Origin of the sequence: Staphylococcus sp. EG-SA-14 (assembly GCF_017151935.1) — a bacterium.
GTDB lineage: Bacteria > Bacillota > Bacilli > Staphylococcales > Staphylococcaceae > Staphylococcus > Staphylococcus aureus.
In genome coordinates, this window is record NZ_JACVZM010000002.1 from 173,015 (window position 1) to 230,685 (window position 57,671).

59 protein-coding genes and 2 pseudogenes (1 of these 61 cut by a window edge) are annotated in these 57,671 nt (G+C 31.9%); 17 read left to right on the plus strand and 44 right to left on the minus strand.

All coding sequences use genetic code 11. The features are described 5' to 3' along the window. Window positions 1-133 precede the first annotated feature (133 nt). Both IDG63_RS03060 and IDG63_RS03065 read left to right on the plus strand, forming a co-directional pair. On the plus strand, window positions 134-367 hold the full coding sequence (locus IDG63_RS03060) for a hypothetical protein (protein ID WP_000231631.1): 234 nt from the start codon (window positions 134-136) through the stop codon (window positions 365-367). A gap of 621 nt (window positions 368-988) precedes the next feature. After that, window positions 989-1,174, plus strand: coding sequence for a hypothetical protein (locus IDG63_RS03065; RefSeq protein WP_001032816.1), 186 nt, complete (start codon window positions 989-991; stop codon window positions 1,172-1,174). 262 nt (window positions 1,175-1,436) lie between these two features. Here the strand turns inward: IDG63_RS03065 and IDG63_RS03070 are convergent, their stop codons facing one another. From IDG63_RS03070 to IDG63_RS03085, 4 genes are all read right to left on the minus strand, one after another. Continuing rightward, a complete protein-coding gene (locus tag IDG63_RS03070) occupies window positions 1,437-1,691 on the minus strand; it encodes a hypothetical protein (protein ID WP_001195974.1) in 255 nt (84 codons plus the stop codon). Between the two features lie 361 nt (window positions 1,692-2,052). Beyond that, window positions 2,053-2,403 carry a complement inhibitor SCIN family protein gene (locus IDG63_RS03075; RefSeq protein ID WP_000669528.1) on the minus strand — a complete coding sequence of 117 codons (351 nt, stop codon included), beginning with the start codon at window positions 2,401-2,403 and terminating at the stop codon, window positions 2,053-2,055. A gap of 150 nt (window positions 2,404-2,553) precedes the next feature. Next, window positions 2,554-3,051 carry a complement convertase inhibitor Efb gene (efb, locus tag IDG63_RS03080; RefSeq protein WP_000791581.1) on the minus strand — a complete coding sequence of 166 codons (498 nt, stop codon included), beginning with the start codon at window positions 3,049-3,051 and terminating at the stop codon, window positions 2,554-2,556. A gap of 259 nt (window positions 3,052-3,310) precedes the next feature. After that, window positions 3,311-3,817: an SA1002 family membrane protein gene (locus IDG63_RS03085; RefSeq protein ID WP_000584398.1), complete on the minus strand. Its 507-nt coding sequence runs from the start codon at window positions 3,815-3,817 to the stop codon at window positions 3,311-3,313. 669 nt (window positions 3,818-4,486) lie between these two features. Between IDG63_RS03085 and IDG63_RS03090 the strand changes: the two genes are divergently transcribed. Both IDG63_RS03090 and IDG63_RS03095 read left to right on the plus strand, forming a co-directional pair. Beyond that, window positions 4,487-4,888 (plus strand): FPRL1 inhibitory protein FLIPr, encoded by a 402-nt coding sequence (locus IDG63_RS03090; protein ID WP_000739570.1) that lies wholly within the window; start codon window positions 4,487-4,489, stop codon window positions 4,886-4,888. Then, window positions 4,848-4,940: pseudogene (locus IDG63_RS03095) on the plus strand (hypothetical protein). Before IDG63_RS03090 ends, IDG63_RS03095 begins: the two are co-directional and overlap by 41 nt. A gap of 317 nt (window positions 4,941-5,257) precedes the next feature. Here IDG63_RS03095 and IDG63_RS03100 read toward each other — a convergent pair. The 9 genes from IDG63_RS03100 to uvrC form a co-directional block, all read right to left on the minus strand. After that, on the minus strand, window positions 5,258-5,575 hold the full coding sequence (locus IDG63_RS03100) for a fibrinogen-binding protein (protein ID WP_000739211.1): 318 nt from the start codon (window positions 5,573-5,575) through the stop codon (window positions 5,258-5,260). Between the two features lie 193 nt (window positions 5,576-5,768). Beyond that, window positions 5,769-5,936: a hypothetical protein gene (locus tag IDG63_RS03105; RefSeq protein ID WP_001788629.1), complete on the minus strand. Its 168-nt coding sequence runs from the start codon at window positions 5,934-5,936 to the stop codon at window positions 5,769-5,771. Between the two features lie 127 nt (window positions 5,937-6,063). Further along, window positions 6,064-6,567, minus strand: coding sequence for a YfcE family phosphodiesterase (locus IDG63_RS03110; RefSeq protein ID WP_000049484.1), 504 nt, complete (start codon window positions 6,565-6,567; stop codon window positions 6,064-6,066). Next, entirely contained in the window at window positions 6,560-7,147 is a 588-nt protein-coding gene (locus IDG63_RS03115; RefSeq protein ID WP_000659317.1) for an XTP/dITP diphosphatase, read from the minus strand. The genes IDG63_RS03110 and IDG63_RS03115 overlap by 8 nt, the downstream gene beginning before the upstream one ends. 11 nt (window positions 7,148-7,158) lie before the next feature. After that, window positions 7,159-7,959, minus strand: a complete 801-nt coding sequence (racE, locus tag IDG63_RS03120; protein WP_001039659.1) for a glutamate racemase — start codon at window positions 7,957-7,959, stop codon at window positions 7,159-7,161. Between the two features lie 235 nt (window positions 7,960-8,194). Beyond that, a complete protein-coding gene (gene sdhB, locus IDG63_RS03125; protein ID WP_000139712.1) occupies window positions 8,195-9,010 on the minus strand; it encodes a succinate dehydrogenase iron-sulfur subunit in 816 nt (271 codons plus the stop codon). Next, on the minus strand, window positions 9,010-10,776 hold the full coding sequence (sdhA, locus tag IDG63_RS03130) for a succinate dehydrogenase flavoprotein subunit (RefSeq protein WP_000818278.1): 1,767 nt from the start codon (window positions 10,774-10,776) through the stop codon (window positions 9,010-9,012). The genes sdhB and sdhA overlap by 1 nt, the downstream gene beginning before the upstream one ends. A gap of 51 nt (window positions 10,777-10,827) precedes the next feature. Further along, entirely contained in the window at window positions 10,828-11,442 is a 615-nt protein-coding gene (locus tag IDG63_RS03135) for a succinate dehydrogenase cytochrome b558 subunit (protein WP_000079317.1), read from the minus strand. Window positions 11,443-11,765: 323 nt separating this feature from the next. Further along, window positions 11,766-13,547 carry an excinuclease ABC subunit UvrC gene (uvrC, locus tag IDG63_RS03140; RefSeq protein WP_000390529.1) on the minus strand — a complete coding sequence of 594 codons (1,782 nt, stop codon included), beginning with the start codon at window positions 13,545-13,547 and terminating at the stop codon, window positions 11,766-11,768. 165 nt (window positions 13,548-13,712) lie between these two features. On the opposite strand from uvrC, the gene IDG63_RS03145 reads away from it, so the two are divergent. After that, on the plus strand, window positions 13,713-13,808 hold the full coding sequence (locus IDG63_RS03145) for a hypothetical protein (protein WP_001788625.1): 96 nt from the start codon (window positions 13,713-13,715) through the stop codon (window positions 13,806-13,808). A gap of 62 nt (window positions 13,809-13,870) precedes the next feature. Here IDG63_RS03145 and trxA read toward each other — a convergent pair whose 3' ends face one another. The 5 genes and pseudogenes from trxA to zapA form a co-directional block, all read right to left on the minus strand. Continuing rightward, the gene (gene trxA / locus IDG63_RS03150) at window positions 13,871-14,185 is read right to left on the minus strand and encodes a thioredoxin (protein WP_001018928.1); all 315 of its coding nucleotides are present in this window, start codon (window positions 14,183-14,185) and stop codon (window positions 13,871-13,873) included. Window positions 14,186-14,357: 172 nt separating this feature from the next. Next, window positions 14,358-16,706, minus strand: coding sequence for an endonuclease MutS2 (locus IDG63_RS03155; RefSeq protein WP_001249285.1), 2,349 nt, complete (start codon window positions 16,704-16,706; stop codon window positions 14,358-14,360). A gap of 9 nt (window positions 16,707-16,715) precedes the next feature. Next, on the minus strand, window positions 16,716-18,428 hold the full coding sequence (gene polX / locus IDG63_RS03160) for a DNA polymerase/3'-5' exonuclease PolX (RefSeq protein WP_000161940.1): 1,713 nt from the start codon (window positions 18,426-18,428) through the stop codon (window positions 16,716-16,718). 72 nt (window positions 18,429-18,500) lie between these two features. Next, entirely contained in the window at window positions 18,501-19,022 is a 522-nt protein-coding gene (locus IDG63_RS03165) for a CvpA family protein (protein ID WP_000234074.1), read from the minus strand. A 7-nt stretch (window positions 19,023-19,029) separates the two neighbouring features. Further along, window positions 19,030-19,289 (minus strand): annotated as a pseudogene (zapA, locus tag IDG63_RS03170) (cell division protein ZapA). A 369-nt stretch (window positions 19,290-19,658) separates the two neighbouring features. Here zapA and rnhC point away from each other — a divergent pair. Beyond that, window positions 19,659-20,597, plus strand: coding sequence for a ribonuclease HIII (gene rnhC, locus IDG63_RS03175; protein WP_001284280.1), 939 nt, complete (start codon window positions 19,659-19,661; stop codon window positions 20,595-20,597). A gap of 434 nt (window positions 20,598-21,031) precedes the next feature. On the opposite strand, the gene pheT is transcribed toward rnhC, so the two are convergent. The 10 genes from pheT to isdC form a co-directional block, all read right to left on the minus strand. Beyond that, window positions 21,032-23,434 carry a phenylalanine--tRNA ligase subunit beta gene (gene pheT / locus IDG63_RS03180; protein ID WP_000908976.1) on the minus strand — a complete coding sequence of 801 codons (2,403 nt, stop codon included), beginning with the start codon at window positions 23,432-23,434 and terminating at the stop codon, window positions 21,032-21,034. Further along, window positions 23,434-24,492 carry a phenylalanine--tRNA ligase subunit alpha gene (gene pheS / locus IDG63_RS03185; protein ID WP_000003566.1) on the minus strand — a complete coding sequence of 353 codons (1,059 nt, stop codon included), beginning with the start codon at window positions 24,490-24,492 and terminating at the stop codon, window positions 23,434-23,436. The genes pheT and pheS overlap by 1 nt, the downstream gene beginning before the upstream one ends. A 380-nt stretch (window positions 24,493-24,872) precedes the next feature. Continuing rightward, entirely contained in the window at window positions 24,873-25,613 is a 741-nt protein-coding gene (locus IDG63_RS03190; RefSeq protein ID WP_000435374.1) for a TrmH family RNA methyltransferase, read from the minus strand. Between the two features lie 239 nt (window positions 25,614-25,852). Further along, on the minus strand, window positions 25,853-25,960 hold the full coding sequence (locus tag IDG63_RS03195; RefSeq protein ID WP_031835094.1) for a hypothetical protein: 108 nt from the start codon (window positions 25,958-25,960) through the stop codon (window positions 25,853-25,855). A gap of 36 nt (window positions 25,961-25,996) precedes the next feature. After that, entirely contained in the window at window positions 25,997-26,320 is a 324-nt protein-coding gene (isdG, locus tag IDG63_RS03200) for a staphylobilin-forming heme oxygenase IsdG (protein ID WP_000670946.1), read from the minus strand. A gap of 18 nt (window positions 26,321-26,338) precedes the next feature. Beyond that, on the minus strand, window positions 26,339-27,073 hold the full coding sequence (srtB, locus tag IDG63_RS03205; protein ID WP_001242405.1) for a class B sortase: 735 nt from the start codon (window positions 27,071-27,073) through the stop codon (window positions 26,339-26,341). 61 nt (window positions 27,074-27,134) lie between these two features. After that, a complete protein-coding gene (gene isdF / locus IDG63_RS03210) occupies window positions 27,135-28,100 on the minus strand; it encodes a hemin ABC transporter permease protein IsdF (protein WP_000594537.1) in 966 nt (321 codons plus the stop codon). Window positions 28,101-28,112: 12 nt separating this feature from the next. Beyond that, a complete protein-coding gene (gene isdE / locus IDG63_RS03215; protein WP_001220194.1) occupies window positions 28,113-28,991 on the minus strand; it encodes a heme ABC transporter substrate-binding protein IsdE in 879 nt (292 codons plus the stop codon). Further along, a complete protein-coding gene (gene isdD, locus IDG63_RS03220; protein WP_001246683.1) occupies window positions 28,988-30,064 on the minus strand; it encodes an iron-regulated surface determinant protein IsdD in 1,077 nt (358 codons plus the stop codon). Before isdD ends, isdE begins: the two co-directional genes overlap by 4 nt. Continuing rightward, window positions 30,064-30,747, minus strand: coding sequence for a heme uptake protein IsdC (gene isdC / locus IDG63_RS03225; RefSeq protein WP_000789822.1), 684 nt, complete (start codon window positions 30,745-30,747; stop codon window positions 30,064-30,066). Before isdC ends, isdD begins: the two co-directional genes overlap by 1 nt. A 208-nt stretch (window positions 30,748-30,955) precedes the next feature. Between isdC and isdA the strand changes: the two genes are divergently transcribed. Beyond that, a complete protein-coding gene (gene isdA / locus IDG63_RS03230) occupies window positions 30,956-32,008 on the plus strand; it encodes an LPXTG-anchored heme-scavenging protein IsdA (protein WP_000160844.1) in 1,053 nt (350 codons plus the stop codon). A gap of 202 nt (window positions 32,009-32,210) precedes the next feature. Continuing rightward, the gene (isdB, locus tag IDG63_RS03235) at window positions 32,211-34,145 is read left to right on the plus strand and encodes a heme uptake protein IsdB (RefSeq protein ID WP_001041598.1); all 1,935 of its coding nucleotides are present in this window, start codon (window positions 32,211-32,213) and stop codon (window positions 34,143-34,145) included. A gap of 153 nt (window positions 34,146-34,298) precedes the next feature. Here the strand turns inward: isdB and rpmF are convergent, their stop codons facing one another. Both rpmF and IDG63_RS03245 read right to left on the minus strand, forming a co-directional pair. Beyond that, a complete protein-coding gene (rpmF, locus tag IDG63_RS03240) occupies window positions 34,299-34,472 on the minus strand; it encodes a 50S ribosomal protein L32 (protein ID WP_000290472.1) in 174 nt (57 codons plus the stop codon). A 79-nt stretch (window positions 34,473-34,551) separates the two neighbouring features. Continuing rightward, entirely contained in the window at window positions 34,552-35,109 is a 558-nt protein-coding gene (locus IDG63_RS03245) for a YceD family protein (RefSeq protein ID WP_000872155.1), read from the minus strand. Window positions 35,110-35,235: 126 nt separating this feature from the next. Between IDG63_RS03245 and IDG63_RS03250 the strand changes: the two genes are divergently transcribed. Then, window positions 35,236-36,375 (plus strand): nucleotidyltransferase, encoded by a 1,140-nt coding sequence (locus IDG63_RS03250; protein WP_000843616.1) that lies wholly within the window; start codon window positions 35,236-35,238, stop codon window positions 36,373-36,375. A gap of 61 nt (window positions 36,376-36,436) precedes the next feature. On the opposite strand, the gene coaD is transcribed toward IDG63_RS03250, so the two are convergent. After that, entirely contained in the window at window positions 36,437-36,919 is a 483-nt protein-coding gene (gene coaD / locus IDG63_RS03255; protein WP_000401377.1) for a pantetheine-phosphate adenylyltransferase, read from the minus strand. A 1-nt stretch (window position 36,920) separates the two neighbouring features. Further along, on the minus strand, window positions 36,921-37,463 hold the full coding sequence (rsmD, locus tag IDG63_RS03260; RefSeq protein WP_001263796.1) for a 16S rRNA (guanine(966)-N(2))-methyltransferase RsmD: 543 nt from the start codon (window positions 37,461-37,463) through the stop codon (window positions 36,921-36,923). Between the two features lie 69 nt (window positions 37,464-37,532). On the opposite strand from rsmD, the gene IDG63_RS03265 reads away from it, so the two are divergent. Beyond that, window positions 37,533-37,922, plus strand: a complete 390-nt coding sequence (locus tag IDG63_RS03265; protein ID WP_000814565.1) for a DUF7147 family protein — start codon at window positions 37,533-37,535, stop codon at window positions 37,920-37,922. 2 nt (window positions 37,923-37,924) lie between these two features. Here the strand turns inward: IDG63_RS03265 and IDG63_RS03270 are convergent, their stop codons facing one another. After that, entirely contained in the window at window positions 37,925-38,179 is a 255-nt protein-coding gene (locus IDG63_RS03270) for a YlbG family protein (RefSeq protein WP_001049150.1), read from the minus strand. 238 nt (window positions 38,180-38,417) lie between these two features. Between IDG63_RS03270 and IDG63_RS03275 the strand changes: the two genes are divergently transcribed. Next, entirely contained in the window at window positions 38,418-39,344 is a 927-nt protein-coding gene (locus IDG63_RS03275) for a glycerophosphodiester phosphodiesterase family protein (RefSeq protein WP_000757565.1), read from the plus strand. 62 nt (window positions 39,345-39,406) lie between these two features. On the opposite strand, the gene IDG63_RS03280 is transcribed toward IDG63_RS03275, so the two are convergent. The 4 genes from IDG63_RS03280 to cyoE form a co-directional block, all read right to left on the minus strand. Further along, window positions 39,407-39,841: a YlbF/YmcA family competence regulator gene (locus tag IDG63_RS03280; RefSeq protein WP_000606482.1), complete on the minus strand. Its 435-nt coding sequence runs from the start codon at window positions 39,839-39,841 to the stop codon at window positions 39,407-39,409. A gap of 15 nt (window positions 39,842-39,856) precedes the next feature. Beyond that, window positions 39,857-40,894: a CAP-associated domain-containing protein gene (locus IDG63_RS03285; protein ID WP_000733409.1), complete on the minus strand. Its 1,038-nt coding sequence runs from the start codon at window positions 40,892-40,894 to the stop codon at window positions 39,857-39,859. Between the two features lie 326 nt (window positions 40,895-41,220). Next, window positions 41,221-41,682 (minus strand): DUF420 domain-containing protein, encoded by a 462-nt coding sequence (locus IDG63_RS03290; protein WP_000538766.1) that lies wholly within the window; start codon window positions 41,680-41,682, stop codon window positions 41,221-41,223. Window positions 41,683-41,706: 24 nt separating this feature from the next. Continuing rightward, on the minus strand, window positions 41,707-42,618 hold the full coding sequence (gene cyoE / locus IDG63_RS03295; RefSeq protein ID WP_000031401.1) for a heme o synthase: 912 nt from the start codon (window positions 42,616-42,618) through the stop codon (window positions 41,707-41,709). Window positions 42,619-43,057: 439 nt separating this feature from the next. Between cyoE and IDG63_RS03300 the strand changes: the two genes are divergently transcribed. Beyond that, complete coding sequence (locus IDG63_RS03300; protein ID WP_000467123.1) at window positions 43,058-43,969, plus strand: COX15/CtaA family protein; 912 nt, start codon at window positions 43,058-43,060, stop codon at window positions 43,967-43,969. A gap of 139 nt (window positions 43,970-44,108) precedes the next feature. Here the strand turns inward: IDG63_RS03300 and IDG63_RS03305 are convergent, their stop codons facing one another. The 3 genes from IDG63_RS03305 to IDG63_RS03315 all read right to left on the minus strand — a co-directional run bounded on the left by IDG63_RS03305 (window position 44,109) and on the right by IDG63_RS03315 (window position 49,930). Next, complete coding sequence (locus tag IDG63_RS03305) at window positions 44,109-47,561, minus strand: pyruvate carboxylase (protein WP_000809500.1); 3,453 nt, start codon at window positions 47,559-47,561, stop codon at window positions 44,109-44,111. A 553-nt stretch (window positions 47,562-48,114) separates the two neighbouring features. Next, the gene (ftsW, locus tag IDG63_RS03310; protein ID WP_000787940.1) at window positions 48,115-49,341 is read right to left on the minus strand and encodes a cell division peptidoglycan polymerase FtsW; all 1,227 of its coding nucleotides are present in this window, start codon (window positions 49,339-49,341) and stop codon (window positions 48,115-48,117) included. Between the two features lie 313 nt (window positions 49,342-49,654). Continuing rightward, window positions 49,655-49,930, minus strand: a complete 276-nt coding sequence (locus IDG63_RS03315) for an Fpa/YlaN family protein (RefSeq protein ID WP_001118417.1) — start codon at window positions 49,928-49,930, stop codon at window positions 49,655-49,657. 140 nt (window positions 49,931-50,070) lie between these two features. Here IDG63_RS03315 and IDG63_RS03320 point away from each other — a divergent pair, with 140 nt between their 5' ends. Further along, a complete protein-coding gene (locus IDG63_RS03320; RefSeq protein ID WP_000614712.1) occupies window positions 50,071-50,553 on the plus strand; it encodes a hypothetical protein in 483 nt (160 codons plus the stop codon). A gap of 1 nt (window position 50,554) precedes the next feature. Beyond that, a complete protein-coding gene (locus tag IDG63_RS03325) occupies window positions 50,555-50,722 on the plus strand; it encodes a YlaI family protein (RefSeq protein WP_001250275.1) in 168 nt (55 codons plus the stop codon). Window positions 50,723-50,861: 139 nt separating this feature from the next. Here IDG63_RS03325 and typA read toward each other — a convergent pair whose 3' ends face one another. Then, window positions 50,862-52,709 carry a translational GTPase TypA gene (typA, locus tag IDG63_RS03330; protein WP_000182654.1) on the minus strand — a complete coding sequence of 616 codons (1,848 nt, stop codon included), beginning with the start codon at window positions 52,707-52,709 and terminating at the stop codon, window positions 50,862-50,864. Window positions 52,710-52,810: 101 nt separating this feature from the next. On the opposite strand from typA, the gene IDG63_RS03335 reads away from it, so the two are divergent. After that, window positions 52,811-53,002, plus strand: coding sequence for a DUF5325 family protein (locus tag IDG63_RS03335; protein WP_000810620.1), 192 nt, complete (start codon window positions 52,811-52,813; stop codon window positions 53,000-53,002). A 153-nt stretch (window positions 53,003-53,155) separates the two neighbouring features. Here the strand turns inward: IDG63_RS03335 and IDG63_RS03340 are convergent, their stop codons facing one another. Next, window positions 53,156-53,983 (minus strand): inositol monophosphatase family protein, encoded by an 828-nt coding sequence (locus IDG63_RS03340; protein ID WP_001240316.1) that lies wholly within the window; start codon window positions 53,981-53,983, stop codon window positions 53,156-53,158. 156 nt (window positions 53,984-54,139) lie between these two features. Here IDG63_RS03340 and IDG63_RS03345 point away from each other — a divergent pair, with 156 nt between their 5' ends. Together IDG63_RS03345 and IDG63_RS03350 are read left to right on the plus strand one after the other, a co-directional pair. Further along, window positions 54,140-54,754, plus strand: a complete 615-nt coding sequence (locus IDG63_RS03345) for a YktB family protein (protein WP_000170598.1) — start codon at window positions 54,140-54,142, stop codon at window positions 54,752-54,754. A 184-nt stretch (window positions 54,755-54,938) separates the two neighbouring features. Further along, entirely contained in the window at window positions 54,939-56,291 is a 1,353-nt protein-coding gene (locus tag IDG63_RS03350; RefSeq protein WP_001060842.1) for an Nramp family divalent metal transporter, read from the plus strand. A 78-nt stretch (window positions 56,292-56,369) separates the two neighbouring features. Here the strand turns inward: IDG63_RS03350 and IDG63_RS03355 are convergent, their stop codons facing one another. Both IDG63_RS03355 and auxB read right to left on the minus strand, forming a co-directional pair. After that, window positions 56,370-56,789, minus strand: coding sequence for a DUF4064 domain-containing protein (locus tag IDG63_RS03355; protein ID WP_001080468.1), 420 nt, complete (start codon window positions 56,787-56,789; stop codon window positions 56,370-56,372). 282 nt (window positions 56,790-57,071) lie between these two features. Next, a protein-coding gene (gene auxB, locus IDG63_RS03360) for a lipoteichoic acid stability factor AuxB (protein WP_000145499.1) crosses the window boundary here: on the minus strand, window positions 57,072-57,671 show its 3' portion. It continues 420 nt past the right edge of the window; only the last 600 of its 1,020 coding nucleotides appear in the window; the start codon falls outside the window, past its right edge; its stop codon occupies window positions 57,072-57,074.

The following is a 57,671-nucleotide window of genomic DNA, read 5'->3' on the forward strand; positions in this document are numbered from 1 at the left end:
AAAGTATAATTAGTACATATAATTGAAAAAGATTTCTAGAAATACAATTAATGTTCATCTAGATATTGTACGAAGTTGTATGAATAAGTTAAACTTAAGTTGAATCAATTTAAATGTTCAAGGAGGTTAACAAATGGTTTTTAATGATTGGGAAATTAACGTTGTATACTCAGGAGAGCATGAGGTTGTAGCAAACGAAAAGAGTTTATTTGTCATTGACGAATTTTACGATGTTGCAATCGCAATCTATTATTTAGATGGAAAATTAAAAGTAGCTCATGTCAACTATGGTTCTGATTTTACAATTGACGTAGCTAATAAAGTTTTTGAATTGAATATTCAAAATCCAAATGTTGATGAGCATTAAATATTAAAAAGCATTTAGAATCATAAAGAGCATACTATATATAGCCTTTTACATGTAAAGCAAATGAAAATTAGATAATCTAATTATTTCAACATTAAACAATATATCATTATAAAGAAGTTTTTAAAATAGAAGTATAAGGTGGTGAACAAAAATTAACATTGTGTATAACATTATAGTATATATAGCATGCATGATTAATTTCGGATTAATTATAGTCCCATTATTAACAACAAATGATGCGGATTTTGTATGGACTTCTTCATCATTAATATATATGATTCTTCTTACGTCGATTATCCTAATAGTTTATATTAAAACTAAAGATAGCTTACAGTTAACGATATTTATACTTAATATAGCCTTAATTATTCTATACTGTGCACCATTACTATTCATTTATGTATTCTAGTGCTTCATTAATATTTTAATGCATCAGTTTAAGGAAATTCCATTTGGAAAATAAAAAGCAAATATCATCATCAAATTAACATATTTAACGTTATACTTTCATAAAATTTGAAACAATTGAACATCCTTACTTTAGCTTTATATCTTTATTTCAAGTCATGTTTTCAACTATTTTAATGAATTAAACATATATTATAAGGAGTCAACATCATGAATAAACATATAAATAAAAAAGCCTCAAAACTACTTGAAGATTATAAAAAGGTTCAACAAAGAAAATCGGAAGAAACTGATAAAGGTTGTTTGAAAAGTGTCATCATGCTTATCGTCTTATTTTTCTTAATTATTTTTGGTATTGTGGCATGTTCTACAAACGTAAACTTTTTCTTCCAGTAAAAGAGTGAGATAGAAATGATAAAGAACCACTAATGATTTATTATGTAGTGGTTCTTTATCATTAGCTGTAGCTAATGTCTACTTAAAAAATGAATACATGAGTAAAACTCATGCATAAGAAATACTAATTTCTAAAGAAAAAGTATTTTTTTATCGATGTCCTACCCCAACTTGCATTGTCTGTAGAAATTGGGGTTCCAATTTCTCTATGTTGGGGCCCCGCCAACTTGCACATTTTTGTAAGCTGACTTTTCGCCAGCTTCTATGTTGGGGCCCCCGCCAACTTGCATTGTTTGTTGGAATTGGTGATCCTATTTCTCTCTGTTGTGGCCCCGCCAACTTGCACATTTTTGTATGCTGACTTTTCGCCAGCTTCTGTGTTGGGCCCCACCCCAACTTGCATTGTCTGTTGAAATTGGTGATCCAATTTCTCTATGTTGGGGCCCCGCCAACTTGCATTGTCTGTTGGAATTGGTGATCCTATTTCTCTCTGTTGTGGCCCCACCCCAACTTGCATTGTTTGTAGAATTTCTTTTCGAAATTCTCTGTGTTGGGGCCCCACGAGTATTGAAAAAACTTGTTATAAGCTTATTTTCATTTAGTCAACTACTACCAATATAGCACTAGAACTAGAAATGATAATTTAATATTGTACACTTTTGATTGTTTAAACATGTACATATTTTAAAAAATAGGAGAGCAAAGTAAATAATTGATATAGTTATTTTGAGAGTAATCCTAGGAACTATTGTATTTATATTTGTCTCCCCTACTTTTAAATGTCATTCATTATACATAAGCATTTTGATATAGAATTTATCACATATGCAAATTGAAAACAGGTTAAGACCATTTTTTGTCTCAACCTGTTTTATTTATTATCTATTTATAATTTCATCAATTTCTTTGTAAATATTTTCTAATGCTACTTTAGCTTCAGCCATTTTTGCAAAATTATTACTTTTTAGTGCAGCTTTTGCTCTATATTGATTCATCATAATCGTACGTTTGTAGTATGGGTTTAAGCTACCTGCAGCTAAATCATTTACATAAGATTGATCAAGTAGTGATTTCAACTCTTCAGCAATTCGTTTATCATGAAACTCACTTTGAATTATATAGTCTTTCTTACTACTTGCATCTGCTTTATTTCCTTCTATAGTTGCTATCGCAGTTGATGATAAAAGTAATGCTAATGTTCCTGTTAATATATATTTTTTAAATTTCATTGTAAACTCTCCTTAAAAGTTGATACTTAACGATTATATAGTCAATTTTAGGAAAGTTACATTAACCTGGCATTAAATAGCATAGTCGTTTTATTAATAAAAAATAATATAATATTAAATTATTTTGAACTTAAAATAATGACAGAAGTATTATCTCACTAATCCTTGTTTTAATACATTATCAATTCGCTCTTGTAAGACCATTTTCTTAACTTTGTATTCAAACGAAACTAAGTTGACTGCCTTTTGTGCTTTTCTGTGTGCACTGACAGTATGTGTTTTTTCAAATTCTCTCACAAGATTTTGAGCTTGAATCAATTTTTGTTCTTTTTTAATAGTTGCATCAGTTTTCGCTGCTGGTTTATTAAATTGTGGACGCGCACCATATTCGAATGTACCATCGTTAAATTCTAAAATATTATAGTCATGTTTGAATTTAATATATTTAGGTGTTGAGTTAAATTTTGGTCTAGATTGATATTTAAAAGTACCATCATTGTACTCTACGATATTGTGATTAATACTCACTGGTTTCTTTTCTCTTGGACCGTATCCTTCGCTCGCATCTGCTGTTGACGCAATTGTAGTTGTAGTAATACCTATTGCCGCTATTGTTAATAAAGATTTTGCTATCAATTTATTTTTCATGTTAATTATCCTCCAAATTATTATCTTACATTTATTAAGTTATCCTATTTATACAACTTTTGAAATTAACTAATTATTAATTAACTATAAACACTTTATAATATAGACAAAATATAGTTATCTATCTTGTGACTCATCAGCACTGATACACTAGTCAAAAAATTCACGCCTCTACTTTTTCGAATTTCAAAAATAAAACCACACAACAAAAAAAGACACCATTTGAAAGTTGGTGTCTGATGGTATAATTTCATAGATTTTATTTGTAACTTCTCATTCTATAGTTAAATATTGTGACCCAGCTAATGATTAACGTTGGTAGAATTACTAAATTCAAATTAGACACGTCAAAAAAGACAGATTGGAAATTGTCGATATTAATATCATTAATGTCCATTTTTTCATTTACTGCTTGATAGATCGCAAAGTAAACTAAGAACCATTGAATTAAATGCTCTAAAACGACAACCTCTGTCAAATCGACATTCTTTTTTCTAAAAAGTAATCTAACTATAAATAATTGGAATATACTTGAAATCAAGATCAATATAATACCCATTAAGAAAAAACTACCAAAATCAATTGTGATAAATTGAATAATACCATAAATAATTACGGCAGATATTGCCAGTGAAATATATCCTATAAAGATAAATACCACACCCATAAAGAGTGTCTTTAAGAACAGAAAAGGCTTCTTTCTATTTGTAACCAAATAGCTCAATATACAAAGTAGTAATAGAATTGTTAAAATTTTAATTATCATCGTTTGACCTCAATATATTTATTTATATCTTTATTATTGACCACGAAAAATAACAATCACTTAAGTGATTGCCAATAATACTCAATGCCTACTCTATAGTAATCTTGGCACGTGATTTTACACTATTTTATCTATTTAAAAATGTAAGTGTTGAATTATGCTTACTTCGAAAATGCATAATTCAATTAAATAGTATAATTTTTAACTTATATATTAATCATAACATATCAACCTTAATTAGAATATATCTCTTATTTCTTTATAAGTAAAATTATACATATTAATTACTTCTCTACTATGAATCATTTCTTTGTTTTATAAACATTAATTATCAAAAAAGCTATATGTATAACAATTTGGAGTGTTTGTCTACCCAACATTGCAAACAAAATGCAAAGAAATATATATCGTTTTAACAATAAAAATTATCCAATCATAGTTGAGCGACGTTTACTACTATTATTATACTATCAACAAATTCAATAATACCTCAAATAAAAATAATACCATCAAATTCATCATTATTCTTTTTCGATTGCATTAAACCTTATTAATTTGCACTTAATTTTAATTAATGAAGTGTTAACTGGTAAATGCATGAAACCGTTTGTAAAATAGCAGTGTACTCGCATTAGTAAGTACAAATTTATTTTACAGGGAGAACTTATTATGAAAAAAAATATCACAAAAACTATTATCGCATCTACAGTAATCGCTGCAGGTCTTTCAACTCAAACTAATGATGCTAAAGCTTTCTTTAGTTATGAATGGAAAGGTTTAGAAATCGCAAAAAATTTAGCAGATCAAGCTAAAAAGGACGATGAACGTATTGATAAGTTAATGAAAGAGTCTGATAAAAATCTAACTCCTTACAAAGCTGAAACTGTTAATGATCTGTACCTTATTGTTAAAAAATTAAGCCAAGGTGATGTGAAGAAAGCAGTTGTCAGAATTAAAGATGGTGGTCCTAGAGATTACTATACTTTTGACTTAACTCGTCCTTTAGAAGAGAACAGAAAAAATATTAAAGTTGTTAAAAACGGTGAAATTGACTCGATTTATTGGGATTAATTAACATACTGAATTAAATAGTTGTACGCCAAACGTTAGAAAACAATGCTAACGTTTTGGCGTGCTTTTTTTATTTTAAGTAACTTCTAATTTATTTAGCATCTTTACGACTGTTTAATAAAGCACGTATGATTAACACGGTTGCCACTATATCCGTTACAATTTTTATGATTGTTAATACATTCGATTTCCTTTTCACAATAGCCACCTCGCTTGTTCAAAACATAAACAACTATTGCATTCACTTTTAAGTAATTATTTATATTATTTATTCTAATAATCTCACCATTCAAATGAACACAATATTATAAACTAATTATACCTTTGAATATAGCAAAAAGCCACACTCTATAGCATGGCTTCTATCAATTATTTTAAAGTATTATATTTTAAAACTAGATCGATTTGTCTTTGTAATTTTTTCTTTTCATAGCTGTGTTGGAAATGAATTAAATTAACAGCTCTTTGTGCTTTACGGTGTGTTGCAACAGTTCTTGTACGTTTGAACAAGTTTACAGCTTTTTGTGCGTCCATAACTTTTTTATTTACTTGTTTTTTAAAGTTTGTTTGATACTCGTTATATTTTTCAACCTTAGTTTGTGCATGAGATTCACCGGCAAACGTTGATACCGTTAAACTAATAGCAGCTATGCTTAAAATTGATTTCCCAATAAAATTCTTTTTCATAATTAATAACACCTATCCTCAAATATTTATTTTGTATATATTTATAATAATAGACAGATACAAAAAACTACATTAACTATTTATTAACTAAACATTAATATTTGTGTCACTACATTTCTGAATTTCAAGAATTTTGCTACTCCATATTTTAACCATCAAATTATTGATATAATTTATGACTTTAGAAATCCTTTTAAATATGTATACGATTCATGATTTTAACTAAAATTTCAAATTTCCTGACTTCTTGAAATCTTAATTTTATACTTTTTAATAATACACTTTTAACCAAATAATCAACATGATTCAACCATATAGGGTCATCAACGATCACATTCTCCAAAATTACAATTCTTTTCATAACATAAATGTGTTATTCATTCCAATTATCTTATAAAATTGTCAGAAATACTTTTAAACAAACATTCATGACACGACCTCCTAGTTAAATCAGTCTATAAACTAAAAAAAGCCATAGCTACTTCTATTTAAAAAGTAGTATGACTGATTGTTTCGTGATGTCGATTTTTGAAATTGATGGTGCCATGTAAAGTTTGATCATCAATAATAACTTCAGCATATGTTTCTTCCATTGAACTTCTAGATTGAGATATACTTCCAGGATTAATAACATGAACACCATTAATATACTCATATTTTGCCACATGTGTATGTCCATAAAATGCAAACAAACAACCTAATTCAAGTCCTTTTTCAGCTAATAAATCTCTTGTTCGATTGACTTGATATAAATGTCCATGAGTATAAAATGCTTTCACGTCATTATATTTTGCGACCGCTTCATTTTCAAATTCTGGGTAAAAATCACAATTGCCTTTTACTCTATTAAATAAGCTAAGTTCCGTATCATCATACGCGAATTCTGAATCTCCTAAATGTAAATATACATCTGCATCTGGGTGCATTTCATAAATTTGATATAAAACGCCTGATTCAGTATGGTTATCACTCACAATAATCCATTTAGACATTTTTATCACCTTCAAGAAAAGCTTGAAGTAAATTAATCGCATTTCGTCTATGACTAATTTGCCCTTTTTGTTCTTTTGAAAGTTGAGCCATGGTTTTATCTAATTTCGGTACATAAAATATCGGATCATATCCGAAACCATTTTCGCCATATTTTCCATCTGCAATTTCACCTGAAACAGTACCTTTAAATACTTTTGTTTCCATATCAGGGCCACTCATACTTATGACACAAACAAATTGCGCACGACGATCAGTTGTATTACCAAGCTTATTTAATAATTTTTCAATATTTGCTTCATCGCTTTTATTTTCACCAGCATAACGTGCAGAGTATATACCTGGCTCACCATTTAATGCAAAAACTTCTAGTCCACTGTCATCAGCTATGACCGTTTTATTCAATGCTTTTGCAGCAGCTTCTGATTTTAATATAGCATTTTCTTCAAATGTTGATCCTGTTTCTTCCACATCAAAATCTGGTATTAGTTCTGAAATACCTATTACGTGGTAATCTGGAAATATTACTTTAAAGTCATTTATTTTCCCTTGATTATTCGATGCAATAACAATCTCTTTCATTAAAAATCCTCCTAGTCATTCACTGATATACGTTCCACATTGACAGATAAATTTAACCACTCTTTGATAATGTTAGTAATGTGAGTAGGATCACCTGTTGCAAAAAATCGATGATCTGGATGTTCAGTATAACTTGCATGTTCATTACTAAATGTTAGCAATGCACTAACTTCACGAGCCGTTTCTAATCCAGACGAAATCACTGTCTTTTTACCACCAAAATAATCATAGATAGGTTTATAGAGCAATGGATAGTGGGTACATCCTAAAATGACAGTATCAGACTCACTATTACGCCAACGTTTCAGTGTTTGATGAATGACAATGCTTGTAATTGTTGGATCACTATATCTCATTTGTTCTACAAGTGGCACAAAACCTGGACAGGCAACGCCATGTACCTCTACATGTGGATTGATACGTTTAATATGCGTACGATATGCTTCAGATTTAATTGTGCCTTCCGTTCCTAGTACTAATACATTTTGATTTCTAGTAGTCATTATTGCTGTTCTAGCACCTGGTTCAATTACGCCAATCACTGGGATTGATAAGGTCTTTTGTAAATATTCTAAAGCTACAGCAGTTGCTGTATTACAAGCAATCACGAGCATTTTTATATCAAATTCCATTAATTTACGAGCGATTTCAACTGTATATTGTTTTACTTGTTCTCCTGGTCTTGGCCCATATGGACATCGTCCAATATCACCTAAGTAATAAATCGTCTCATTTGGCAACTGACGCATAATTTCTTTAGCTACTGTCAAACCTCCGACACCAGAGTCTATTACACCTATTGGTTTATTCATATTCGGTCATCCTTACTTTTAATTTAATTTTTAGTTTATCATAACTAAGCATTGGATTTTAGTATTATGCACTGTGTTTACCATTTTTGTCATTATAATATTTATTTTAAATCAGCCCACTATCATATTGTCATGTAATCTGCTTATTAAAAAAATCCCTTCCAAGTTATTGTGTATCTCCATTCAATTTAATTTTGAAAGGAACATAACATTTTAACTCAAAAGGGATTAATTTTTATTCTACTTCATGGTCTGAACCAAAGAATGATTTAAACATGTGGAATGTTGTTTCTCTGTTCATTGCTGCAATGGATGTTGTTAATGGAATACCTTTAGGGCAAGCATTAACACAGTTTTGTGAATTACCACACTGCTGTAAGCCACCAGTACCCATTAATGCATTTAAACGTTCATCTTTAGTCATAGATCCTGTTGGGTGCAAATTAAACAAACGAACTTGCGAGATTGCTTGTGCACCAACGAATTTATTATTTTCAGTAACATTAGGACAAACCTCTAAACATACACCACATGTCATACATTTAGATAATTCATAAGCTGTTTGACGTTTTTTCTCTGGCATACGTGGTCCCGGACCTAAATCATACGTTCCATCAATTGGGATCCATGCTTTCATACGTTTTAAGTTATCGAACATTCTAGAACGATCAACTTGTAAGTCACGGATAACTGGGAAAGTATTCATTGGCTCTAAACGAATAGGTTGTTCTAATTGATCAACAATCGCAGAACAAGATTGTCTTGCACGACCATTGATAACCATAGAACATGCTCCACATACTTCTTCTAAGCAGTTCATATCCCAGACAACAGGTGTTGTTTTTTCACCTTTAATATTAACTGGGTTACGTCTAATTTCCATTAAACAAGCAATGACGTTTAAATTTTCACGATATGGAATTTCAAATGTTTCTTCATAAGGCTTAGAATCACTTGTATCTTGTCGTTTAATAATTAATTTTACTGTTTTTTGTTTCGGTTTAGATTGTGTTTCATGTTGTGGAGTGTTTTTCACTGATTGTTCAGTCATTATTTTTTACCCCCTTTAGACTTACTTGTGTAATCACGTTTACGAGGTGGTATTAAACTCACATCGACGTCATCATAAGTAAACTGCGGTTTTTCAAATGCGCCTTGGAATGAGGCCATTGTCGTTTTTAACCACTCTTCATCATTACGCTCTGGGAATTCTGGTTTATAATGGGCACCGCGTGATTCGTTACGGTTATATGCACCAATCGTAATAACACGTGCAAGTACTAACATGTTCCATAGTTGACGGGTAAAGAATACCGCTTGGTTACTCCAAGTTTGAGTATCTTCCATATCAATATCTTCATAACGTTTCATCAATTCAACAATCTTTTTATCTGTTTCTAACAGTTTTTCATTTTCACGAACAACAGTTACATTTGCTGTCATAATTTCACCAAGTTCACGGTGTAATTTATATGCATTTTCTGTACCGCGCATAGCTAATAATTTATCAAAACGTTCTTGCTCTTCAGCTTTACGCTTTTCAAAAATACTTTCGTCCATATCAGTATATGATCGATCAATATTTGAAATATAATCAATCGCGTTTGGACCTGCTACTGTACCACCATAAATCGCTGATAACAATGAATTGGCACCTAAGCGGTTACCACCATGTTGAGAGAAGTCACATTCTCCAGCTGCAAATAACCCTTTAATATTTGTCATTTGATCATAATCTACATATAGACCACCCATTGAATAGTGAACAGCTGGGAAAATCTTCATTGGTACTTTGCGTGGGTCATCACCAGTGAATTTTTCATAAATCTCAATGATACCACCTAGTTTTACATCTAACTCATGTGGATCTTTATGTGACAAATCAAGATATACCATGTTTTCGCCATTTATACCTAATTTTTGGTTAATACATACATCGAAAATTTCACGCGTTGCGATATCACGAGGTACTAAGTTACCATAATCAGGATATTTCTCTTCTAAGAAGTACCAAGGCTTACCATCTTTATATGTCCAAATTCGTCCACCTTCACCACGTGCTGATTCACTCATTAGTCGCAGTTTATCATCACCAGGGATTGCAGTAGGATGAATTTGAATGAACTCACCATTAGCATAAATAGCGCCTTGTTGGTAAACAATGGAAGCCGCTGATCCTGTATTAATCATTGAGTTTGTTGTTTTACCGAAAATAATACCAGGGCCACCCGTTGCCATAATAACTGCATCTGAACCAAATGTTTCAATCTCAGCAGTTGTCATATTTTGTGCAACGATACCTCTTGCACTATCATCGTCACCTTTAACTATGCCAAGGAATTCCCATCCTTCATACTTCGTAACTAATCCATCTACTTCATATGCACGAACTTGTTCATCCAATGCATATAATAATTGTTGTCCAGTTGTTGCCCCTGCATATGCTGTTCTGTGATGTAATGTACCACCGAAACGTCTAAAATCTAATAGACCTTCATTTGTTCTATTGAACATTACGCCCATACGGTCTAATAAATGAATAATTTTAGGTGCTGCCTCTGTCATCGCTTTAACAGGTGGTTGGTTTGCAAGGAAATCGCCACCATACACTGTATCATCAAAGTGAATCCAAGGAGAATCGCCTTCCCCTTTAGTATTGACCGCACCATTAATGCCACCTTGGGCACAAACAGAGTGCGAACGCTTTACTGGTACAACTGAGAACAAATCTACATGTGCACCTTTTTCTGCCGCTTTAATTGTTGACATTAAGCCCGCTAGGCCACCTCCGACAACAATAAGATGTTTCTCTGCCATAAAAATTTCACTCCCCTAAATTTTCAATCTATATTTGTTAAATGCGATGTATTACATAAAGGCAATAATTGCAGTAACACCAATATACGAAATAACTAAAAATACGATTAATGAAACCCATGTAAATACTCGTTGTGATTTTGGAGATTGAAGTCCACCCCAAGTAACTAAGAATGACCATAAGCCATTTGCAAAGTGGAACACAACAGCAATAATACAAATAATATAAAATATTGCCCATCCAGGATGTTGCAATGTTTCGTGCATTAAATCGTAATTCACTTCTTTGCCGTAAAATGCTTTTTGTAAACGTGTTTGCCATAAATGGATACCAATAAAGATAAATGTTAAGATACCACTCACTCTTTGGAAGAAGAACATCCAGTTTCTAAAAATCGAGTAATGTCCAACATTTTCTTTTGCTGTAAATGCAATGTGTATACCAAACAAACCGTGATATAACAACGGAATGTATATAAATAAAAATTCTACAATAATTAGAAATGGTAATGATTCCATAAAGTTAGATGCCTTATTAAACGCTTCAGCACCTTGTGTTGCTTGGTGATTCACTAATAAATGAACGACCAAAAATGCACCTATTGGGATAATACCTAATAACGAGTGAATACGTCTTAGATAAAATTCATTTTTTGATTGAGCCAAAAGGAGTCCCCCCTGTGAACGAATATTTAATTTATTGAGCTATTTATATTAAACGTACGCTTAACCCCCTAAAGTGATATCGTTTCTAGCGTTGTCATTATCATTAAGCGAAACATTTTAAAGACAAATACACACTGCACGATCACCAAACTGCATGTCGAACAATGTAACATTTGGATTCGATATTTAAAATTGCTTGTGATGATAAACTTTCTCATTTAGAAAACGCTTCCACGTACATTCAAAAAAATAACTTTGTTAACCATATTGTAACATTATTTCATATATTTTGGGGCATGAGAATGATTCTCACGCCCAGTAATTTATTTATGCAATTGTTCATGTAGGTTCTTTGCGACGTTTTCAGGAATACCTATATTTTTAAAATCTTCAAGTGTAGCTTCCTTCATTTTCTTGATTGAACCGAATGAACGCAATAATAATGTTTTACGTTTGTTACCGATACCATCTATATCATCAAGTATTGATTTCAAGCCTGTCTTTTGACGTGTTTGTCTATGAAATGTGATTGCGAATCTGTGAACCTCATCTTGGATACGGTGCAACAAATAAAATGCCTGGCTATTTTTCTTCAGTGGTACAATTTCTGCACTAGCGCCATATAATAATTCAGATGTTTGGTGTTTATCATTTTTCTGCAAACCTGCAACAGGGATATCAAGACCTAATTCGTTTTGTAGCACATCAATAACCCCGTTCATATGTCCTTTACCACCATCTACTATTATTAAATCAGGTAATGGTAATCCTTCGTTTAAAACGCGAGAATATCGTCGTCTTACTACTTCTCTCATTGATTTGTAATCATCTGGACCTTTAACCGTTTTGATTTTATACTTTCTATAATTTTTCTTATCTGGTTTACCGTCGACAAATGTAACCATTGCTGACACTGGATCCACACCTTGAATATTAGAATTATCGAATGCTTCAATTCTAATTGGTGTTTGAATTCCCATTTGTGTTCCAAGTTCTTCAATAGCTTTAATCGTTCTGGACTCATCACGTGATATTAATTCAAATTTATTATTTAAGGATACTTTAGCGTTATGTGCAGCTAGGTCAACCATATCTTTTTTGGGACCTCGCGCGGGTTGAACGATTTTAGTGTCCACAACAGATTGAATCATTTCTTTATCCAAATTACGTGGTACATGAACTTCCTTAGGTAAAATATGTTGGTTTAAGCTATAAAATTGTCCAATAAATGTATAAAATTCTTCTTCTTCTGTTTGCTGTAATGGAATCATCGTTGTATCTCGCTTTATCATATTACCTTGTCGTATAAAGAAAACTTGGATACACATCCATCCTTTATCAACACTATAACCAAAGACATCACGAATCGTTTTATCTGATGACATAATTTTTTGTTTGTTTGTCAGATTTTGAATATGTTGAATTAAATCTCTATATTCTTTAGCCCGTTCAAAATCAAGTGATTCACTTGCAGTTAACATTCGCTCTTCTAAACTTTTTAAAATTGTTTTGTCTTCCCCATTCAGAAAATCAGTAATTTCCTTCGTCATTTGTGCGTATTTACTCAAATCAACGTCATATACACATGGTCCTAAACATTGTCCAATATGGTAATAAAGACATAATTTATCTGGCATCTTATCACATTTGCGATATGGATATATTCTGTCTAATAACTTTTTAGTTTCTTGAGCAGAATATGCATTCGGATACGGTCCGAAATATTTGCCAGTACCTTGTTTTACAGTTCTCGTCACTAGTAGTCTAGGATATTTCTCCTTCGTAATTTTAATAAATGGATAACTTTTATCATCCTTTAATAATATATTATATCTTGGTTGATATTGTTTAATCAGATTCAATTCCAGTAAAAGTGATTCTGTTTCACTTGACGTGACAATAAACTCAAAGCGACGTATTTCACCAACCAGTCTCGTTGTTTTAGCATCATGAGCACCCGTAAAATATGATCGCAATCGATTTCTTAGCTTTTTAGCTTTGCCAACATATATCACTTGATCATTACGATCTTTCATTAAATAGCATCCTGGTTCCATAGGTACGACATTTAATTTATTTTTAATTCGTTGCTTATAGTCTTCCAAAAATATCCCCCCTTCTAATTTTAAAATGAATGATGCTACAAAAGTGCTTCAAATTTATCACCACTAATTCTAGTTAATAATCAACATCTTCGAGTATGACTTTTCATGCACATCATGTAATATTGAACATGGTTTTATCAAACCAACTGCTACAAATCTATCAGCATGCTAGATTATCATTTAACGTTCATAGATTTATTAATCCCACCATTCTCAAGTCGTAAACAATATGATGACTTATCATTCAACTTTTTATATTAAAAACACAAACAAAAACTGGAGCAATTCATTAAAGAAATGCCCCAGTCGTCATTGGTTGTAACTTATAAATGTTTATCTAAAACTTCAGCTAAGTTTTCTTTTGGTTGGAAACCAACAACTTTATCAACTGGTTGACCGTCTTTAAAGACGATTAATGTTGGAATACTCATCACTTCATATTTAGCTGCAGTTGATGGATTTTCATCAACATCTAATTTTAAAATGTCAGCTTTACCTTCATAGTCAGCTGCTAATTCTTCTAATACCGGAGCGATCATTTTACATGGACCACACCATGTTGCCCAAAAATCTACTAGTTGTACACCAGATTCTACTTTTGAATCAAAATCTGCATCTGTTACTTTTACGATTGCCATAAATGCCAATCCTCCTTAATTATTATTATGATGTTCAAATTATATCAGATAACATGCTTCATGTATTTCTATTTGCTCAATTTTTATGCTTATTTCAAATAACATGTTTGAAATGTATTCTTGTTGCTTTACATTATTTTAACTGCAGCTATTTAATTTATCAAATTATAATTTATTTTAGTGTTGCAACGGTAACGCCAAATCCACCTTCGCTTGGCATACCACCTCTAAAGTCACTAACACTTTTATGCTTTTTCAAATGTTGTTGTACACCTTTTTGAAGTGCACCTGTACCTTTACCATGAATGATATAAACTTGTTCGTAATTACTTAAAACGGCTTGATCTAAATATTGATCTAGTTCAATTAAAGCATCCTCATAACGATAGCCTCGTAAGTCAAGTTCAGTTTTAATTGTTTGACGATTTTGACGTGTAACCATTTTCGTTGGCTTAACTTTTTCTTTTTGTTTTTTCTCTAAATCTTCAATAGGTAACTTCATTTTAATAATTCCCATTTGAACAATTGCTTCTTCATCATTGACAATTTCTAAAACTTCACCCTTTTGACCGTAAGATAATACTTTTACTTCATCACCAGCAACAATTTTATCGTATTTTTGCTTTTGTACATTTTGCTTTATAGATTTCGCTTCATAATGATCATCTAATCGTTTCTTCTTATCAATCAATTCATGTTCTTTAACATCTGCACCTTTTTGTTCACGCAATTGTCTTAAGTCTTTAATAATATCGTCAGCTTCTTTTGTTGCAGCCTTAATCTTCTGATTTGCTTTTTCTTTCGCTTCCTCTATTAGAGACTTTTCATAATTTTGGAATTGTTGATACTGCTTAGATAAATCATCATGCACTTGCTCCGCTTCTTTTACAAGACGGTCCAGTTCTAACCTCTGTGTCTCTACACGTTTGTAATTACGCTCTAATGATTCAATCATTTCATTTATTTCTTTTTCATCAGTACCAATCATCGTCTTAGCCTTATTAATAATATTCAAACTAAGACCTAACTTTTTAGAAATGTCAAAAGCATTTGAACGACCCGGCACACCCATTAATAACTTATACGTTGGACTCAAAGTATCTACATCAAATTCTACACTCGCATTCATAACGCCTTCTCGATTATAACTATATGCTTTAAGTTCAGGATAGTGCGTCGTTGCCATTACTAGAGAACCAATTTTTCTAACATGATCTAAAATGCTCATTGCTAATGCAGCACCTTCACTCGGATCTGTACCTGCACCTAATTCATCAAATAAAACTAAACTATGTTTGTCTGCATGCTTTAAAATTTCAACTATATTCGTCATATGAGATGAAAAAGTTGATAATGATTGTTCTATTGATTGTTCATCTCCGATATCGCAATATACATTTTTAAATACACTTAACTGACTACCATCAAGTGTGGGAATCAACAATCCTGATTGAGCCATAACAATAATTAAACCTAATGTTTTTAATGTTACAGTTTTACCACCTGTATTCGGTCCTGTAATAATTACCGTTTCAATATCTTCCATAAATTCGATGGTATTAGCTACAACAGTCTCACGATTTAATAATGGATGGTATGCTTTAGGTAAATATACAGTACGGTCCTCTTTAAATATCGGCTTTGTTCCTTTAATACTTCTACTATATCTCGCTTTTGCGATTAAAAAATCTAACTGACCCATGACTTGTTCTGCCACAAGTAGTGCATCTTTGTCCGCAGCCACATAACCAGTTAGTTGCGTTAAAATGCGTTCTTTTTCAATTGCTTCGTCATGACGTAATCGACTAATTTGATTATTCATTTCAACAACTGATGATGGCTCAATATACAATGTTTGTCCTGAAGCAGATTGATCATGTACAATCCCATTAAAATCTTGTCGATATTCAGCTTTGACAGGTATAACGTTTCTTTCATTCCTAACTGTTACAATAGCATCTGATAATTTTTTCTGATTTGCTTGGCTTTTAACAATACGGTCCAAATTTTGTCTAATACGTTGATTCGTGCTAGAAATTTTACTTCTAATCCCTTGCAATTCATAACTCGCATTATCATATAAATCATACGTATCGCATGTTTCATTTATTTGTTGAAAAAGATCAGTTAACACAGGTAATTGATTCATCTTGTCATCTAATATTGGGTATTTAACACCTTCATCTTCTTCAACCAATTGATTATAAAATGTCTTGAATTGATTTTGTACTTGAATTAATCTTTTTATCAAGTTAAGCTCTGATACATTTAAAACGCCGCCAATATCAGCGCGATGAATGAATGCTGATACTTTAGATAAGCCACTCAAGCTTGGTAAACGATGCTTATTATAGATTTGAGCAATCTCATCCGTTTCTTCCATTTGAAAAACAACCGTTTCAAAATTAGTAGCTGGCATCATTTGATTGACCTTTTCCAAGCCTAAGTCACTAATAGTTTCATTGGCAACGAGTGATTTTATTTTTTCGAATTCTAAGACGTCTAATGTTTTTTGTCTCATAAAATCCCTCTATTTCTTAAGTTTTATATTATTTTCAATAAAGTCTTTAAAAGCTTCACGCGATAATGCGTTAATCACTCTATCTTTTGTTACAAATCCTTTTTGCGCAGTTGCTACGCCATAATTCATAAAATCTAAATGATTTGTATGATGCGCATCAGTGTTAATAGTTAATTTCACATTTGGATATTTACGAACGATATCAGCGTTCAGATCCAGTCGATGTGGATTGGCATTAATTTCTAATACTGTATTCGTTTCTTCAGCTAATGCCATTAATTGTTCAATATTCGGTTTATAACCATCTCTTCTACCTATAATACGCCCTGTTGGATGCGCTATATGTCGCACGTATGGATTGCGACATGCATTAGCTAATCGTTCCATAATTTGTTCTTCTGATTGGTTAAAGCTTTGATGAATAGCTCCAATTACATAATCAAGTTGTGCTAAAATTTCATCATCATAATCCAGCGAGCCATCAGGTAATATATCCATTTCTGTACCTGAATAAATATCAATTTCACTATATTCTTTATCTAAAGCCTTAATTTCTTCGTTTTGTCTTAAAAGTCTTTCTACTTGTAAGCCATTAGCAACACGTAAACTTTGTGAATGATCAGTAATTACCATGAATTTATAACCTTTTGCGATATTTGCTTCTACCATGTCTCGAATAGAAAACGCACCATCACTATACGTTGTATGCATATGAATATCACCATTAATATCATCTATTGTAATGATATTACTTAGATCTTTATCAAATTCGCTACCATCTTCTCGCATAGCAGGTGGTATAAAATTCACATTAAAATGTTCATATATCTTGGCTTCACTATCATATTGAATTAATGTACCATCAGCTTGTTCAATTCCATATTCACTTACTTTTTCATCACGTGCTTTAGCAAGTTGTCGAATTCTTATATTATGTTCTTTTGACCCAGTAAAATGCTGCAATGTATGATAAAAAGCACTTGGTTCAATTAATCGAAAATCGACACCAATCGTTTCATCATCATACGCTAATTCTAATGAAACTTTTGTGTTCCCCACTGCAACTTCTTTTACTTTATTGGGAATATTTAATAATTGCTGCTGCACTGCTTTTGGGTTATCGGTACTTATTATGAAATCTAAATCTTTGCTCATTTCTTTAAAACGACGGAAGCTTCCTGCAGATGAATATTGATCGATATAATTTAATGTATCTATATAATCAATGATTTCTTGATTAAGTCTTCTCATTTGATCAATTGGATATCTATCTTTCTTAGCACCAAGTTGTTTCACAGCTTCTAATATGTTTTGTTCCGTTTTCTTAGCAAATCCGCTTAATTCACTAACTTTTCCATTTTCACAAGCAACTTGAAGTGACGCTTTATCAACAATATTCAACTCTTTATATAGCTTAGCAATTTTCTTGCTTCCAAGTCCTTGAATTTTCAAAAGTGGAATAAGACCTTCCGGAACTTCTTCCTGTAATTGCTGTAAATACTGAGATTCACCGGTCTCACGGTAATCATTGATTACTTCTGCAACACCTTTACCAATGCCTTTTAACTCCGTTACATCAGATATTTCATCTAATGGTCGTTCATCTAATTCAAGACTTTGAGCTGCTTTTCGATACGCTGATATTTTAAAAGTATTTTCCCCTTTTAATTCCATATAAGTAGCAATTTGTTCTAATAGTTTGATAACATCTTTTTTTGTCATAATAACACTCCATAAAAAGAAGACCAGGACGTATCATTAATATATACCTTTGTCCTGACCTCTTATGATAATTTATAAATTAATGGTGAAAGCCGATAAATATGGGATGTGAAAAATCAATGAATGACTCACAATAGATATTTTAAGCTGATGTTGTAATGCTTCGTTAGGATATAATGCCAATAGATATAACGTAAAGTGTAAGACAATTATCGTCATAAACACACCAACTATCATTCCCATTGCACGACTGAAAATATGAATGTTTTGATACGCTATTATTTTATCAAAAGTTACGATAATTAGATATAAAATGAACTTACAAAACAATGTAATCATTAAAAAAGCTACAATCGCTTCAAATCGATTTTGTAGATGATTAAAATGAAACGCAAAAGTTGTATTAAATGCTGTTGTTTTAGGATATGGAATAAATACAATTAATCTTTCTACAATAGATTTGTAAAATTGACTGGCAATCCACAATGATACAATCGTTGCACTCAAATGTATCATAGATAACCAAAAACCTCGTCTGAATCCAACCATGACAAAATACACAAAGAAAATGATTATGATAAAATCAATGACCATTTATTGCTCACGCTGCTGCAATTTGTGAATTTGTTGTTTCAAACGTCGATTTTCTTCTTCTAGTAGTACTTTTTCATGCATAATATTCACAGCAGTTAGTATTGCTTTTCTTGAAGTATCTAAACCTGCTGCTTTATACCCTAATTCTTTTATTTTATCATCAACTAAATGTGCTACATATCGTATGTGCTCTGGGTTATCTTCCCCAACAATTGTAAAAAGCTGATCATTAATTGATACATTTACCTTGTTTTTAAACTGTGCCATTTATAATTTCTCCTGATCCTTTTTTTAAAATCTAAATTCACGTTATAAAATATGACTGGATAGTTTGTCTGAATTTGATACTAATATTGTTATATTGCAATTATGATAAAACAACAACACAATCTCTATAGATGACTTAATGTTCTTTTTATAATGAAATAATGTAAAGAATTTTCTATTCAATACTTTATCATGTTTAAATTGTGTCACTATAACATTTTCATAAACATTATACATGACCACTATGTATTTTGTAAGTATCCGCAATTAATTCTTTACAACATACATAAATGTTTCTGACGTTATTATCATTTATGATATGATTATTTTTGCTAAAGATAATGAAATTTTATGAAAGGATTTACACAAATGGCGAATATCGTTTTTAAATTGTCGGATAAAGACATAACGACATTAATGTCACGCATTACTTTTGATACTGAGAATTTACCTCAAGGTATGAAAGCACGTGCAAAGTATCAAAATACAACTGTAAATATTTACCAATCAGGTAAAGTCATGTTTCAAGGTAATCATGCAGAAGCTGTGTCTAAAGAACTTCTACCGCAGCATTCTCAATTGAATACTAATAAAACTAAAAAGAAAAATATGGCTAATTCTTTTCTTGAACAAACTTTAATGTATGATCAATTTAACTGTATTGGTAGTGATGAAGCTGGAAGTGGCGATTACTTTGGTCCATTGACTGTATGTGCTGCTTTCGTTACCAAAGAGCATGTCCCTATTTTAAAAACTTTGGGTGTAGATGATTCAAAAAAATTAACCGATACCAAAATTGTAGAACTTGCTGAGCAATTGGTTACTTTCATCCCACATTCATTATTAACACTACACAATGAAAAATATAATATTCAGCAAGCAAAAGGCTGGACTCAAGTAAAAATGAAAGCTGTTCTTCATAATGAAGCCATCAAAAATGTACTTGAAAAAATTGATTCGTCTCAATTAGACTATATCGTCATTGATCAGTTCGCAAAACGCGAAGTGTATAACCATTACGCATTATCCGATATACCACTTCCAAAGAAAACAAAATTTGAAACAAAAGGAGAATCGAAGTCATTAGCCATTGCAGTGGCAAGCATAATCTCTCGATACGCATTTGTTACATATATGGATCAAATATCAAAAAATATTAATATGACGATTCCTAAAGGTGCCGGTGCTAAAGTCGATGTAATCGCCGCCAAAATTATAAAAAAATACGGTCTTTCACATTTAGATACCATTTCAAAAAAGCATTTTAAAAATCGTGAAAAAGCCCAAAAAATTTTAAAGCCTCTTTGATTTTTAATCATTAGAGGCTTTTATGCAGTTGTGCGAAGCATCAACTGTAATCCGCTGTGCCTCTTTGATTTTTAATCATTATAAATTGGATCCTAATAGGAAATCCTATTAGGTAAGTCATACTAATTTGCTTTGCTCATAAGTATGACTTTATATGCAGTTGTGCAAAGCATCATCTGTATTCCGCTGTTCCTCTTTGATTTTTAATCATTATAAATTGGATCCTAATAGGTGATCCTATTAGGTAAGTCATACTAATTTGCTTTGCTCATAAGTATGACTTTATATGCAGTTGTGCAAAGCATCATCTGTATTCCGCTGTTCCTCTTTGACTTTTTAAACCAATCGAATCCTAATTGGTGAATCCAAAAATAAAACCCCATGTTAAGGATATCAATCTACTTCAGATATCCTTATACATGGGGTTTAGATCATTATCTAATAACAGCACCTTGTTCAATTAATGCTGCTTCAATTTCCGCTTGTACTTTTGAAACGCGCTCATCTGTCAATGTTTCTTCTGTGTCTAAATAATTTAAACGTATTGCAATTGATTTTTTACCTTTTTCTAAATGTTCGCCCTGATATACATCAAAGACAAGTGTATCTTTTAATATATTGCCACCGTGTGCATGAATCGTTGATAATAAATCAGCTGCTGGAATATTTTGATCTACTTCTAATGCAATGTCACGAGACATGCCTGGGAATCTCGGAATTGGCTGGTAATTAATGTAACCTACCGACACAGCCATTAATGCATCAAAATTCAACTCAAAAACATACGTACGTTTTAAATCATTATCAGCTGCTAATGTTGGATGTAATTCACCAATAAAACCAACAACTTTATTTTCTAATAAGATTTCAGCTGTACGACCTGGATGTAATCCATCAATATCGGCACGACGATAACTAAATTCAAGGTTTAACTTTTCAGATACTCGATCCACGACACCTTTTGCTAAATAGAAATCAACCGTTTCTTTCTTACCTTGCCATTGATTGACTACATAATCTCCAGTTAAAATACCACTTAAATATTCAACTTGATCTGGTAGTTCACCTTCTCCATTAGCAAAGAAGACATTGCCGATTTCAAATAATTTTACATCTTTATTTTTGCGTGCCACATTATATGATGCCGCTTCGATTAAATGTGGTAATAAACTTTGACGTAATGACGCATGCGCTTCACTCATTGGCATCAATAAATCAATTGTTTGACGCTGTTGCATCGAAAATGCAGTAGCATCTTCTTTAGAAACTAACGAATACGTAATAGCTTGATCTAATCCAGCACCTTCTAACACTTCTTTAACCATTCTCGTTTTATATTGGCGATCAGTTAGCTGACCACTAGTAACTTTATCGAAGACAGGTAACGTTGATGGAATATCGTCGTATCCATATATACGTGCAACTTCTTCAATTAAATCTTCTTTAATTGTAATATCTTTACGACGTGATGGTACTAGCACTGTAATAACATCATCATTTATTTCTGTATCAAACCCTAGTTGATTAAAAATAGTAACAATATCATTTTGTGACAAATCAAATCCAATAGTGCGATTAATTTTATCAGCAGTGATGTCGATTGGTGTAATAAATGCACCAAGTTCTCCTGAAGACACTCTATCTTTTAGCACTTTTCCGTTTGCATAAGTTTGTAATAAATAACATGCACGGTCGACTGCTTCATCTACAAATTCAGTAGCTATTCCTTTTTCAAAACGACTAGATGATTCACTGCGTAAATTTAAACGTCTTGATGTATGACGAATTGAAACTGGATCAAAAATAGCACCTTCAATCACTATATTTGATGTTTGTTCTTTAACTTCTGAAAAATCGCCACCCATAACACCAGCTAATGCAATTGGAGTTTGTCCATTAGTAATGACAATATCGCTCGTTAATAATTCACGTTCTGTATCATCTAATGTTGTCATTTTTTCGCCTTCATTAGCTTGACGAACAACAATTTGTTGTGAACCAATCGCATCTTGATCAAACATGTGCAATGGTTGACCGTATTCTAATAACACATAATTTGAAATGTCAACAACATTATTAATAGGACGTATACCCGCTTTTATTAAGCGTGCTTGCATCCAAATTGGCGAGGGTTCAATTGTCACGTCGTGAACAACACGTGCACTATAATATGGTACTTTATCTTCATTTTCAATTGTCACAGTCAGTTCATCATTTGCAGATAACTCAAGCTCATTTGATGTTGTGTCTGGCTTAGTCATTTTTGTATTATATAATGCTGCAACTTCATAAGCAGTACCTATCATACTTAAAGCATCTGCACGATTCGGCGTTAAATCAAATTCCATTACTTGATCATCTAAATATAAAGCTTGTAAGGCATCTGTTCCTGGAACTTGGGCTTCACTAAATACATAAATGCCTGATTCAAAACTTTTCGGTATATAGTTACTTGAAATACCAATTTCTTGTAACGAACAAATCATACCTTCTGAACGTTCACCGCGTAATTTGGCACGCTTAATTTTAATACCACCAGGCAATCTGCCACCTACTTTAGCAACAATGACATATTGTCCTGCATCAACGTTCGGTGCACCACAAACGATTTGTACAGGTTCGTCTTCTCCGATATCAACTTGGCAAACATTTAATTTATCAGCATCAGGATGTTTCTCTTTTGACTTAACGAAGCCGACAACTAAATTTTTGATATCTTTTGTGTAGTCAATTAAATCATCCACTTCAATACCTGTGCGCGTAATACGTTCTGCCAAATTACTTACAGAATCATCGATTGTTACATATTCTTTCAACCATTCATTTGATATCAACATTACATGTCACCTCTATCTTCTACCGCTTTAAATTGATCTAAAAATCTCACATCATTAGTATAGAAATGACGAATATCTTCTATACCATATTTCAACATTGCAATACGGTCTGGTCCCATACCAAATGCAAATCCAGAGTACTCTGAAGAATCAAAACCAGCCATTTCTAATACATTAGGATGTACCATTCCAGCACCTAAAATTTCAATCCATCCTGTGTGTTTACACACATTACAACCTTTTCCTTTACATTTAAAACATGACACATCAACTTCTACAGAAGGTTCAGTGAATGGGAAGTAACTTGGACGTAAACGAATTTCACGATCAGCACCAAATAATTTCTTAGCTAACAATTCTAAAGTGCCTTTCAAATCACTCATTTTAACGTTTTTATCAACAACTAATCCTTCGATTTGTGTAAATTGATGACTATGTGTCGCATCATCAGAGTCACGACGATACACTTTACCAGGGCAAATAATTTTAACTGGACCTTGACCATGACGTGATTCCATCGTACGTGCCTGCACTGGTGATGTATGCGTACGTAATAAAATTTCATCCGTAATATAGAAACTGTCTTGCATATCACGTGCAGGGTGTGATTTAGGTAAATTCAGCATTTCGAAGTTATAATGATCTTGTTCAACTTCATATCCATTCACAATTTCATAACCTAAACCTAAGAATAAGTCTTCAATTTCTTCTATTGTACGTGTTAATGGATGCTTTGAACCGATTTCAATATGACGACCTGGTAATGATACATCAATTGTTTCTTCAGCCAATTGCTTATTTAATTTTTCTTTAACTAACATCTGTTGTCTTTCATCTAATTCATTTTGAATTGTTTGACGCAATTCATTCACTTTTTGACCAAACGCAGGTTTCTCTTCATTCGGCAAATCCTTCATCAATTTCATTAGTCCGCTAACTGACCCTTTTTTACCTAAGTATTTCACTTTAACTTCTTGCAGTGCACGTTCATCATTTGCTTCATTAATATCTACAAGCGCTTGTTGTTTTAACTCTGACATTGTTTGTTGTTCAGACATATGTCACTGACCTCCCTATTCGAACTATTCATTTTATATTTATCATATTTGTTGTTTAACTAAAAAAAGACTTTCATCCTCTTAAAAAATAAGGGACGAAAGTCATTTCCGTGGTACCACCCAAATTTATGCCTAAGCATACACTTGTTTAATATTGATAACGGATTGTCTTTCCGACTTAAATCTCTTTAAGTAACCAAAAAGGTGAAAAGACTTTAAATAATTGGAATAACTTGCAGTCACGATTATTCTCCCTAAAACAATTATTTATATAAATGTCCATGCCTTTTTATTGGTTTATATTCAATTGTGTATGCAATCACGTAGAAATGTTCTGTTAAACAATTAATTATAATTATATCGGAAAACTTTCAACACGGTCAACCTTTCAAATGATAAAGTAAAATACTACCTGCAATCGCTACATTTAAACTTTCAGCTTTACCATAAATAGGTATGATTAAATTTTGTGTAGTATGTGCTAATAATTCAGGATTAACACCTTCTCCCTCATTACCTAATAGTAATGCAAAAGAATCACTTGAAGTAACTTCTTTGTATGCCACTGCGTTTTCAAGTGCTGTACCATAAACAGGACCATTAAATTGAGTAATAAACGTATCGAGATCTTGTGTCATAACTGGCAAATGGAAAACACTACCTTGACTCGCTCGCAACACTTTATCTTGATAAGGATCTGTCGTACCCTTCTCCATTATTACAGCATCCATTCCAGCTGCATCCGCAGTTCTAATTAATGTGCCTAAATTTCCAGGATCTTGAACACGATCGATGAGCAATACTTGTTGTGCTTTAGAAATATCATAATGCGGCTTCTCAATGATTGCGAAAAACCCTTGTGGTGTCACTGTACCTGATAAAGATTCAGCAACTTTCATGTTTATTTCAAAAACTTCTTGCGCGTATGCGATAATTTGCTGATCTAATCTTGCCGGTTCAATTGCAAATAATTGTGTAATTACAATTCCACTTTGATAAGCTTCTTCAATTAAATGCACACCTTCAATTAAAGCTAATCCAGTTTTATCCCTCTCACGTTTCTTTTTTAGCTTGTTCGCTTGTTTAATTCTATTATTTTGTGCAGAAGTAATTTGTTCCATTGATAGCTCCTCGCTTTATTTTTAAAAATAAAAATATTAATCATTAATAAGATGAAAACATTTGATTGTATAGTTAATATTAATTAATCGCTTTTATCACTCATAATATTTCAAATTGTATAAATTTCTTTTATCGATACTACTACTATAAATCATACGCCCCAAAATATCATTATTAATTCTTTTCTTCTTCAAAATAAATCAAAATGATATAATTGATGATTATTTTCAAAGCACATTCAAATCAAACTATGTTTTAGCAATTTGTTGTTAGCATGTTTGTGTTCATTAAAAAAACGACCATCATCGGTATCATGTATGGTCGTTACTAAAGTTAACAATACCAATTGTCATAACAAGTACTGCAACCTCTTTAAATTCAATTATTTCATGTAACTATAGCCTATATCATATGTAATTACTTTGTTATTGATAATCGGGCTACTTTCATCTTCATTTTTACTTCTAACATGTTTATGCGCTGCTTTAAAGACATCAGATTTTAACCAATCCGTAAAAGCTTGCTTTGATTTCCAAACTGTTAAAATTTTCACTTCATCAAAATCTTCTTGTTCTATAGTTTGTGTAACAAACATGCCATCAAAGCCTTCTAATGTTTCAATCCCATGTCTCGTGTAAAATCGTTCTATAATATCTTTTGCTGTTCCTTTTGTTAACGTCAGCCTATTTTCTGCCATAAATTTCATAATTATCCTCTTTTCTGTTTAACTTACCTTAATTATTTTTGCGACAACAACAATTCTTTTCGTTGTTTCACTATATGCATCTTCGCACGTTGATAAAGTCATTATTTTATCTTTTACCGTTACATTAACATCTGAATTAATTACAGATTTACGTTTTGTCTCATCTAAAAATTGTTGATAATCTTGATCATTTTCAAAATCTGTACGTATGTAATTATCTTTAGTAGTAGTTTTATATGCACTAAATACTTGCAATTGATATTTACCATATTTATTGTCAAATTCAATTATCTTGTGTTTTTCATAAAACGATTGCTTTAAATAATCTTCTAACACATCAAACATCGTATTATCACCGACATGGTGCCCGTATAAAATAGTATTATGATTTAAATTCTTCAATTCATTTCTAAAATCCATAAAAATACTACCTTTACGTCGATGTTCTCGCTCAAAATCTAAATTTAAATAATCGTGATTTGTCTTACCTTGTAGTACTGGATAATTTAATGATGTTCCTGATAATTTTATCCATCCAACAATGTCTTTATTTATTTTTTCAAGTGATTCAAATTGTGGTCTCACATGTGCTTGATGTTTGCTCATCAGCATTTGAAATTTTTGTTGTAATTTCTCATAATTTGCGCGTTCTTGCTTGTCTTCAATATATGTTTGAACAATTTTGTAACCAAAAATGATAATAATTACAACCAATAAAATTTGTATAATAGTTAAAAATCGCTTCATTCTCATAAAAATCCTCTTTTATTAACGACGTTTCTTCAGTCATCACTAAACCAGTTGTTGTACCGTTTTAGATTCGATTTCGTTGACTTTGACAAATTAAGTAAATTAGCATTGGACCACCGACAATCATTAAAATAGCATTGGCTGGAATTTCTAAAGGAGGCTGTATCACTCGTCCTAATAAATCAGCCACTAACAATAGCCATGCACCAATAACTGTAGAAAACGGAATAAGTACTCTGTAATTGCCCCCAACTAGCTTTCTAACCACATGTGGCACAATAATACCTAAAAAGGCTAGTTGTCCAACAATCGCAACAGTTGCACTTGCTAAAAATACTGCTAATAAACCTGTTAACCATCTGTAACGATCAATATTAAAACCGATACTTCGCGCTTGTATGTCGTCTAAATTTAGTAAATTCAATTTAGGGGACAATAGTAATGTTAATATTAATCCCAATAATGCTGATACTGCTAATATGTATACGTCGCTCCATATTTTCATTGTTAAGCCTTGAGGAATTTTCATTAAAGGGTTTTGAGTTAAAATTTCTAAAACACCATTTAATAATACGAATAACGCAACACCTACTAATATCATACTTACAGCATTGAATCTAAATTTAGAATGCAACAATATAATTATTAAAAATGGTATTAAACCTCCAATAAAACTTAATAATGGTAAGTAAAAGTACAATTGTGGAATAAACAACATACAAAGTGCTCTCATTATAAGTGCACCTGAGGAAACGCCAATGATATTCGCCTCTGCCAAAGGATTTTGTAGTGCTGCTTGTAATAATGCTCCAGAAACTGCTAACATTGCGCCAACCATCAATGCAATTAATATACGTGGCAATCGCAAATCAATGATTGAATCCACTGCTTCATTGTTACCAGTTGTAAATTTTGTAATTAGGTCATTAAATGACAATTTAATTGTACCGGTTACAAACGAAATATAAGCAGTTGCGATTAAAATGACTAACAAACATAAAAATAGTAGTTTCTTTTTATTTTTTATCATCATATCAACTCACTATTTTTTATCCTTATAAAATAAATCATATAATTGAGTCATTGCCTTATCAGCATCAACATTTGCTGTAATACCGAATGGCACTTCCTCTAAGTCATAAACATGATTATTTTTCACAGCTTTAAAATGTTTCCAAATATCATTCTGTTTAAATTCTTTTTGAAACATTTTCTTAACTTCTTCAGGCATTCCGTGTGGTAATCTTAAAATAATATCTGGATTGATATTCAACAAATTTTCAGTATTAGACGAAATATATTGACGATCTTTCACTTTAATAACATTTTCTCCACCTGCTATTTTAACTAAATCACCAATATATGATTTATCAGTTGCTACTAAATAGCTACCCGGTACACCCATTAATATTAATACTTTGGGATGTTTCTTTTGTTTAGCTGCTTTATTTTCAATTTTTTGCTTTACAGAATTTAAATGGTCATTTAATTCTTTTGCTTGTGCTTTACGATTAAATTGATCACCTAATTGTGTAATCGACTTTTGCATCCCTTTTAAACTATCAAAATCATAAAAGTAGCCTTTCATATTTAATTGTTTGTAAAATGGTTGCATTTCATCTTTAATCGTTGACACACTCAAAACATGTGTTGGTTTTAATTTTTTAACAGCTTCAACATTCGGCTCCATTGGTTGACCAATTTCCGGTACATCTTTATAACGATTAGGCAATGTCTTATATGACGTGGGTTTACCGACAATTGGTAAATCCAATTTGTCCAATGTCATTGTCAATGCAACAGTTGTTGGTACGATTCTGAATTCGTCGGATTTAGTTGATTCTTGAGAACTGGAAGATTGACAGCTGGTTAAGATAACGACGCTTATCACTAAAATGGTTAAATACTTTATGATTCTCAAACTTGGTTACCTCTCTTTCTGCTGTATAAATGTGCCGAAATAAGTAAAATAGTTGCTAACACAATGCCAGCTGCAAATAAAATATATTGCTTTTTATGATTTGGTTCATCAAGTTCTTTAATATCACTAGATAATTGACTACTATTCTTGCTATCATCATCTCTATTAAAAGCTGGTAACGCTTTTTCTTTTTCAACTACTTTTTTCTTTTCCTTTTTTGATTTTTCATCTTTATGTTTCGGTTGCTCTTTGTGATTATTTTCAACCTTTTTTACTGTTGGAGGGCTATTTTCAACTTTTAATGTACCTGATGCTTTAGGTCGCTCATTTTCAATCTTTTTATTACTGTCTTGTTGCACTTTATCTTTTTGTACAGGAATATCATTTAATCCTTTTTCAGTAAAAAGGCTAGTACGTCTTTCCTTAGTATCTGATTTTTGACTATCTTTTTTGTCATCAATATCTTTTTTAAGCTGATCTTGATTATTTTCTTGATTTTGATGTTTTGAAGGCACTTCTTTTGCATCATCATGTTGTACTTTTTTCTCTTTAAAATGAATAGAATACACCATTTCTTTGTTATCTAGATTTTTCTTTTCAGCCAACGTTTTAACATGCATATTGATTTTATCCATATGCTGTTCAATTAAAATTCTTACTATTGTGTCATCCTTTTCATCTTTTATAACAAAAGGAAATTCTTCATTTTTGTCATTTTGAAAAACAAGTTGTTCTTTATCTATTTGACCTTTTAGCTTTACTTGCAAGTAAATTTTACCAGTCATATCTGAAATCAATTGCGCCTTTTCGTCAACTAGTTGTTGTTCCTCAGTTACATTTTTATTTTCTTGATTAAAAATTAGTAACTCTAACGCTTTATTCTCTTTTATCTTTTCATCAAAAATTGATGTAGTTAATTCTGTTTTATCTTTTGCTTCAGGTTGATTAAATTTGGCTGATGGATATTTTATCTCATCAGCCAACACGCTACCAATCATTGTTGTATAAGTAAGTATACCTATGCTAATAATAGCTATAATAGATTTTGTAGCAATTTGTTTAACATTTCTCATTATTCCACATTGCCTTTAGATTTTTTTCTAACAAACAATGTGATTGCGATTAATAATGCTACGGATGCAACTGGTATTGCATATATATATGCAGGTGTACCAGCATTTGTTTGTGGATTTTCTACTTTGTCTTTATTCGAACTGTTAGATTCACTTTGACCAGTAGTCGTTCCATCAGATCCTTTGTCACTACCTGAAGCAGAATTTTTATCATCTTTACCTGGTGCATTAGCACCTGCTACATCAGTTGGTCCATTAAATTTATATGTAATGTTGTAATGATGGTCATATTTGAATGGCTTACCATTTACTTTTTCATCGATATAAACGTCAATTTTTCCATCTATTTTACCGTTCAACTTACTTACTTCAAATTCAGAAGTGCGTTCATCTTTGGCAGTGTTTTTACTAATAATATTTTCTTTATGTCCTTCGATACTCATTCCAGTAATCCAATGACTGTGGTTGACAGTTATTTGAACATACAATTTACCATTTTTCTTAATGTACTTTGCCGGTTTATTAAAATAGTCATTAGCAATCGACGTGTCATTGGTATTGTATTTGTAAACCTCATAATTCAAAGTGCCACTATCCGCGGCATTTGCAGAATTACTGAATGTCGCGATGATGATAATTAATGCTAAAATCGTTGTATTAAAAACTTTTAAAATATTTTTCACAATATAATCCTCCTTTTTATGATTGCTTTTGAGTCTTTAGTAAAATCATAAATAATAATGATTATCATTGTCAATATTTATTTTATAATCAATTTATTATTGTTATACGAAAATAGATGTGCTAGTATAATTGATAACCATTATCAATTGCAATGGTTAATCATCTCATATAACAACACATAATTTGTATCCTTAGGAGGAAAACAACATGACAAAACATTATTTAAACAGTAAGTATCAATCAGAACAACGTTCATCAGCTATGAAAAAGATTACAATGGGTACAGCATCTATCATTTTAGGTTCCCTTGTATACATAGGCGCAGACAGCCAACAAGTCAATGCGGCAACAGAAGCTACGAACGCAACTAATAATCAAAGCACACAAGTTTCTCAAGCAACATCACAACCAATTAATTTCCAAGTGCAAAAAGATGGCTCTTCAGAGAAGTCACACATGGATGACTATATGCAACACCCTGGTAAAGTAATTAAACAAAATAATAAATATTATTTCCAAGCTGTATTGAACAACGCATCATTCTGGAAAGAATACAAATTTTACAATGCAAATAATCAAGAATTAGCAACAACTGTTGTTAACGATGATAAAAAAGCTGACACTAGAACAATCAACGTTGCTGTTGAACCTGGGTATAAGAGTTTAACTACAAAAGTACATATTGTCGTACCTCAAATTAATTACAATCATAGATATACTACGCATTTAGAATTTGAAAAAGCAATTCCTACATTAGCTGACGCAGCAAAACCAAACAATGTTAAACCAGTTCAACCAAAACCTGCTCAACCTAAAACACCTACTGAGCAAACTAAACCAGTTCAACCTAAAGTTGAAAAAGTTAAACCTGCTGTAACTGCACCAAGCAAAGCTGAAGACAATCACTCTACTAAAGTTGTAAGTACTGAAACAACAAAAGATCAAACTAAAACACAAACTGCTCATACAGTTAAAACAGCACAAACAGCTCAAGAACAAAATAAAGTTCAAACACCTGTTAAAGATGTTGCAACAGCGAAATCTGAAAGCAACAATCAAGCTGTAAGTGATAATAAATCACAACAAACTAACAAAGTTACAAAACAAAACGAAACGCCTAAACAAGCATCTAAAGCTAAAGAATTACCAAAAACTGGTTTAACTTCAGTTGATAACTTTATTAGCACAGTTGCCTTCGCAACACTTGCCCTTTTAGGTTCATTATCTTTATTACTTTTCAAAAGAAAAGAATCTAAATAAATCATCGTCACACTCATAACTTAATATATTTTTTATTTTAAATTTTATTTAACCTATGTCATAGATATTTCATAATCTATAACATAGGTTATTTTTTTATAAAATAACGTTGCAATTAACTACCATTTCAATGTACAATACAAGTAATCAATTGATAATGATTATCAGTTGATAATATACAATTAGGAGTTGTTTCTACAACATGAACAAACAGCAAAAAGAATTTAAATCATTTTATTCAATTAGAAAGTCATCACTAGGCGTTGCATCTGTAGCGATTAGTACACTTTTATTATTAATGTCAAATGGCGAAGCACAAGCAGCTGAAGAAACAGGTGGTACAAATACAGAAGCACAACCAAAAACTGAAGCAGTTGCAAGTCCAACAACAACATCTGAAAAAGCTCCAGAAACTAAACCAGTAGCTAATGCTGTCTCAGTATCTAATAAAGAAGTTGAGGCCCCTACTTCTGAAACAAAAGAAGCTAAAGAAGTTAAAGAAGTTAAAGCCCCTAAGGAAACAAAAGCAGTTAAACCAGCAACAAAAGCCGATAACAATACATATCCTATTTTGAATCAGGAACTTAGAGAAGCGATTAAAAACCCTGCAATAAAAGATAAAGATCATAGCGCACCAAACTCTCGTCCAATTGATTTTGAAATGAAAAAAGAAAATGGTGAGCAACAATTTTATCATTATGCCAGCTCTGTTAAACCTGCTAGAGTTATTTTCACTGATTCAAAACCAGAAATTGAATTAGGATTACAATCAGGTCAATTTTGGAGAAAATTTGAAGTTTATGAGGGTGACAAAAAGTTGCCAATTAAATTAGTATCATACGATACTGTTAAAGATTATGCTTACATTCGTTTCTCTGTATCAAATGGAACAAAAGCTGTTAAAATTGTTAGTTCAACACACTTCAATAACAAAGAAGAAAAATACGATTACACATTAATGGAATTCGCACAACCAATTTATAACAGTGCAGATAAATTCAAAACTGAAGAAGATTATAAAGCTGAAAAATTATTAGCGCCATATAAAAAAGCGAAAACACTAGAAAGACAAGTTTATGAATTAAATAAAATTCAAGATAAACTTCCTGAAAAATTAAAGGCTGAGTACAAGAAGAAATTAGAGGATACAAAGAAAGCTTTAGATGAGCAAGTGAAATCAGCTATTACTGAATTCCAAAATGTACAACCAACAAATGAAAAAATGACTGATTTACAAGATACAAAATATGTTGTTTATGAAAGTGTTGAGAATAACGAATCTATGATGGATACTTTTGTTAAACACCCTATTAAAACAGGTATGCTTAACGGCAAAAAATATATGGTCATGGAAACTACTAATGACGATTACTGGAAAGATTTCATGGTTGAAGGTCAACGTGTTAGAACTATAAGCAAAGATGCTAAAAATAATACTAGAACAATTATTTTCCCATATGTTGAAGGTAAAACTCTATATGATGCTATCGTTAAAGTTCACGTAAAAACGATTGATTATGATGGACAATACCATGTCAGAATCGTTGATAAAGAAGCATTTACAAAAGCCAATACCGATAAATCTAACAAAAAAGAACAACAAGATAACTCAGCTAAGAAGGAAGCTACTCCAGCTACGCCTAGCAAACCAACACCATCACCTGTTGAAAAAGAATCACAAAAACAAGACAGCCAAAAAGATGACAATAAACAATTACCAAGTGTTGAAAAAGAAAATGACGCATCTAGTGAGTCAGGTAAAGACAAAACGCCTGCTACAAAACCAGCTAAAGGTGAAGTAGAATCAAGTAGTACAACTCCAACTAAGGTAGTATCTACGACTCAAAATGTTGCAAAACCAACAACTGCTTCATCAAAAACAACAAAAGATGTTGTTCAAACTTCAGCAGGTTCTAGCGAAGCAAAAGATAGTGCTCCATTACAAAAAGCAAACATTAAAAACACAAATGATGGACACACTCAAAGCCAAAACAATAAAAATACACAAGAAAATAAAGCAAAATCATTACCACAAACTGGTGAAGAATCAAATAAAGATATGACATTACCATTAATGGCATTATTAGCTTTAAGTAGCATCGTTGCATTCGTATTACCTAGAAAACGTAAAAACTAATTAATCGTCTTTATATTTAATTATTAAATTAACAAATTTTAAATGGCGGATGAGGTATCCTGTTACCTCGTTCGCCAATTATTTTTCGCAATATAAAAAGTCCCACTTAAAACAATCATTTTAAGCGGGACTTTTTATATTGAGTAACTAAAATTATTTAGCTGCTACTTCTTCGCCATTGTAAGAACCACAGTTTTTACATACACGGTGTGATAATTTGTATTCGCCACAGTTTGGGCATTCAGTCATACCTGGTACTGAAATTTTGAAATGCGTACGACGTTTGTTTTTTCTAGTTTTAGAAGTTCTTCTTTTTGGTACTGCCATGATATATCCTCCTTAGATTATAAACGAAAAATACTAAATGTTAGTTTAATTAACAACATTATATCATTAATTAAACTACTTATTGCTCTTTATCATATAATTGTTGTAATTTTTGAAGCCTTGGATCAACTTGTCGTGATTCTGAATCATCTTGTTCTTGCTGTTTAGCAAGCTCATCTAATTGATCCTCATCGATTACTTCCCAACCATTACCTACTGTCAACATTTGGTCACTTTGCTCTGAATAAGCTCTCATTGGTTTCTCAATAATAACTATATCCTCGACAATATCATGAAGATTAACCATACCATCTTTAATAATGTGATAGTGTTCATCTACATCATCTTGATCATCGTTATACTGATTGTACCCTTCTAAATCAAATACTTCTGTAGTAGTTACATCTAGTGGGACTTTAACTGGTACAAGAGTACGTGCACAAGGCATTGTATACGTACCAGTAATGTGAATATCCGCAACGACTTCTGTTGACTTAATGGTTAACTGACCTTGGATTGTAATTGGAGATAAATCAATTAAATCTAATGATTCTTTTAAATTGTCAAAACTCACCGTTTGATCAAATTCAAATGGCTTACCTTGATATTTCCTTAATTGCGTAATTGACCATTTCATATGGCTTCACCTCTAACAAGCACAAAATTTATTTTAACTTTCTAAGAACAAGTTGTCAAGATTTTTTCTTAACATATCATGTTCTGTTACAATATTAATAATGAATACCGAAAGGACGAATTGCAAATGAAAAGCGTTGGCTTAATCACAGAATATAATCCCTTTCATAATGGGCATCAATATCATATTAATCAATCTAAAAAACTTACAAATGCTGACGTTACTATTGCAATAATGAGTGGTAACTTTGTCATGCGTGGCGAACCAGCAATCTATAATAAGTTTACTCGTGCAAAAATGGCATTATCAACAGCTGATTTAGTTATCGAACTACCAGCAACTGCCAGTTTATCATCTGGCGATCATTTTGCCGAACTAGCAGTTAAAGTCGCAGATTATATGAGTGTCGATACAATTGCATTTGGTAGTGAAAATAATGATATCAAAACATTAAAGCAATTAGCACACAGCATTAATGAAATTGAACAATCTGAATCCTTTTCACAAAAAGTAAAAGAAGGTAAAAGCTACCCTCGTATCATTAGCGAATTATTAGAGCATCATGAAGCACTAGCAAGTCCTAACAACATACTTGGTATTAGTTATCTGAAAGCAATTACTAAAAATGCTAAAAACATCAATGCAATTTCTATTAAACGAGAAAATGCTCAACATCATGATTCATTAATTCAACACCATCAGTTTGCAAGTGGTACATCTATTAGAACATCAATCATTAGTCAAGATAATCATTGGCATCATGTGGTACCTAAAGATATTCAACACTTGTACGTAACACCTCATATAACATTAAATCAAATATTTCCATATTTGAAATATCAAATCATAGCTATGACTACAGATTCATTAAAAAATATTTATAATGTTACTGAAGGTTTTGAAAATCGTTTGAAATCTAACATTTATGAAGCAACTGATTTTCATCATTTTGTAAAATTACTAAAAACAAAGCGTTATACATATACGCATATCCAAAGACTGTTAATGAATGTATTATTAAACATTAAACCTACAGATGTTACGAGAAACATTCACGCAGTTAAAGTATTAGCGATGAACGACCGTGGCAGACAATATTTAAAGCATTTAAAAACAGCGTTCCCAGAAAGACAATATATAACCAATATTAACAAAAGCAATGCACATTACTTCACAAATGAAATCAAAGCAACACACATATACAATGCAATAAGCGGGCAACAACAAACAGATTTCAACACGCCTGTCATACAGCAATATCGTTAACAAATGAAAACAGTATTTTAGGATTGTAAACCATGATAAACCTAAAATACTGTTATTTTTATTACTTAAATTTCTTCTTCAATGCCTTTTCAACATAAGGTGGAACGAATTCAGAAATATCTGCTCGATAAGCTGCAACTTCTTTAACAATACTTGAACTTATAAATGAATAATTAGTACTAGACATCATATATAACGTTTCAATTTCATTGTTCAACTTTTTATTCATTGAAGTTAAGCGTAATTCATATTCAAAATCACTGACTGCTCTTAAACCACGTATGATTGTTTTAGCTCCTACTTGTTCACAATAATCGACTAGTAAACCACTAAATTGATGAACCTTGACATTAGGTAAATGTTTAACAGATTGTTCAATTAAATCCATACGCTCTTCTAAACTAAACGTACCTTCTTTTTTACTATTTTTAAGAACACAGACATGAATTTCATCAAATCTATCTGTACTTCTCTCAATAATGTCTAAATGACCATAAGTAATGGGGTCAAAACTACCCGGAATGACCGCTATTGTATGTTCCATGCTATTCTCCCTTTTCTAATAACAATGTGTCTGTCAACCCATAATGGTAACGTTTAATCATATTAAACGGTTGATAGTCTATTTCTTCATGATTGCTAAATTCACAAACGATGATACCATTTTCTTTCAATAAATTAAACTCTGAAATTAGTTTTAAAGCTTTATCAATGAGACCTTTATTATAAGGTGGATCTAAGAAAATGACATCAAATTGAATATCACGTTTTGACAATGCTTTTAAAGCTCTATCTGCATTATTTTTATAAACTTCAGATTGTGCCTCTAAATCCAAATTCGCAAGATTTGATTTAATAACTTTTACAGCTTTAAAATTTTGATCAACAAAGATTACCTTATCCATACCTCGAGAGAGTGCTTCTATTCCAAGCGCCCCGCTTCCTGCAAATAAATCTAAACCTATACCTGACACATCATATAAACTATTAAAGATACCTTCTTTAACTTTATCCATAGTTGGTCTCGTATTACGGCCTTCCATACTTTCTAAAGCTTTACTTTTATGTTTACCTGCAATGACGCGCATGTTGTTCACACTTCCAATTCATTTAGTTATTTAATATAATTTATTGAGAAAAAGGAGAATGATAAACCAATGAAACAAACATTTATTACACTTGGTGAAGGTCTAACAGATTTGTTCGAATTCATGACGATGATTGAATATAACCATCAACGTATTGATAAAATTATCTATTTTCATTCACCACAAGCTGAAAATAAAAAGTCATCTGTAGCAATCATTATGAACCCTACAACTGGCAATCATTTCCAAGCATTTTATATCATGATAAACGCTATTAAATATCCATATCCAGATTCAAATAAAAAGTTTCAAATGATAAATGATTGTGCTGAAAAATTCGACATACCAATTTTAGGTATCGATGTACAGCCCCCTCAAGCATTTCATGATTTATCGTTATATTATAATTATTTAATTAGTGTGTTAAGGCTCCAAAAATGGATACCAGAACTTCAATAATATTAATTATATATTTCGTGTTTCTCTTTTTCGTAAGTTTTCTTTAAGTATTTATATGGTGAGCCATCAATGTGTCTAACGTATTTAAGTTGCATTAGTTTATGTACAATTTGATCAACATCTTGCTCATTCACATACATAATTACAAATTTACGATCTCTATTTGAATGAACGATATGTCCATATTTTCGGATTTGTCGTTCATGTTTCATATGTTTTAAATAAACTACAATACTAGTTCTTGGGATTAAATTCATTTAAACCTCACTCCATTTATTTTCAGCATTAATCATATCATGTCTTTATTAATTTTAAAATATTAAGCTACCTTAATTATGTCTTATGTAATTGCTCGATAAATGTATTTAGATTATATTAAACATCATTATATTAATTCAATTCTCAAGAGCATCACTATATGATTAACCACACATTTCGCTGTAGTCAGAACTATGAATTTGTTAAGCTATAAAAGTAAACGAGGAGGAATTTTTTATGAAAAAAGTAAACAGAAACATTTTAAATGCTGTACTAGTCGGTGCTGGATTTTTAAGTAGTCTATTAATGATCAATAAAAATAAAGTGATTAATAAAAAGCAAACCATCCCTGCTTTTTTCAAAGGCAATGCACCATATATATTTGCGCATCGCGGTGGTATGGCTTTAAGACCAGAGCAAACGCAACTTGCATTTGACTATGCTAAACAATTAGGCGTTGATGGCTTTGAAACAGATGTGAGACTCACAAAAGATCAACAGCTTATCGTTTTTCATGACGCAACTGTTGATAGAACGACGAACGGCTCTGGAAAAGTTAGTGCCCATACATTAGCAGAATTAAAGAAATTAGACGCAGCTTATCACTTCAAAGATATCAATGGACTAACACCATATCGTGGTCATGCACACACAGCTATACTAACCTTCGATGAGTTGCTGAAGCAATATCCTGATATGTATATAAACGTAGACTTAAAAGATGCTCCTGAATCCTATGAAGGCTCAATCGCACCACAAATTATGTTTGATACAATTGCAGAAAATCAAGCATTTGACCGCGTTCTTGTGACAAGTTTTTATAAAGAACAAATCGTTCGTTTTAATAAAATTGCACAAGGATCCGTCGCAATTGGTGCTAGCCAACAGGAAGTTACAGAAGCATTTTTAAAATATCATTTATTAGGTGGTAGGTACTACCAACCATTAGCACAAACGTTCCAAATGCCTACTCATTTTAAAGGCATTGATTTGACTTCATCTCGTTTTATCAAATGGTTAAATGATATGAATATCATTCCAGGCTATTATGGCGTAAATAGTATAGATCTGATGAATGATTTATACCAAAAAGGTGCACACACGATTGTGACAGATCGACCAGATTTAGCACAACAATTCAAACAAACAATCCCGAATAAATAAAAACATCGAGTCAGATGCTAGTTAGTGGTTTCAATAACCACCTTTTTCTGACTCGATGTTTTTTATAATGAACAATTACAGGATCCGCCCGTCGCACAACCACTATGTGATGTTTGAAAGAATGGATTACCTGTTTCTATTTTCACATATTCTGAAACAGCGTACGCAATTTTCGTAACAACTTCATCTATTAAATGTTGAAGTGCCATTTCCCTAGCTTTGTAATGCATCACAACGTCAAGCATCTCATATGCTCTTTTGCGTTGTCTTGTTTCTAACATAACTTTCTTATAATCAGGATGATATTTCCCGAATCGCATTACTTCATCATATTTTTCTTTTGATTTTAAAAATGATTGATAAAGTAAATGTGCTTCGTCATTGTTTTCGAGCGCCTGTTTAGCTTGCTCAAATGATGCATAAATATCTGATGCAACTATCATATCAGCTAGTTCATCAATATCATCTAATATCGCTAGTGAAGCTTCATTAATCATAAATACCCCTCATTGTTATTTTTCTAAGAAAATTAGTGAATAATAATCTCTCATTACATCTCCACCCATCTCATCGTATTTTGAATTTAATAGACGAGATCGATGTATATCTGAATTCATCCAACTATGGATTAATGTTGGTACATCATTAAACGCATAACCAACATTTTGAGCAGTTGTTTTATAAGTAACGTGATTTTTATCTAATTGCCCTCTTAATGCGTCCTCTGTAAATTCAACACTATCAGAACCATTAGAGGTCGCTTCATATAAGTTATTAGATGCAATATGTGCTAAATCGCTATTGATTTTCAATGGTTTTAATCCTTTTAATTTTCTCATTTCATTCGTTACTTCATAAAGAGAAATTAATTGATTTGGATTTTGCTCAACTGGACGCTTATTATGCTCTTCTGACGTAGAATTAGAATTTAATTGATAAGGTTCAATATCTGCTAACATTTCTTTTGTTAAAAATCGTACACTTAGCACCTTTTTCGATTGTTGATCAGAATACACTTGTGCATATATGTCGCCATATTTAATCAGTGTTTGTGTTTTTAAATCTTCATCTGAAAGTTCAAATTCATATTTTTTACCATCAACTTTAAAGGACGGTTCTGGATTAATACTTGTATGATTAAAAATTTCTGCAGAATGTTGTCCTATTTTTAACGGACTAACATTGACTTTCTCACCTGTAGCATACACTGAAACGATTTCTTCACGTTTAGTTGAAACAATGTAATAACTGTTTTTGTCTTTAAACACATAATTTTTGTAACCATCTCTAAAAGGGTAAACACGATCTGCTTGTCCAAATTTAGAAGTAAGCACTTTAATATCTTTACCTACCCATGTACCAACACCTTCTTTAGGCTTTGGATTTTCAGCATGGTTATTTGATTTATTCACCTGTTCAGATCTATTTACTTTATTACCTTTATTCGGGTTCTCTAATACATCAAATTTTAATCTCGGTGAATAAAAAAGATATATTAAAAATCCAACTAAAAATAATACACCGACGACTCTTATAATTAACTTTTTCATCAATCAACCACCTAAAAAGTATTAATACTATTGTAAAAAACAACACATTAATTAGCAAATTTTCAACACTGACATAACTGTGTCGTTTCGATAAAACAAAATCATCTTCAGGCATAATTTTAACGTCATAAAGATTTTCCCTACAATCTATATCATAACCTATCTTTATGTTTTTAGGTTGAATTTCATTATTAAGATTAAAATATGTATAAAAAAATGGACAGTTAAGGTATCAAATGAATACCATCAACTGTCCGACTATTCTTCATCAAAAAACCTGATAAAACAAATTGCCTTATCAGATTAGTATCATTTGTATAAGCATATTAATGACCAAATGTTGCTTTAATCAGTGATGTCGTTTCTCCACCTGGATATAATACATATAATAATAAGTAAACTGCTACACCTGTAATTGCAGTACAGAACCATATAACTGAAGCGAATGGCCCGAATTTGCGGTGTACATTATATTTATCTTTAAATGCAGTAATAATTTGAACTAGGCCTAGAATACCACCAATTGTTGCTAAATTAATGTGGAAAAATAAGAAAATCGTATAATATTTCTTAATTGATGCTGGTCCGCCAAATGCTGTATTACCGATAAAAATCGTTCTACTTGCATAGATTAAGAAAAAAGTTAAAGCAAAAACAGCTGCAGCTAACATAACATTTTTGTGTTTATTTATTTCCCTTTTCCAAATAAGTCTCCAACCAATGGCAATTAAAATTGCACTAATGACAATACATGTCGTACTAATCGTTGGTAAAATTGGAACGCCCATATTTTTCATCCTAACTTAATTAATCTAGATCAAAGTAAGTAATGAAACAATCACAGCTAACACGAAAAAGATCACTAAATAATTTAGTGAATATATAAACATTTGTGTTGCCCATTTTGTTTGATCTGAATTTTTCTTAAATGTTGTTAAACCTAATGCAATCCATCCTAAATTTAATAATGTAGCTAACACTACGAATACGACACCTAAATTTATTAGTAATAAAGGTACTGGCAATAAAATAATCAACCAGATAAACATACTGACACGTGTACGTTTAAAGCCCTTAACTGATGGTAACATTGGAATATTTGCAAGTGCATATTCATCTTTACGTTTAATAGCTAAGGCATAAAAATGAATTGGTTGCCAACAAAATACAACTAAAAACAGCGCAATCGCTGTTAAACTAATTTGTCCTTCAATTGCAACCCATCCAATTAGTGGTGGTACTGCTCCAGGAAAACTCCCAATCACTGTGTTCCATGTTGTATGTCTTTTAGACCATATTGAGTAATAAGACACATAACCTACAATCCCCATAAGACCAAGTACGCCTGATGGTATATTCAATAAAAACAAACAAATTTCTCCAACTAACATCATACCAAAACTTAATAGTAATAAATTTTGATCTGTAATTCTATTATTTACAGTTGGTCTATTTTGTTTACTAGGCATAATACGATCAATATCTTGGTCGTAATAATTATTTAACGCACATGCGCCACCCATAATTAAAGTAGATCCAAATAGCATTAATAAAATTTGAGGTATTGATGATAAGAAGGAATGATTTGTCATTACAACTGCTAGCCATGCGCCCGCAAAAGCCGGAATTAAGTTACCTTGAACAAGTCCCATTTTAATTATCTGTTGCAATTCTTTGAAGTTAACTCTGCTAATATTTTGTGACAAAGTATGCTCTTTGCTCATAATCCCCCTCCTTAAATTTGTTCATATAAGATTATGATATCTTAGATTGCATAAAAAGACTAGGTTTAATAAAATTAAATTGTGACAAATTAACGACAAGAGAAAATGTCAATTTTGTGACACAAATAACATTTAATTTATTGCTATAATGTATATGTTAGAAAATTTTAATAAGTAGAATCATGCATCTAAAAGAGATTAATATTTAAGCTTCAAATTTGAGTAAACGTGGATTACATAATTATCCCAATAAAAAAATCATTACGATTAAGTTCTTTTTATGTCGTCCACATACAATACTTGTAAAATTAAATCATATTTCCTGCGTTGGATCCCATCTTTTCATATCCTACAATCAGGTCAATTTATAGTATCATCTCAAATCCGGCTATTAATTCTAATTCTCAGTGATGCGTTTTTTTATGATGGGGTGTATAAATTGTTTGGCAAAAAGAATTTAAAATGGTTAGGTGTCGTAGCAACGTTAATGATGACATTTGTACAACTTGGTGGAGCCTTAGTTACCAAAACCGGATCAGCTGATGGTTGTGGTTCTTCTTGGCCACTATGTCATGGTGCGTTGATTCCAGAATTCTTTCCTATTGATACGATTATTGAGTTAAGTCATAGAGCCGTTTCAGCTTTGTCTTTATTAATGGTCTTATGGTTAGTTATCACTGCATGGAAACATATAGGCTATATTAAAGAAATTAAACCTTTATCAATCATTAGTGTTGGATTCTTATTATTGCAAGCATTAATCGGAGCTGCTGCTGTTATTTGGCAACAAAACGATTACGTTTTAGCATTGCACTTTGGTATATCATTAATCAGTTTCTCATCTGTATTTTTAATAACATTGATTATTTTCTCTATAGATCAAAAATATGAAGCTGACGAATTATATATCAAAAAGCCATTAAGACGTTTAACATGGTTAATGGCAATCATCATTTATTGTGGTGTTTATACTGGTGCACTAGTGAGACATGCGGATGCAAGTTTAGCATATGGTGGTTGGCCATTGCCATTCCACGATCTTGTACCACATTCAGAACAAGATTGGGTTCAACTCACGCATCGTATCATGGCTTTTATAGTGTTTACGATTATTATGATTACTTATATTCATGCTGTTAAAAATTATCCAAATAACCGTACTGTTCATTATGGTTATACAGCTGCATTTATACTTGTTATATTACAAGTTATCACAGGTGCATTATCTATTATGACAAATGTTAACCTGATAATCGCACTTTTCCATGCATTATTTATCACTTATTTATTTGGTATGACAACATACTTTATCATGCTAATGTTACGATCAGTAAGAAGTGACAAGCAATAACAAAAAAGCAAACCGTAATTTTAATGGCACGCCCATTAAAATTACGGTTTTTTATATCAATATTTAAAATTAAACCTAAGCCATGTAAAAACGAGATTACACGTCAATTGTTGTGTAATCTCGTTTTATTTTAATCATTTTAGTCAGTTGCTTTTTCAATTTCGATTAATAAATCGCCTGTCGCTATTGTGTCACCATTATTTACAGTTACTTGTTTAATCACACCGTCAAATGGTGCTTGAATTGTTGTTTCCATTTTCATAGCTTCAGTAATTAGCAACGGCTGATTAGCTTTCACAGTTTCACCTACACTAACCTTGACTTCAGTTACTGAACCTGGCATTTGAGCACCGATATGACTTGGATTACTCTTATCTGCTTTTGGCTTAACGTTCGCATTTGTATGCACATTTTCATCTTTAATGTAAATACGTCTCGCTTGACCATTCATCGCATAGTAAATCGTTCTATTACCATTTTCATCTGGTTCACTAATCGTTTCTAGTTTAATAATTAATCGTTTACCTTTATCGATTTCGATTTCTACTGTTTCACCATTACGCATTCCAAAGAAGAATGTAGGCGTATCAAGTAACGATAAGTTTCCGTATTGATTTCTAGTTTGAATATATTGTTCATATACTTTTGGATATAGTACATAACTAATAATATCTTGCTCCGTAACAGGACCTTGTTGCTCTTCTTCAAGCAACTCACGGACTTTTTCAAAATCAACTGGCTCTAGATATTCACCTGGACGAGCTGTTAGTGCTTCTTGGCCTTTTAAAATAACCGCTTGTAAATCTTTATTAAAACCATTTACAGGTTGTCCTATTTCACCTTTGAAGAACGACACTACTGATTCTGGGAAATCTAATTTATAGCCATCTGTAATCACGGATTGTTCATCAAGATCATTTTGTACCATATAAAGTGCCATATCACCAACTACTTTAGACGATGGTGTTACTTTTACGATATCACCAAATAAGAAATTCACTCTGCGATACATATCTTTGACTTCATCAAATCTTTCGCCTAAACCTAAACTTTTAGCTTGTTGGCTTAAATTCGAATACTGTCCACCAGGCATTTCATGTTGATAAATTTCAGTATTCGGTGATTTGATATCACTTTCAAAGTCTGAATAATAAGTACGTACAGTTGACCAATAATGACTAAGTGACTCCATACCTTCAATATCAGTTCTAAGGTGACGCGGGAAGCCATTTAATGCATAATATAACGAATTGGCGCTTGGCTGACTTGTTAAACCACTCATTGAAGCAACAGCAGTATCAATGATATCGACACCAGCATCTATTGCTTGTTTGTATGTTAATAAACCATTACCACTTGTATCATGAGTGTGAAGATGAATTGGTAAATCTACAGCTGATTTCAACTCACCAATCAATTCGTAAGCGGCTTTAGGTTTTAATAAGCCTGCCATATCTTTAATCGCTAAAATATGGAAACCTTCACGTTCTAACTCTTTAGCTAGTTTGACATAATACTCTAAAGTATAAATGTTTGATCGCTCAGGATTTAAAATGTCACCTGTATAACAAATAGTACCTTCAGAGATTTTGCCCGCTTCTTGTACTGCTTCATTGGCAACTTTCATTTGATCTACCCAGTTTAATGAATCGAAAATTCTAAAGACATCTATGCCTGCTTTAGCACTTTCTTGTACGAATTTATGAATAACATTATCAGGATAGTTTTTATAACCAACTGCGTTTGAAGCACGTAACAACATTTGGAATAATACATTTGGAATAGCTTTACGTAGACGTTCAAGTCGTTCCCATGGGTTTTCCTTCAAGAAATTATATGCCACATCAAATGTAGCACCGCCCCACATTTCTAGTGAGAAACCATCTTTAAATACGTCCGCTGTTTTGGATGCGATATTAATCATATCCTTAGTTCTAACTCGTGTAGCTAATAATGATTGGTGTGCATCTCTAAAGGTTGTATCTGTTAGTAAGACATCATCCTGCTTTTTAACCCATTCAGCTACACCTTTTGGACCTACTTCATCAAGCAATTGTTTCGTACCACTAAATGAAGCGATTTTACTTGAAGATACAGTTGGAATTGATGCTAATTCATAGTCTGGTTTCGGACGTTTCTCAACATTTGGGAAACCATTAATTGTTACATTACCTATATATTCTAATGTTTTAGTACCTCTATCTAGAGACGGCTGAATGTCGAAAAGTTCTGGTGTTTCTTCAATAAATTTAGTTGTGTAATCACCACTTGTGAACTTTTTATTCTTCATTACATTAATTAAGAATGGAATATTAGTTTTAACACCACGAATACGCATTTCTCGTAATGAACGTACCATTTTTTCTTCTGCTTGTTTAAATGATATCGCGTGTGTAGATAATTTTACGAGTAATGAATCATAATAAGGTGATATCTCAGCACCTTGGAAACCATCTCCAGCATCAAGACGTACACCAAAGCCACCGCTTGAACGATAAGCAATGATTGTTCCAGTATCCGGCATGAAATCATTTAACGGATCTTCTGTTGTAATACGACATTGGATGGCATAGCCTAATGTTGTAATATCTTTTTGTTGCGGCATATTAATCTCTTCACCAAATAAATCGGCACCTGCTGCAACTAAAATTTGTGTCTTAACAATATCAATTCCTGTTACCATCTCTGTAATTGTATGCTCTACTTGTACACGAGGGTTAACTTCTATAAAGAAGAATTCGTCACCAGATACTAGAAATTCAACAGTACCTGCATTGACATATTTAATATTTTCCATCAATTGAATTGCAGCATCACAAATACGTTGACGTAATGTTGGTGATAATCCAACTGATGGTGCAACTTCTACAACTTTTTGATGACGACGTTGTACAGAACAATCACGTTCAAATAAGTGTACGATATTTCCATGTTCGTCACCTATAACTTGTACTTCAATATGCTTTGGATTATCAATGTATCTTTCTATGTAAACTTCACTATTACCAAATGATTTTTCAGCTTCTGATTTTGCTCTATGGAAAGCATCTTCTAATTCACTTTCTTCACGAACGATTCTCATACCTTTACCGCCGCCACCACTTGTGGCTTTAATCATTAGCGGGAAACCAGCTTCTTCTGCAAATTCTTTTGCTAATTCATATGATTTAATTGGACCGTCTGTACCAGGAATAACTGGTAAATCTGCCTTGATAGCCGTTGCACGAGCTTTAACTTTATCTCCAAACATATCTAAATGTTCTAAATGAGGACCAATAAATTTAATTCCTTCTTCTGCACAACGACGCGCAAATTGTTCATTTTCACTTAAAAATCCATAGCCAGGATGAATCGCATCCACATTCGCTTGTTTTGCTACATCAATGATACGCTCAATATTTAAATAACTTTCAGCAGGACCTAAATCACTTCCAACTAAATAGGATTCATCTGCTTTATATCTATGTAATGAACTTTTGTCTTCATTCGAATAAATTGCAACTGTGCTGATGTCTAATTCTGCCGCCGCTCTGAATATACGAATTGCAATTTCTCCACGGTTAGCAACAAGTAACTTTTTTATTTGTTTCAATAGCGATACACTCCTCAAACTATTAGAATTTTCTAACTAATTAGATAATAAAATTTTATCTTAAAGCGCTCTGTTTTGCTATAGTTATGTTTCAAATTTTCAAAATTTAACATTCTTGAGACAATTAAAACCTCCATTTCAGAAATAATAATTTCAAAAATGACTATGCAACAACAGGTAGTTCACGTTTTTGTTGTGAAACATTTTCGATTTCTACAACTCTATAAAATTAAAAATAAAATTGCAAAACATCAACATTTATTATCAATAGCGATAACTTTATCTTATCATCATGATTCTAATTTCGCCACCACATTTAGTAATTTTTAGTCATAAAATTTAGTTATAATTATACGTTGTTTTGTTTATAAAATTTGATAATCATGAGTAATCTCGTAATATCAAAACAAAAAGGAAGTTAAGCGTTGTTTGGTTGCCTAACTTCCGTTATTGAACTCATCAGTCCGATTTGACAAAGAGTATATAAATAGCCAATGTTTAGCATCGATTAATGACAGAAGTCATCTCGTACTAAATATTGGCTAGTATTTTTTTAATTAAATTGTCTTCTTATATCAACTTTTTGTTGTTGTTTCTTTCGTTGCTGGTCTACTTTGATTTGTTTACCTACAATCAGAAGTAATCCCATAGCAATACTTAAACTAATCATTGATGATCCACCAAAGCTGATAAATGGCAATGGCACACCAGTTAATGGAATTGTTGCCGAAATACCGCCAATGTTTACAAATGTTTGACTTCCAAAGTATGTGGCAATCCCAACACACACAAGTTTATAAAAATATGATGATGTTTTATTTGCAAACTGGAAGGCACGATATACAATAAAGAACTCTAAAGTAATAACTAGCAATCCTCCGATTAAACCTAATTCTTCGCAAATAATTGCAAAAATAAAATCTGTATGTGGTTCTGGTAAATAGCCCAATTTCATTGCACTATTTCCTAATCCTTTTCCAAATACGCCACCGTTACCTATCGCAAGCAATGAATTGGAAATATGGTATCCAGTTCCTGATTCGAATTGGAATGGATCTGTTAGCGTACTAAATCTGGCAGTTAAATAACTTGGTAACCAACCAGCCATTAATGCAATGACAAATACTACTAAGAATCCTAGCACTGCTGGTATACCAAATCTTAGGACTTTGTTTACCCCAATTCCTGAATAAAAAATGATTGCAACTAAAATAATTAATATTAGTAATGTTTGCCCTACGTCTTTTTGTAGGAAAACTAAAAACGTACAACCTAATGCTAATACAATAGGACTTAAAATTAATTTTGGTTTACTTAATACTCTAGGCATTTTTTTACTGATCATAAATGGGATATATAATATGATTGCAATTTTTAATAACTCAGATGCCTGTAAGTTCATAAATCCTAAGTTTATCCAACTTTTAGAACCATTAATATCTTTACCTATTACTAACGTCAGTAATAATAGTGAGACGATAGTTATAATCATACCTTTTTGCACTTTAATATTACTCAGTAATTTAACATTCATTAAAAATGCAATAAAAAATACAATTATAAAACTCATTATGACATATGCTAATTGTCGGTTGTAAAAATACGTTCCTGGAACATCGATACCACCAGTCAATGTGCCTTTAGTTGCTGGAACCATACTTGCACTATATACCATAACTAATCCAATTAAACTCAATACAATATATGTAACTAATAACGGATAATCAATAAACTTTGAGGTTTTACCAATATACCGTAAAATACTTCTAAAATTCTTCATATATTCAGTCATCCAATTCTACAATTTATACTTCAAATGATTTCGTTTTATACTTTAATTTTAAAAATCCATGTTACTTATTATATACATGACACAGTCATAATCACAAATATTAACAGGTCTCTTGAGGTAATTTATAGAATATTTGTTTACTTAATATCGTGAATTGCTAAAACCCAATAAAAGTGACTGACATGTCATCAAGAAGACAACATAACAGCCACTTTAATCAGTAATTAAACTATAAATATAAAATCGGCGCAGCTCAATTGTCGATATCTCACGCCATTTTAATATGCTTATATATTAAACCTTAAACAAGTGTAAAAGCTTCATGTAATTTTGAAAGTTCTTTCTCAAGACGTAACATAATTTGTTTGCCATCTTCGCGGTCAACTAAACCTAATTTAACAGCAAAATCAACTTCTTTTTGAAGTCCAAACATTTGTGTATCTAGTACTTCTTCATATAATGGGCATGAAGGTAATGTTAAATTATCTAGTTGAACTTTAATCAGATGCAAGATTTCATCAGCATCTTTAGTCAATTGTTTCAAAGCTGCATTTTTCATTGTTGCTTGTTTCGCCATGACACGCTCCCCCTCTATATAAATTCTCAAGTCTTACTAAAAGTTTATCTTACTAAATATTAAAAAGCAAGTAGATTTAAAATGTGTCGTTAGCAATTTGTGTTAAAATAATGCTATATACATTGATAGGGAGTGGGAAAATGATACAAATTAAAGGAGCCGTAAAGTTTCCTATAACATTAGATAGTACGACTTGGATTTTCGATGATAGAAAAGTTAGCATCGAAGATTTAGAAAAAGGTGTATTTGATGGTTCAAAACCAATCGACTTTGAAGATAATCATGAATGGAATCGTGCTATCCTAGAAGGACAAACTAATCCGCCTACTTTAAATTCAGAAATAAAATATAAAAAACGCGCCATGTTAGAAGGTTCATTTGTCATTAATATGACACCATTTTTCAAACATTCCGAACCACATGACTCTGCAACTACTATTCGATTATCAAATGAGCATGATCATTTAGATATACCGATAGATCTATTACCCTATTTATTTTTCCAATTTGCAAAAGACGGTAAACGACTTTACAGCGATAATGGTGTAGATAGTTTTATTTACAATCAAGAAGATGGTTATTCATATCGAATCAACCATGTAACTCATATTGAGGTGATTTAATTTGAGACAAGTGCAATGCATTATCTGTGATGCAAAAGTATTTATAGATGAGCGCACAACTGAGTCTAAACGACTTAAAAACAATCCTATTCGAACATTTATGTGTGATGATTGTAAAAGTCGATTAGACACACCTAAACAACGTGCGCAACACTATCCGCTCGATTAATATCTGAATAAACAAGTTAGAAATTTGAAAATGTGAAAGTAACAGGAAATAATAGCATTTAAACACTTTTTCAAATATTATATGCCAAAAGAGAAGCTAAGCAACTTTCATCGCTCAGCTTCTCTTTTATTATGTTAAATTATTCGTTTTCTTGCATCATTTGTTTGATACGCTTTGCTTCTTTTTCACGAACATTTTTGTTTAAAATTTTCTTTCTTAAACGTATGCTTTCTGGTGTAACCTCAACAAGTTCATCATCATTAATGAATTGTAACGCTTCTTCCAATGTTAGAATACGCGGTCTATTCATTGTTTGTGTTTGGTCTTTCGTTGCAGAACGTACGTTAGTTTGATGTTTTGTTTTAGTGATGTTAACAGTTAAATCATTTTCACGATTATGTTCACCAACAATCATACCTTCATAAACTTCAGTACCAGGTTCCATGAAGTTTACACCTCTATCTTCAAGTCCCAAAATGGCATAAGTACTTGCAGAACCTTGATCCATTGAAATTAATGCACCATTACGACGACCGCCAATTTGTGCTTTAATACGTGGTCTAAATTCTTCAAATGTATGGTTAATAATACCGTAACCTCTTGTCATTGACATAAATTCAGTCGTATAACCAATCATACCACGAGCCGGTACATTAAAGATTAAACGTGTAAGTCCATTATCAGTTGTAGTCATATCAACCATTTCACCTTTACGTGCACCTAATGATTCAATAACAGCACCTGCATTTTCTTGTGGCACTTCACATTGCACACGTTCAAATGGTTCACACATTACACCATCTATTTCTTTAATAATTACTTGTGGTTTTGAAACTTGTAATTCATAACCTTCACGACGCATATTTTCAATAAGGATTGATAAATGCAATTCACCGCGACCAGCAACTACCCATGTATCTGGAGAATCTGTGTTAGAAACTTTCAAAGATACATCTGTTTCTAATTGTTGATTTAAACGTTCTTGAATTTGACGCGCTGTTACAAAGTCACCTTCACGGCCAGCAAATGGAGAATTGTTAACTTTAAATGTCATTTCAAGAGTAGGCTCATCAATACGTAGAACTGGCAATGCTTCTTGATGGTCATGTGGTGTTACAGTTTCACCAACATTAATGTCTTCCATACCTGAAACAGCAATTAAATCTCCAGCTTGTGCTTCTTCAATTTCTAAACGTTTTAATCCAAAGTAACCAAAGATTTTAGTTACACGGAAGTTTTTCACTGTACCGTCTAATTTAATTAGTGATACATTATCTCCGACACGCATTTTACCTCTGAATACACGACCAATACCAATACGTCCAACATAATCATTGTAGTCCAACAATGCTACTTGGAATTGTAATGGCTCATCACTGTTATCAATTGGAGCTGGTACATAATCAATAATTGTTTCATATAATGATTGTAAATTATCATCTTGCTTTTCAGGATCTAAGCTAGCTGTACCATTTACTGCTGAAGCATAAACAACAGGGAATTCTAATTGTTCATCGTTTGCTTCTAATTCAATAAATAAATCTAAAACTTCATCTACAACACCCTCTGGACGTGCTGATGGTTTATCAATTTTATTAACAACAACAACAGGTTTCAGGTTTTGTTCTAGCGCTTTTTTAAGTACAAAACGTGTTTGAGGCATTGTACCTTCATACGCATCTACTACTAAGACAACCCCATCAACCATTTTCATAATACGTTCTACTTCTCCACCAAAGTCTGCATGTCCTGGTGTATCCAAAATATTAATACGTGTACCTTTATAATCAACAGCCGTATTTTTGGCTAGAATCGTAATTCCACGCTCTCTTTCGATATCGTTAGAGTCCATTGCACGTTCATCGACATGTTCATTTTCTCTGAATATACCAGATTGTTTTAACAACTCATCTACTAAAGTTGTTTTACCATGGTCAACGTGAGCAATAATTGCTATATTGCGGACATCTTCTCTTTTATTAGTCATATAAATAGTTTCCTTCTTTCTTAAGTAAAATCCCACTTTTAATTACAACTTTTTTATTATATCATATAATTGAGAAAAGATAAGCAAAAGGTGGGGATAGGATGAAACAAAAAAAATCTAAAAATATCTTTTGGGTATTTTCTATATTAGCTGTTGTTTTCTTAGTATTATTTAGTTTTGCTGTTGGTGCATCAAATGTACCAATGATGATTTTAACATTTATATTACTCGTTGCAACCTTTGGAATTGGATTTACTACAAAGAAAAAATATCGAGAAAACGATTGGCTATAAGTTATATCGACAATAACACGCGTTGATTTAAGACCACACATGTTCATGATGAACATTTAACTGGTTTTATATTGGCGCGTGTTTTTATTATTTAAGGTATAAAAGCGTAATATGTTACCTAATTGTTAGGACTACATATTACGCTTTTGGTAATTATTTTGATTTTCTTTTAAATCGTTGTTCATGTAATTGTATTAACGCATCATGGTGGGGCTCTAAATAATCATTGCTAATTTCTTGATGGAGACCACGATTTCCAACTAAGATTGAATTTGGACCACTAATTGTTAATGGTTCTCCTAGTAAATTGGAAGCTTGTCCATTTACTTCATATAAAATAACCAATCCGCCAGCAAAATCCCATGGTTGAAGTCTTGGCGTCATATATGCTTCTAAATTACCTGTAGCAACTGAAACGATTTCAAGCGCTGCACTACCATATGCCCTTGCACTTCTAGAATCATTAACAATTTCTTTAAAGATTTCTCCTAAAATTGGTTTAGTTAACCAGTTCGGATTGATCCCAATAATGCTTTGTCTTAGATTAGAATCATTCAATGGTTTCAAGGGTTGGCTACCTCGATATGCACCCTCCCCTACTTTAGCATGATATAAGACGTCAGCCATAACATCATATACAAAACCTGCATAAGGTTTACCATCGATATAAATACCAATTGAAATTGCGAAATTTTCTTGTTGATGAACAAAATTCAATGTACCGTCTATTGGGTCAACAACCCATACCGTACCTTTGGAAGTATCGATGTCATGACCATGCCCTTCTTCACCTAATACTTGATGATTGGGATATGTTTCTAAAATTGTATCAAAAATAAAATCTTCTGTTGCTTTATCTACATTTGTAACAAGGTCATTCGGATTTGACTTTGTTTCAATTGTTAAATTTTGCTCCATCAATTGTTTAATTCTAATTCCTGCTTCTTGAATAAGTCCTTGGGCAAATCCATAAAGTGCCATAACATCATCTCCTAACATCTTTATTATACATCAACATTTTATAAAAATAACTTCTTATGATAAAAATGAAAATACTAATTTTAATGAGAGCGTCTTAAGCCGCAATTGATAAAACATATGCTACAATATTTTTAAACACTATACAGGAGGTACTCTATGACAAAATATACATTTAAACCTAAAGATTTCAAAGCGTTCAACGTAGAAGGCTTAGACGCACGAATGGAAGCTTTAAACGAATACATACGACCACAACTCCATGAATTAGGAGAATATTTTAGTGACTTCTTTACAAGTCAAACTGGTGAAACATTTTATCCTCACGTAGCAAAGCATGCTAGAAGAAGTGTGAATCCTCCTAAAGATACATGGGTTGCTTTTGCAACAAACAAAAGAGGCTATAAAATGTTACCTCATTTCCAAATTGGTATGTTTGAAGATCAACTGTTTGTTATGTTTGGAATCATGCATGAAGCAAAAGATAAAGCAACACGTGCAAAAGTTTTTGAAAGAAAATTTAAAGCTATTCAACAATTACCTGATGATTATCGTGTTTGCTTAGATCATATGAAACCTGATAAACCATTTATTAAAGATTTAACGGATGATGATTTAAAAGAAGCGATACAAAGAGCCATCAATGTGAAAAAAGGTGAATTCTTTATAGCGCGTGCAATCACACCACAAGATAAAAGATTAAAAAGTGACAAAGCATTTATTGCATTTTTAGAAGAAACCTTCGATCAGTTCTTACCATTTTATTCTGCATAAATAACTTTGTTTAAATAATAGAGCACGTAATCACATCCATGATTTCGTGCTCTTTTTTTCTTAATATTAAATCGAACGTTCAACATAATAATTCATACTTTTAAAAAAATTAAAATAAATTTAGGTTGACCTAAACATTTTATTAGGTTATTATATTGTCCATAAGAAGTAGAGGTGAGTCAAAATGAATAATAAACGACATTCAACAAATGAACAATTAAGTTTAGACGAAATAAACAATACAATTAAATTCGATCATCGCAGTTCAAATAAACAGAAATTTTTATCATTTCTTGGACCTGGGTTATTAGTCGCTGTTGGTTACATGGATCCCGGAAACTGGATAACATCAATGCAAGGTGGCGCCCAATATGGCTATACTTTGCTATTCGTAATTCTTATTTCAAGTTTATCAGCAATGTTACTTCAAAGCATGACAGTGAGATTAGGAATAGCAACAGGTATGGACTTAGCTCAAATGACACGACATTATTTATCAAGACCTATTGCTATAATCTTTTGGATCATTGCAGAACTAGCAATTATCGCTACAGATATTGCTGAGGTTATTGGTAGTGCTATTGCTCTTAATCTCCTATTTAACATACCTTTAATCGTCGGTGCACTAATAACTGTACTTGATGTATTTTTACTACTATTTATAATGAAATATGGTTTTAGAAAAATTGAAGCTATTGTTGGTACATTAATTTTCACAGTGTTATTCATCTTTATATTTGAAGTCTATATTTCATCACCACAGTTGAATGCTGTGTTAAATGGATTTATACCACATAGTGAAATCATTACAAATAACGGCATTCTCTATATTGCATTAGGTATTATTGGCGCTACAATTATGCCTCATAATTTGTACTTACATTCATCAATTGTACAATCTAGAACATACTCAAGACATAACAATGAAGAAAAGGCGCAAGCGATTAAATTTGCTACGATAGATTCGAACATTCAGTTATCAATCGCATTTGTAGTCAATTGCTTATTATTAGTGTTAGGAGCATCACTATTTTTCAACTCAAACGCTGACGATTTAGGTGGTTTCTATGATTTATATCACGCCTTAAAAACTGAACCTGTACTAGGTGCAACAATGGGTGCAATCATGAGTACATTATTTGCAGTTGCATTATTAGCGTCAGGTCAAAATTCAACGATTACTGGTACTTTAGCAGGACAAATTGTAATGGAAGGATTTTTAAGATTACACATACCAAATTGGTTAAGACGTTTAATTACACGTTCCCTTGCTGTCATTCCTGTTATCGTATGCTTAATCATTTTTAAAGGTAATGCAGCTAAAATTGAGCAACTACTTGTATTCTCTCAAGTATTTTTAAGTATTGCTCTGCCATTCTGTTTAATACCATTACAATTAGCTACTAGTAATAAAGACTTGATGGGACCTTTCTATAATAAAACATGGGTTAATATCATTTCATGGACACTTATTATTATTCTAAGTATTTTAAATGTCTATTTAATCGTTCAAACATTCCAAGAACTACAAAGTTAAAAATAAAACCATTAAAATGTTGGTTGTATCTAATAATTAACAACTTAACATTTTAATGGTTTTTTTGCTATGAACATATTAATGATAAATATACTCATCGTCCTTATGTGTAGTTTCTTTTGATTCTTTTTTAGAAATCAACATAATCATCACGATAATCCATAAGACAATTGCAATTAAATTAAGAGCCATCAAACTTACAATTATCGCGATAACAAAAAGTATAATCGATAATTTTCTACGCCCTTTAATACAAATTGTCGCAAATATACCATAAAGTGTTGAAATTAATAAAATAATTGTTAATGCACCCATTGTTGTCTGAAGCATATCTAAAGAAACATTGCCACCGTTCTGAGATAATTGCTTCGCTAATTCTTCACGTTGTGATGCATTACCACTTTTTAAAGAAAAATAGGATAGCCCCATAACTAATAAATAAATAATACTAATACTATTTGCAATCCAAGCCATGATTAATTCAGGTTTTCTATTCATCTTAAAATCCTTTCTTTGTTTAATATTTTAATAAGTATACTACGAGCCTATAGATATACGCACATTAATTTACTTGTATATTAACATATTTTTCATCTAATTTTTATAATAAGCATCTGAATTCAGATTGATGATAATTTAGGTGTATGGTAATGAGAAATCGTCATTTAAAATTTTGACACCTAAACACTTTAATTAAACGTTATCGATGATTAACCTCATATAAAAACCCAGATTAATAAGCAAAAGACCTCTACTTACTAATCTGGGTATCATCAATATTTATTCTTGCTCTTTTTTGTCCTTAACTTCACTTGAATTGCGTTCTTCAGAAATATCATTGTTGTAAATTTGACGTCGCTCTTCAAAATTCATTCGACGTTGACTAACTGCGCTAGGTTGATTTTTCCTACGTTCTTTCATTCGTTGGTTATAAGCTTTACGTTTTTCTTTTTTCTTAGCTTTAATTTCAGCTTTTTCTCGCTTTTGTTGTGCTTTCAATTCTTTTGGATCAACTTCAGGTTCTGCATAATAACCATCATCTTCAATACCTAGTTCTTCAGTACTTTTTTGTTTGTATTTAGCCTGTCTGGATAATACTGATGGTTCTTCCTCAGTGCGCTCATCATGATTATATTCACTTTCAACTGCACGTTTAGGAAATTGATCATATTTATCTCTTTCCTGTTCTTGATCATATACAGTATTTGATTTATCCAATTCTTTTTCATATTTAGGCACATCATAATAATCATCTTTCGGTTGGGGGCGCTCATACACAGGTTCACGATAATCATAAATCGGTCCGTTATACTCTTCATAATATTGTGGCGCAACCATTTCAACTTTATCTTTTCTTATAAATAGCATCATCGCAATAAT

Coding starts and splice junctions, on each gene's coding strand:
- IDG63_RS03060 (WP_000231631.1), top strand. CDS start 134: ATGGTTTTTAATGATTGGGAAATTAACGTTGTATACTCAGGAGAGCAT.
- IDG63_RS03065 (WP_001032816.1), top strand. CDS start 989: ATGAATAAACATATAAATAAAAAAGCCTCAAAACTACTTGAAGATTAT.
- IDG63_RS03070 (WP_001195974.1), bottom strand. CDS start 1,691: ATGCAAGTTGGGGTGGGGCCACAACAGAGAGAAATAGGATCACCAATT.
- IDG63_RS03075 (WP_000669528.1), bottom strand. CDS start 2,403: ATGAAATTTAAAAAATATATATTAACAGGAACATTAGCATTACTTTTA.
- efb (WP_000791581.1), bottom strand. CDS start 3,051: ATGAAAAATAAATTGATAGCAAAATCTTTATTAACAATAGCGGCAATA.
- IDG63_RS03085 (WP_000584398.1), bottom strand. CDS start 3,817: ATGATAATTAAAATTTTAACAATTCTATTACTACTTTGTATATTGAGC.
- IDG63_RS03090 (WP_000739570.1), top strand. CDS start 4,487: ATGAAAAAAAATATCACAAAAACTATTATCGCATCTACAGTAATCGCT.
- IDG63_RS03100 (WP_000739211.1), bottom strand. CDS start 5,575: ATGAAAAAGAATTTTATTGGGAAATCAATTTTAAGCATAGCTGCTATT.
- IDG63_RS03105 (WP_001788629.1), bottom strand. CDS start 5,936: ATGAAAAGAATTGTAATTTTGGAGAATGTGATCGTTGATGACCCTATA.
- IDG63_RS03110 (WP_000049484.1), bottom strand. CDS start 6,567: ATGTCTAAATGGATTATTGTGAGTGATAACCATACTGAATCAGGCGTT.
- IDG63_RS03115 (WP_000659317.1), bottom strand. CDS start 7,147: ATGAAAGAGATTGTTATTGCATCGAATAATCAAGGGAAAATAAATGAC.
- racE (WP_001039659.1), bottom strand. CDS start 7,959: ATGAATAAACCAATAGGTGTAATAGACTCTGGTGTCGGAGGTTTGACA.
- sdhB (WP_000139712.1), bottom strand. CDS start 9,010: ATGACTGAACAATCAGTGAAAAACACTCCACAACATGAAACACAATCT.
- sdhA (WP_000818278.1), bottom strand. CDS start 10,776: ATGGCAGAGAAACATCTTATTGTTGTCGGAGGTGGCCTAGCGGGCTTA.
- IDG63_RS03145 (WP_001788625.1), top strand. CDS start 13,713: ATGCTAGATTATCATTTAACGTTCATAGATTTATTAATCCCACCATTC.
- trxA (WP_001018928.1), bottom strand. CDS start 14,185: ATGGCAATCGTAAAAGTAACAGATGCAGATTTTGATTCAAAAGTAGAA.
- IDG63_RS03155 (WP_001249285.1), bottom strand. CDS start 16,706: ATGAGACAAAAAACATTAGACGTCTTAGAATTCGAAAAAATAAAATCA.
- polX (WP_000161940.1), bottom strand. CDS start 18,428: ATGACAAAAAAAGATGTTATCAAACTATTAGAACAAATTGCTACTTAT.
- IDG63_RS03165 (WP_000234074.1), bottom strand. CDS start 19,022: ATGGTCATTGATTTTATCATAATCATTTTCTTTGTGTATTTTGTCATG.
- rnhC (WP_001284280.1), top strand. CDS start 19,659: ATGGCGAATATCGTTTTTAAATTGTCGGATAAAGACATAACGACATTA.
- pheT (WP_000908976.1), bottom strand. CDS start 23,434: ATGTTGATATCAAATGAATGGTTGAAAGAATATGTAACAATCGATGAT.
- pheS (WP_000003566.1), bottom strand. CDS start 24,492: ATGTCTGAACAACAAACAATGTCAGAGTTAAAACAACAAGCGCTTGTA.
- IDG63_RS03190 (WP_000435374.1), bottom strand. CDS start 25,613: ATGGAACAAATTACTTCTGCACAAAATAATAGAATTAAACAAGCGAAC.
- isdG (WP_000670946.1), bottom strand. CDS start 26,320: ATGAAATTTATGGCAGAAAATAGGCTGACGTTAACAAAAGGAACAGCA.
- srtB (WP_001242405.1), bottom strand. CDS start 27,073: ATGAGAATGAAGCGATTTTTAACTATTATACAAATTTTATTGGTTGTA.
- isdF (WP_000594537.1), bottom strand. CDS start 28,100: ATGATAAAAAATAAAAAGAAACTACTATTTTTATGTTTGTTAGTCATT.
- isdD (WP_001246683.1), bottom strand. CDS start 30,064: ATGAGAAATGTTAAACAAATTGCTACAAAATCTATTATAGCTATTATT.
- isdA (WP_000160844.1), top strand. CDS start 30,956: ATGACAAAACATTATTTAAACAGTAAGTATCAATCAGAACAACGTTCA.
- isdB (WP_001041598.1), top strand. CDS start 32,211: ATGAACAAACAGCAAAAAGAATTTAAATCATTTTATTCAATTAGAAAG.
- rpmF (WP_000290472.1), bottom strand. CDS start 34,472: ATGGCAGTACCAAAAAGAAGAACTTCTAAAACTAGAAAAAACAAACGT.
- IDG63_RS03245 (WP_000872155.1), bottom strand. CDS start 35,109: ATGAAATGGTCAATTACGCAATTAAGGAAATATCAAGGTAAGCCATTT.
- IDG63_RS03250 (WP_000843616.1), top strand. CDS start 35,236: ATGAAAAGCGTTGGCTTAATCACAGAATATAATCCCTTTCATAATGGG.
- coaD (WP_000401377.1), bottom strand. CDS start 36,919: ATGGAACATACAATAGCGGTCATTCCGGGTAGTTTTGACCCCATTACT.
- rsmD (WP_001263796.1), bottom strand. CDS start 37,463: ATGCGCGTCATTGCAGGTAAACATAAAAGTAAAGCTTTAGAAAGTATG.
- IDG63_RS03265 (WP_000814565.1), top strand. CDS start 37,533: ATGAAACAAACATTTATTACACTTGGTGAAGGTCTAACAGATTTGTTC.
- IDG63_RS03270 (WP_001049150.1), bottom strand. CDS start 38,179: ATGAATTTAATCCCAAGAACTAGTATTGTAGTTTATTTAAAACATATG.
- IDG63_RS03275 (WP_000757565.1), top strand. CDS start 38,418: ATGAAAAAAGTAAACAGAAACATTTTAAATGCTGTACTAGTCGGTGCT.
- IDG63_RS03280 (WP_000606482.1), bottom strand. CDS start 39,841: ATGATTAATGAAGCTTCACTAGCGATATTAGATGATATTGATGAACTA.
- IDG63_RS03285 (WP_000733409.1), bottom strand. CDS start 40,894: ATGAAAAAGTTAATTATAAGAGTCGTCGGTGTATTATTTTTAGTTGGA.
- IDG63_RS03290 (WP_000538766.1), bottom strand. CDS start 41,682: ATGGGCGTTCCAATTTTACCAACGATTAGTACGACATGTATTGTCATT.
- cyoE (WP_000031401.1), bottom strand. CDS start 42,618: ATGAGCAAAGAGCATACTTTGTCACAAAATATTAGCAGAGTTAACTTC.
- ftsW (WP_000787940.1), bottom strand. CDS start 49,341: ATGAAGAATTTTAGAAGTATTTTACGGTATATTGGTAAAACCTCAAAG.
- IDG63_RS03315 (WP_001118417.1), bottom strand. CDS start 49,930: ATGGCGAAACAAGCAACAATGAAAAATGCAGCTTTGAAACAATTGACT.
- IDG63_RS03320 (WP_000614712.1), top strand. CDS start 50,071: ATGATACAAATTAAAGGAGCCGTAAAGTTTCCTATAACATTAGATAGT.
- typA (WP_000182654.1), bottom strand. CDS start 52,709: ATGACTAATAAAAGAGAAGATGTCCGCAATATAGCAATTATTGCTCAC.
- IDG63_RS03335 (WP_000810620.1), top strand. CDS start 52,811: ATGAAACAAAAAAAATCTAAAAATATCTTTTGGGTATTTTCTATATTA.
- IDG63_RS03340 (WP_001240316.1), bottom strand. CDS start 53,983: ATGGCACTTTATGGATTTGCCCAAGGACTTATTCAAGAAGCAGGAATT.
- IDG63_RS03345 (WP_000170598.1), top strand. CDS start 54,140: ATGACAAAATATACATTTAAACCTAAAGATTTCAAAGCGTTCAACGTA.
- IDG63_RS03350 (WP_001060842.1), top strand. CDS start 54,939: ATGAATAATAAACGACATTCAACAAATGAACAATTAAGTTTAGACGAA.
- IDG63_RS03355 (WP_001080468.1), bottom strand. CDS start 56,789: ATGAATAGAAAACCTGAATTAATCATGGCTTGGATTGCAAATAGTATT.